A 48,011-nucleotide genomic window follows, 5' to 3' on the forward strand; every position below is an offset into this window, starting at 1 on the left:
GCCGCTGCTCATCATCTCGGAAGACGTCGAAGGCGAGGCTCTGGCCACGCTCGTCGTCAACAAGCTGCGTGGCGGCCTGAAGATCGCCGCCGTCAAGGCTCCGGGCTTCGGTGATCGCCGCAAGGCGATGCTGGAAGACATCGCCATCCTCACCGGTGGCCAGGTCATCTCGGAAGACCTCGGCATCAAGCTCGAGAATGTCGGCCTCAACATGCTCGGCCGCGCCAAGAAGGTGTCGATCTCCAAGGAGAACACCACCATCGTCGACGGCGCCGGCAAGAAGGCCGAGATCCAGGGCCGTGTCGCCCAGATCAAGCAGCAGATCGAGGAGACCACCTCGGACTACGACAAGGAGAAGCTGCAGGAGCGTCTGGCCAAGCTCGCGGGCGGCGTCGCGGTGATCCGCGTCGGCGGCGCGACCGAGGTCGAGGTCAAGGAAAAGAAGGACCGCGTCGATGACGCCCTGAACGCGACCCGCGCGGCCGTGGAAGAAGGCATTGTCGCCGGCGGCGGCGTTGCCCTGCTGCGCGCTTCGAGCGCTCTTAAGGCCACCGGCGCCAACTCCGACCAGGCTGCCGGCATCAACATCGTGCGTCGCGCGCTGCAGGCTCCGGCCCGCCAGATCGCGGCCAACGCTGGCGCCGAAGCCTCGATCGTCGCCGGCAAGATCCTTGACAACAAGGGCGCGACCTTCGGCTACAACGCCCAGACCGGCGAGTATGGCGACATGATCGCCATGGGCATCGTCGATCCGGTCAAGGTCGTTCGCACCGCTCTCCAGGACGCGGCCTCGGTCGCCGGATTGTTGGTCACCACCGAAGCCATGATCGCCGAGGCTCCGAAGAAGGAGTCGGCTGGCGGCATGCCGGGCGGTATGCCTGGCGGCGGCATGGGCGGCATGGGCGGCATGGATTTCTAAGGAAATCCATAAGCACGCCCATCAACTAACAATGCTCAAGCCCGCAAGCGGGCTTGAGTGGCGGCATGGATTTCCAATCCACGCTTCCATCTGCTTTCAGATTATGGAAAGGGCGGCAGCGATGCCGCCCTTTTTGCGTTGATCATGCAGACCGACCGACCTTGCTTCCTCGGTGTAGGTGGCTTGCATGCTACGGAGCTTGGCCGAAGCCCGTCGAGTTCCTTCACACCCCTCTGTCCTGCCGGACATCTCCTCCCGCAAGGGGGAGATTGGATGTCACTGGGGCTTTCGCCAATCGCCAGCGTTGAAAGAAGAGCGCCGCCACCAACACTGCCGATCTCCCCCGCAGCGGGGAGATGGCCGGCAGGCCAGAGGGGTGCTGTCCCGCCAGCGTTTCCTTTGCTATATCGCGACGTCGGCGCGCTGCGCTACCTTGCCTGCAAGCACCGCCTGCTCGACCAGCGCTGCGACTTCGTCCGCCACGACAGCGAGCGCTGAGCGGTCGCGGGTGGCGCGGGCGATCACCATCAGGCCCTCGAGCGAGGATTCGACCAGCAGCGCCAGCGCCTGCGCGCGGCGCTCCGGCACCCCTGCCCGCATGAAAGCCTGGCGCAGCAGGCCGATCCATTGCTCGAAGGCGGAACGGCAGATTTCTGCAAGGTCCGGCACGTCGTTCGGCGCGTCCAATACGACCGGCGCGATCGGGCAGCCGAGCGAGAACTCGTTCTCCTCCAGCATGCGCGCCACCGACTGGTAGATGTGGTGGACCGCAACAGCGGGATCGCTTTCCGCCGCCAGCGCCGCGCCCAGACGCTCGGTCACGTCGGCCACGCTTTCGCGCGTCACCTCGACGACCAACTGGTCCTTGCCGCCCGGGAAATGGAAATAGAGCGAGCCGCGCGGCGCGCCGCTGGCGCTCAAAATGTCGTTGAGCGAGGTGCCGTGATAGCCGCGCTGCCTGATAAGCAGCGCCGTTGCCTCGATCATGCGGGTACGTGTGTCCGTCGCCACCTCAACCTCTCACAATGTCAACCTCTGTCAGGAGCGCGCATTATAGCCCTTGCCAAAAATATGACAATCGGTCTACATAATATGTAAATCGGTCTACATATTTGCGAGGCAGCAATGCAAAGCTATCGACTTGAGGGGCTCGGCGGGATCGAAAAACTGGTGGCGCGCGAGGAGGCAGTACCGGAGCCAGGCCCGCGTCAAATCGTCGTGCGGGTGCGCGCCACCTCGCTCAACCGCCGAGACACGATGGTCCTCAACGGCACATATCCGCTGACGGCTCGGCCCGGCATCGTTCCGCTGAGCGACGGCGCCGGCGAGGTGGTCGCGGTGGGCGATGCGGTTACCCGCTTTGCCGTCGGCGACCGTGTCACCGGCAGCTATTTCGCGCGCTGGATCGATGGGCGCATGCATCCGGGCGTCGTCGACCAGCTCGGCTGCACGCTGGACGGCATGCTCTCAGAATTTGCCTTGCTCGACGAGCAATGGGCGGTGCGGCTGCCCGACCATCTCTCCTGGCAGGAGGCCGCCACCTTCACCTGCGCCGGGTTGACCGCCTGGAGCGCGCTGACGGGCGCGGAGATTCCGAAGCCCGGACAGTGGGTTCTGGTCATCGGTTCAGGCGGCGTCGCATTGTTTGCGCTGCAGTTCGCCAAGCTCGCCGGCTGCCGCGTGGCCGCCGTCACCTCGCGCGCCGAAAAGACCGACAGACTGCGGGCGCTCGGCGCCGACCTCGTCATCGCAACAGTGGAGACGCCGGAATGGGGCATGAACCTGCGCGAAGCGACAGGTGGCATCGACCTCGTCGTCGAGACCGGCGGCCCGGCAACCTTCGCGCAATCGCTGATCGCAAGCGCCCTCTACGGCCGCATCGTGCTGCTCACCGTTCAGGACCAGAAAGGCAAGCCAGTGGAGATTCCGGGTTCCGTCTATCAGCGGAGTCTTGCCACCATCGGCCGCGTCTTCGTCGGCAGCCGCAACGGTCTGGACGCGATGCTTGCCGCCGTCGCCACGCATCGGCTGAAGCCCGTCATCGACAGGGTCTTTCCCTTCGCCGAGGCGGGCGAAGCCTACCGCTATTTCCAGCAGGGCGACGTCTTCGGCAAGGTCGTCGTCGACGGCGCCTGACCAACCAGCGAGGAGATACAGCAATGACAATTCGCGACGCCTCGGCCGAATGGCAAGGCACGCTCAAGGAAGGATCCGGCCGGCTGCGGCTCGGCAGCGGCGTCTTTGAAGGTGCCTATTCCTTTCCGTCCCGGTTCGAAAACGGTCCGGGCACCAATCCGGAAGAACTGATCGCGGCCGCCCATGCCGGCTGCTTCTCGATGGCGCTCAGCGCCATCCTCGGCCGCGAGGGTCACGTCCCGGCAGGCATCCACACAGTGGCGAAGGTGCATCTCGGCGCCACCACGGCCGGGCCGACGATCACCCGCATCGAGCTGGAGACAGAGGCCAGCGTCGCCGGTCTTGCGGCGAACGATTTCGAGCGGCTGGCGCAGACGGCCAAATCGGCTTGCCTCGTCTCCAGGGCGCTGGCCGGCGTCGCCGCGATCACGCTGAAGGCGAGCCTCATAATCCGCTGAAATGAAGGGAAAAATCCAATGACCCACGAATTGATCATCGACACCACCACGGCCAAGCGCTCCGCCCAAACGGCCGAGATCATGCGGCGCTACAACGATGTCTTCCAGCGCCACGACCCGTCGGCGCTGGACGAACTGGTGGCGGACGACTGCGTGATCGAGAACACCACGCCGGCGCCGGACGGTGCCCGCCGCGCCGGCAAGGACGCCTGTGTCGAGCTGTGGTCGGCGATCGCCACCGGACCCGGCACGCGCTTCGACATCGAGGAAACCTTCGTCGCCGGGGATCGGGCGACGATCCGCTGGCGCTTTTGGATGGCCGACGGCAATTCGCTGCGCGGCGTCAACCTGATGCGTGTCGCGAACGGGCGGATCGTCGAGGCCATGGGTTATGTGAAGGGATAGGGGGCTATGTGAAGGAATAGGGCTTGGCGCGACGAGCTGCATTCAGCCAGGCCGCGCTCAGGCCCCCGGCCCGGAATCCCCCGCCAAGGTTCGGATTCCGGGCAAAGGTTACCGCGCGACCCTGTTGAGCTTCACGAAGGTCTTGGGGCTGCGCTGGATCGTCTGGAAGATCACGCAGTAGCGGTCGGTGAGCTCAAGCAGTTCTGTCAGTCGTTTTTGCGGAGCATCCGTTTCGATATCGAAGCGCAAACGGATCTCCTTGAAGCCGACCGGCACGCCTTCGGTGACACCGAGCGTGCCGCGAAGGTCGACGTCGCCCTCGGCGGAGATTTCCGCCGACTTGATCGGAATCTCGAGCACGGCGGCAGCAGCCCGCATCGAGACGCCGGCACAGGCGATCAACGCCTCCAGCATCATGTCGCCGGAGCAAAGCTCCTGCCCGCTGCCGCCGGCCTTCGGATGGATGCCCGCCAGCGCAAGCCCGCGGCCGGTCTCGACCTTGCAGGTCACCCTGGAGTCGTCGGCGCTGCCTTTGGCCTTCAGCGTGAGAAGCGCCGCCCGCGCATCCTTGCGATATAGATCCTTGATCGGCTCCTGCGTGGCGCGAAAAGTCGCAATGTCCATGCATATTCTCCTGTCGTTGAATGTGGTCCGTGGAAATCGTGCATCATCGTTCGGAACTACTCCGGCACGCTCACGCCGGAGCCGCCGAGCTCGGCAGGAAAATCCTTCAGCTTCGGCAAGCCGTCCTTCATCGGCAGGACCGTCTCGACGTAGTTGACATGGACCCCCGGCGTGAATTCCACCGTCGGTATCGTGGCGGCATAGACGTCGACCAATCCGAGCGGCGGGTGATCGGTCATCAGATGACCACCGCATTTGGTGCAGAACCGGCGATCGCTCATCTTCGACTTCTCGAAGCCGGACAGGAACTCCGCGCCCCTGGTGACCTTGACGTTTTCCGGCTTCCACAGCGTGAAGGCGTTCACGGGAGACGCCGACCACGACCGACAGGAACCGCAATGGCAGTAGCCCATGGCCTCGGCCGATCCGTGCACTTCGATTTCCACGGCGCCGCAAAAACACCCGCCCTTATGTACCGTCATGACTTACATCCTTCCTTGAGTTCGATTGCGCTTGTGCGCCCGATTTGGGACGAAGCTCAGCGCCTGGCGGGTTTAAAGCTTCCGGCCACGAACGGAATGACGCGGCGTCCGCCTCACTTGACAGCGCGTCCGGAACTCGAAAGGGATGTCGTGCCGGGTTGCCGCGCAACTTACGGGACTTGGGTGGAATGGCCGGGGACGCTCTGTCTGACCTGTTGAAAACGGTGCGCCTCACCGGCGCGACGTTTTTCGACATCGAGGCCCAGGACCCATGGGCGGTCTGCTCGCCCTCCCCCGCTTCGATACTGCCGAGGATATTGCCGGGCGCGGATCACCTGATTTCCTACCATGTGCTCACGGCCGGCCGCTGCTTCGCCCGCATCGTCGGCAAGGAGGCGATCCCCGTGGAGGCCGGCGAGGTCGTGGTGTTCACCAACAGTGACCCGCATATCATGTCGAGTACGCCCGATCTCAGGGCCGACCCGCCGACCGCGGATGTACTGGAAATCGCCGCCGCCAGCCAGACGCCGTTCCCCATCAACTACGTCAAGGACGGCGCGATGTCGGCGCGGCTGGTATGCGGCTATCTCGCTTGCGATGCGCTTCCCTTCAATCCGCTGCTCGAAGCGCTGCCGCCGGTCATCAAGGCGGGAGACGTGAAAGGCGATGGCGGCTGGCTCGGCCAGTTCATCAAGCTGGCGGTGTCGGAGGTCGCGGAAAAGCGGGCGGGCAGCGAGACGGTGCTCACCAAGCTCAGCGAACTGATGTTCGTCGACGTCCTGCGCCGCTATGTGGAGTCGCTGCCGCCGCAACAAACCGGCTGGCTGGCGGGCCTGCGCGATCCGCATCTGAGCAAGGCGCTGGCGCTGATCCACGACCGGCCGGCGCACAACTGGACGGTGGAGGCGCTGGCGAAGGAGGCTGCGCTGTCGCGCACCGTGCTGGCCGAACGCTTCACCAGGCTCGTCGGCATGCCGCCGATGCACTATCTCGCCAAATGGCGGATGCAGATTGCCTCGGAATTGCTCAGCGCCGGCAACAGCAACGTCGCCAGCATCGCGGCGGAGATCGGCTACGAGTCCGAGGCGGCGTTCAGCCGCGCCTTCAAGAAGATGATCGGCGTCCCGCCCTCGGCCTGGCGTATCGGCATTCGGCCCGCGCCCGGTTCCGGAAACGAGGAGGCTTCCGAAACCGAAGGCGAACCGGCCATAACTGACTAGCGATCCGCCAGCGCCAGCTTGGCTCCCAGCATGACGAAGGCACCGGCGAAGGTGCGGCGCATCCAGGTCAGCACCATCGGCCGCGACACGACATGGCTGCGCACCGAGGCCGCGAATACGCCGTAGACGATGAAGACCAGGAAGGTCATCAGCATGAAGATGCCAGAGAGCTCAAGCATCTTGGCAAAAGCGTGCGGCTCCGTGGTGCTGACGAATTGCGGCAGGAAGGCAAAGAAGAAGATCGACAGTTTTGGGTTCAAGATGTTGATCAGGATGCCGGAGGTGATCACCTTGCCGGCAGAGCGTGGCGCGACGTTCTGGTCGACGGCAAGACCGGCGTGTTCCAAGCCATGTAAAGCAAATAGGCGACGCCCAGATATTTCAGCGTCTCGAAGGCGACGGCGCTTGTGTGCAGCACCTCGGCAAGGCCGGTGATGGCGGCCGCCATGTGCGGGATGATGCCCAGCGTGCAGCCGAAAGCGGCGATGATGGCGGCACGCGCGCCGCGCGAAAGGCCCGCGCTCAGCGTGTAGAGAACGCCGGTGCCGGGCGAGGCCACGACAATCAGCGACGTCAACAGGAATTCGATGCTCAAGGTTTCCTCCACGGCCCTGCCCGCGCGGCAAGGTACCGGGAGGCGTGAAGGTGGGCAAGCAGGGCGCGCGGAATTAGCCTGCCGCCAGCCCAAACACCGTCCGTGCCATCAGGCAGTCGTCGCCGCCGGGCATGCAGGCGCGGCAGACATGCGGCCGGACGTCGTAGATCGCGCAGGCCGTCCCTTTGCCCACTTCGCCGCGAAGCGCTGAGCAGCGATTGCCCTCGCAACGCATACCGGACTGGTTGGCGGCGATGAGGGCTTCCGGGATGCGGTCGAGCTCGGCATCCTCTTCGGTCGAGAAGCGTGGCCAGTCGGCGGAATAGGCGCAGCAGGCGCCGCAGCTCTGGCAGTCGAAGGCCGGCTGGGGGCTTTCCCACGCGGACAAGACGTCCCTGCCGGCGACCAGCCCAGGCGCAAGGGGATTGCGATCGGCCTGGCGCGGCAAGGCGCTACTTCTTCTTGCCTGCCTTGCGCGGCGGCACTTGCGCCGGCGTCTCGAACAGATCGGTCGCGACCGGTTCGCCGGTTTTCGGCGCAGCAGGCGGCTTGGCCGGCTTTACAGCGGCCGCCGTGGCCTCCTTGGCAGAGAACTTTATGGCCATGTCAGTCCTCGTCGTAAAGATGCGATGACGGCGACCGCGGATTGCGCAGGCGGCCGATCAGCGCCGAAACCGCCGTGATGTTCATTTCCTCGGGCGACCAGTTCCTGGACTCCGCGATGTGATGCGGCGCCAATTCGCGGTGTGTGCTGCCGCTGTAGGCGGCATCCAGATGCGTGACCCGTTCATGAGTCTTGCCGTCCTCAAGCACATATTCGATCAGATAGTTGGGACATTCGGCGCGGCTGCGCACGCCGACGCGCACCTGGGCATCGCCATGGGCCCGCCTGCAGCGCTCCAGCTTTTCCAGCACACGCCGGACATATTCGACCGGCTTGTCCAGGACATCGACCATGTCGGCAATCGTCGAATCCTCGGCGATGGGCGTTTTCGACATGCGCTTGGTAGCCATCAGCGTTTGCCCACGCGTTTCGGCCCGACCTGCTTCGGCGAGGCGGCAAGGGCGGCAGCGGCCGCCCTGTCCTCGGCTTCCTTCTCCAGGCGCAGTTCGCGCAGCCGCGCGGTCTTGGCCTCGCGGGCCTGGCTGACGGCATCCTGCTCGGAAGCGATGCGGTCAAGCGACATCGACTGGGTCCGGGCCCTGCTGAAAAGCGATTCAGCTTCGTTGCCTTTTGTCTTCGAAGTGAGGGACAAATTCTTCTCCTGATCCCGGAGCATTCAAATGCCGACGCAATGGTGCTTAGCACATCGCATTCCGCCTGCGGCGCACAATTCAGTGCCCGAAAGCGAAAAAGGTCAGGCATTGCCTGACCCTCCTCTCGCCTTCTACCGGTGCCAGTACATTCACCGGGGAGGCTGAATTCCGCTTCAGGCAGCCCGCAGCTGGTCGGCAGACATCTTGCCCGACTTTTTGTCCCGAACCATCTCGTAGCCGAGCTTCTGGCCTTCGACGATGTCGCGCATTCCGGCGCGCTCGACGGCCGAGATGTGAACGAAAACGTCGGCCGAACCGTCGTCAGGCTGAATAAAACCAAAGCCTTTGGTGGCGTTAAACCATTTTACTGTGCCAGTGCTCACAACGAACCCCTTTCCATGGCAAATATTCGTTCGCCGTCATGCGGCCGCACAACAGCGTTTGTCTCGATTTTTGATGGGAGAAGTTCGTCATGGGCGCGCCTGGGCGCGCAGATAACAAAGGCCAGTCAAAAAAATATCGACACATTTCTTGTAGATTTCTTTTGATCGCCTGTCAAATTTCTTGTTTGGTGGGCGGGTGCCGCAGCGCCGCATGGCTGCCGGGTAACGCATGAGGAGTCTTCTCTACCGCCGCGATCCGCCTTACGGGACAAATCGCCGGAGCAGCCAAAAAAAATTTTCTTTTTGCCGGGAACCTTTTCGCCGGCTGCAGGTTTTATTCCTGCTGTCAGCAATTCATGAGCAATCTGGAAGAGTTGACAGCAAAAGACGCCTCCCGCGCCGTAAAAAGCGCGAGAGGCGTTTTCTATTGGGCCCTACATGATGGTGCTCATCATCGGCAGGATTTCATAGCGGAAGCCGCGGCCCGAACGCGATACTGGGTCACCGTCGGTCACCGCCTTGGCCTCGGCCTCGCTGCCGACGCGCAGGATCAACAGGCCCCAGGGCCCGGCGGGATCGGCGACGGGACCGGCCAGCATCATCGTGCCAGCACGAAGCTGGCCGCGCAGATAGTCGGCATGCGCGTTCATCAGCGCCCGCTCCTCGTCCGTCAGGGTGAAGGCGAAGTCGGGACGCGGCGGGATCAAGCGGCAATGATAGACCGAAAGCGGCTTGGCAGCGGTCTCCTTGGCGAGGAAGTCGCCGAGCCAGCCCAACACACGCTCCCAGCCTGAGCCGTGGTCGCGGCAGGAATCTTTGCGCGAGCCGAAGCCGTCGTGGCGCAGCGTCAGCCGCGTGCCGTTCTCGACCGGCTCCAGCGTGTAAGTCACAGTCGTGACATTGTCGCCGTCCCACGGCGCTATCCAGGTCATCACCAGGCGATGCGGTGGCGCAACCTCGAGATATTCGCCGCCGACATGGAAGTCTTGGCCGTCAGCGCCCTTGCCTTCCGAGCGCCAGGCGCCACCCGGCCGGACATCGGCGGTATGTTTCGTCGTCCGGTACATGTTGTCCGCGCCCCACCAGAGGGGGATCTGATCCTCGGCGGTGATGGCGCGAAAGACGCGCTTAGGTGGAACCGCTATCGTCACCGTGGCGAGGATTGTGCCCGCCGAAACGTCCGCGATCGCACGCGGCCTGTCATTGCTCGCCATCACTCGTCCTCCAGATAGGATTTCAGATTGCCGAGGCTTTGCTGCCAGAAGTCGCGGTAGGGCAGGATCCAGTCGGCGACATCCTTCAACTCGGCGGGCTCCAGCCGGTAGACGCGCTGGCGGCCTCGCCGTTGCTCGGAGACGACGTTGAGCTCGCGCAGGATCCTCAGATGCTTGGAAATGGCCGGACGGCTCTGCGAGAAGGCGGAGGCCAGCTCGTTGACCGGCGCCGGCCCCCGCCGCAGTCGGTCGAGGATTGCGCGCCGCGTCGGGTCGGCGATGGCGCGGAAGACGGAACGGTCCTGCTCAGCCTGCGGCATGATGCGTATCCATTTGGTTACGTATTATGCCGAAATATGGTGCCGGTCAATTGTCCTCAACCGGCATCCTACGTATTCCTCGATGGCTCAGCGCTCCTGGTCGGTCGGACGGATAAGAATCTCGTTGACGTTGACGCGCGGCGGCTGGCTCACGGCATAGAGGATGGCGTTTGCGATATCCTCGGCGGTCAGTGCTTCCATCGTGGCGAGACGGTGCTCTAAACCGGCCTTGAACTCCTCGTTGGTGATGTGGTCGCCAAGCTCGGTGCGCACCAGGCCGGGCTCGATGACGGTGACACGCACCTTGTCGGCATAAATCTCGCGGCGCAGCGACTCCGAGAAGGCGACGACGCCGAACTTGGTCGCCGCATAGCCGCTGGCGCCGGGGTTGGCGACGCGGCCGGCCACCGATGAGACGTTGACGACATGGCCCTTGGCAGCCTTGAGATGTGGCAGCGCTGCCTTGGTGGTCCCCATTAGGCCGATCAGGTTGAGCTCGATCATGCGGCGCCAGTCGTCCAGATCGGCTTCCGCCGCGGGCGCAAGCAGCATGACGCCGGCATTGTTGACGAGGATGTCGAGCCGGTCCCATTCGGAAACGACCTTGTCGACCATAGCGGTGAAGTCGCCACCCTTGGCGATGTCGGCTTCGATGGCGAGCGCGGTGCCGCCGGCCTTCTCGATACGGCTGACCAGCGTCGCGAGGCGATCGATGCGGCGGGCGGCGACGGCCACCTTCGCGCCGGCGGCTGCAAGTGCGGCGGCCGTCGCTTCGCCGATGCCGGATGAGGCGCCGGTGACGAGTGCGACCTTACCCGAGAGGGAGGAATTTGCGGATGTCATGAGATTTCTCCAAGTGCCCGCCTTCCCCCCACATAGGCCGCGCAGCCCGTTCTTGAAGTCTGCCATCAGAGCAGTTGACGCAGTTGCAGCCAAAACCGCTGCGCCCTGGAATTGCTCTAATCCTGCTCGTGCGGGCCCGGCTCCGGCCAAGGTTCCCTGGCGGCCTCCGCGTACCAATGCCGCATTGCCGGCGTCGCCAGCACAGCATCGACATAGGCGCGGGTGACGGGCGTGAGCGCGCCGCCATAGGTGTCGAAGCGGGTGACGACGGGCGCATACATGGCATCGGCGGCGGTGAAATGGCCGAACAGGAACGGGCCGCCCTGGCCATATTGCTCGCGGCATTGCCGCCAGATCGCCTCGATGCGCGCCCGCTGCGCCTCGCCCTCGGCATCGAGCGGCTTATGGCCCTTCGGCCGGCGCAGATTCATCGGCCAGCCATAGCGGACCTCGCGGAAGCCGGAATGCACCTCGGTCGCCACCGAACGCGCCAAGGCACGGGCGCCGAGATCGTCCGGCCACAGTTTCTTCTCCGGAAAAAGGTCGGCCAGATATTCAAGGATGGCAAGGGTTTCCCAGACGATCCTGCCATTATGATTCAGGACCGGCACCAGTCCTGTCGGCGAAATCTTAGCGAGGTTGGCCGCGGTGTCGGGCGTGCGCAGCCGCACGAAGCTTTCCTCGAAGGGGATTTCCAGCTGCCGCATCGCCACCCAGGGCCTAAGCGACCAGGACGAAAAGCATTTGTTGCCGATGAACAGAGTGAAGTCAGGCAATGCGTTCCCCGATTTGATGCCACCTAATGATCGCGCAGCGGCCGACAAATCCTTCGCTGGGCGTATGTCTGTTCCCTCGCCACACTACTCGCGAACCCAACTCGACCACGCGGAACCCGGACACCCATCAGCACGTTTTGTTGGCGATTGAATCTCCGGGAGATGCGGAGATGATGAACATGGACCAGATTGCGGGTCTCGCCAAGCAGATCAGAGGCTCGGTCCTGCAGACCCTAGGCAAGGCTACAGGAAACCGTCCGATGCAGATCAAGGGCATGGCGGACAAGGCCACGGGCAAGGTGCAGAAGGCCTGTGGCGATATGAAGGCCATGTGCAAAAAGGCGATGTGATTTGCAAGCCGTCGCGCTCACGCCTCAAACGTCTTTGCAAAGGCATTGGTGAAGACGACCTCGCCGTGGTCTCCAGCCGCCTCGCCCAGGACCACGTCCATGTGGTCGTCGGTCACGCGCGCCAGCGCGAAGCCGCCCATAAAGGCGGCCTTCGGCTTGACGAGATCGAGCCCGTCGCGCTGGTAGATCATCGGCGCTGCGTGCTGATGGCCGTGGAAAATCGCGATCACATTGTAGCCCTTCAGCGCGGCGATGAGCGCCTGGCGGTCGGCCTCGCCCCACCAGTGCGGCCGGCCGGCGCCGTCGTCGTCATAGGTGCGTTTCACCGGATCCCAGCGCTCGACGGAGAAGGTGTCCCAGCCATAATGCTGGAAGAGGACCACCGGACGGCCGTCGCCGGCATAGGTCGCCAGATCCTGCTTGAGCCAGGACAGGCTGCTTATCGCGCCATGGCCGGTGTCGCCTGCGAAGCGATGCGTCTGAACGAGATGCAGGCCACCCCAATCCCAGGAATAGCAGTCGGTGCCGACATCGTAGTTGGTCGCCGGCACCGGCGGTTTGAAGAAGATGCCGGGGCGATGGTTGACCTCGACATAATCGCGCATCTCGCGGCGGTACCAGTCGACATGGCGCTTCGGTCCATTCTGGTCGAGATCGTGGTTGCCAAGCCCGACATAGACCGGGATATGCACGCGATCAGGGCCGATGCCTTGCTGATAGCGCTGGCTGAACTGCAGAAGTTGCGTGCCCTCGCTCGGCAGCGTGATCTGGCCGCCGCCGTCGTCAGTGATGTCGCCGCCGGTGACGAGGCCGAGCGGCGTGCCGATGCGCCTGCCCGCCGAGCGCAGGCCGGTGGCCGCGCCGTTGATCTCGGTCGGCCACTCCTTGTCGTCGATTGCGTTGAGTGCCGCCACATTACGCAGCAATGCAGCGTCGGTCTTGCCCTCCTGCTCGCAATGCGGGCTCAAGCCGCTCGCCATGCGACAGGCATGGATATCGGCGATGAACAGGAAGGTGGCGTCGATCGGTTGGATGCGCCGGCCGGTCTGAGCGAAGGCGGCGCCAGGCAAAACGCAAGTCGCGGCAAGGCCAGCCGCCCGAGCCAGGAAATCGCGGCGGGACAACAATGCCGAGGACAGGCGATTCATCATCGCTCGATTGAACATTTTCAGCGCCGGATCGTCCAGATCGGCGGCCCATAGACTTTTCAAGCCATGGTTGAATCGTGAAGGGCACTTGGGTCGACAGCGCGGTGAGGCTCTGTCATTCCTTCCAGAACGCATCCAGGGGAGAAAGGCATGAAACCCATGACGACCGGCATGGCGCTCGCCATGCTTGCACTCGCCGGCACCGCTGAGGCGGCCGACTGCGTCGACGCCAAATCCGCCAAGGCCGGCTTCGTGCTGGAGAAGCGCGGCATCCGCAGCGAGTTCCGGCCGGCGCCGGGCGGCATGGTCGCGGTCGCCAACAACTACCAGTCGCAGTCGCCGCAGACGCAATATCTCTATGGCGGGCTGGTCGAGGTGTTCCGCGACAGCGACACCGGCCGGCTGTCGATGATCCCGCTCGGCGACCTCAAGAAACTGTTTCCGCTCAAGGCGGGCGCCAAGAGCAAGACCGAGTTCGTGCGGCTCTCGTCGAAGAAGGCGCCGAAGAGCACCGAGACGCTGGCGCTCGCCGTCAAGGGCAAGGAGACCTACAAACTGGGCGACTGCAAATACAACGTGCTGGCGGTGAACGAGACGCTGACCGGCGATTCCGGCGCGGTGATCGACAGCTTCACCGCGCTCTATTCGCCCGACCTGCAAGCGGTGCTGGCGCGGCGATACGACGAGAGCACGAGCGCCCAGAGCGAAGTGGGATTCGAGACGATCGAGCCGCTGAAGGAGTGAGGCCGACTTTACGGCATCGACGAGGCGATCCTTTGCACCCGCCTCGGTCCCGCCGGCGTCAGCGGATGGTCTGCCGCCGCAACACCTTGCGGCGTCGCCTGGCCGCCGAACCGTGCTGTGATGGCGGGGGCTCGACCCGCTCCAGCCCCGCCAAGCACTCCCGCAACACACCGGCATCCTGCGCCGTCTTGGCAATCGACATGGCGCCGGAATAGGCGGCGACGGCGAGCGCCGCGAAGCGATCCGGATCGGTGCCGCCCTCCCCGCCAGTCTCTTGGTCGGCGCGCACCTTGTCGGCGATTGCCCGCCGCCAGCCGGCGAAGATGTCGGCCAGCGCAATACGAAAATCGGCATCGGCGAGCGACAGCTCATGCGCTAGGTTGTTGAGCGGGCAGCCGCGCACATAGCCCTGCTGCTCGAGCTCCGCCGCAACCGCTTCAAATACTGTGCGAACCCCTTCGCGAGCCGAGGGTGCCGCCAAGACCGGCTCGACCCAGGTCTCTTGAACCGCTGCCGCCACGCGCTCCTCGATCACCGCCAGCGCCAGCGCCTTCTTGGTCGGGAAATGGTGGTGCAGCGCCCCGCCGGTAACGCCGGCCGCCGCCATCAGATCGCCGAGGCTGGAGGCGTGATAGCCGCGCGCCTGGAAAGCGTCTTCCGCCACGTCGAGCACGCGGCGGCGCATGCCTTCGGGGTCGTTGGTGCGTTTCTTGCGCATCGCCATCTCCCCTTCTCCCCTTGTGGGAGAAGGTGCCTGAACGAAGTGAAGGCGGGGTGCTCCAGCTTGGCAAAGACGGCGATCCGTCCAGCACCCCTCATCCGACTTGGCGCTGCGCGCCAATCCCCCTTCTCCCACAAGGGGAGAAGGAAAAGGAAAGATATCAGATTGACAAAACAGGGCAACCGGTCTGTTTATAAACAGGATGATCATCCTGTTTTGGAGTCGGCAATGAACTTCGCTCGAAACGACACGTCCCCTCGCCTTGCCTCGCCGGTAGTGGAACTTCGCCAATACACGCTGAAGCCCGGCCGGCGCGAAACGCTGGTCCCGCTTTTCGACCGGCAATTCATCGAGAGTCAGGAAGCCACGGGCATGACCGTCATCGGCCAGTTCCGCGATCTCGACCGCCCCGACATGTTCGTCTGGCTGCGCGGCTTTGAGAACATGGAGGCAAGGAAGAACGCGCTCACCGCCTTCTATGGAGGGCCGGTCTGGGCCGAACATCGCGACGCCGCCAATGCGACGATGATCGATTCCGACGATGTGCTGCTTCTGAAGCCGGCATGGCAGGGCGCGGGCTTCAACCTGTCGGGACTGAAACGACCGGCCGCGAGCGAAGCCGAAAACAAAAGCCGGAATGGTCATTTAGACGGCATTGTTGAGATACAGAATCACCATTTGCGCCCGGGCATGGAAGCTGACTTTGCCCGGGGGTACCTGGCGGAAGCGGTTCCGCAACTCACGGCAAATGGCGTACGGCTGCTCGGCGCCTTCGTCAGCGAGCATGCCGAAAACACCTTTCCGCGGCTGCCTGTGCGAGCCGGCGAAAATGTCTTCATCGGCGTCACCGGTTTCGATGACGAAGCCGCCTATGCCCGTTACAGCGCCGCCCTCGCTGCTTCGCACGAAACCACGCAGGCCGATCGCACAAAGCCGGCCGAGACGTTGCGCCTGACGCCCACGGCCCGATCGCTGTTGAGGTGATCACGCTTCCGCGTTCTCCAACATCCTGGCGATCGCGTCGGCGATAAAGGCCGGCTCCTCCCAGTGCGGGTTGTGACCGCAATCCTTCGCCCAGAGGAGACGTGATCCGGCCAGCGCCTCAGCCAAAGCCTGCTGGTGTGCCTTGCCGAAGAGCGGATCGCCGGTACCCGCAATGATCAGCGTCCGGGCCTGCACGGCCCGCGCCGCGGCCCCCAAGTCCGTCCGGCGGATTTCTACCAGGATGGCGCGCCAGCGGGCCGCAGGCATCGCCGAAGCGTCTTTCGCCATGCCGGCAAGAAAGGCCTGCGGCACGCCAGGCCCGCAGGCGTGCCACCAATCATAGAACGGATCGGTCGGCGAGATCGGGTCGCGCAGTGCCGCCACACCGGCAACCAGCGGATTGCACGGCGCGAAATCTGCCTTTAGCGTCCCGGCCAGGACGACCAGCCCCCCGACCAGTTCCGGATGACGCGCGGCCAGTTGTATGGCGACCATGCCACCCAACGAATGGCCGACAACGACCGGCCGGGCGAGCCGCAGGCTCCGGATCAGCCCGGCAATGTCTTCGGCGAAATCGGCAACGGCGCAGCCCTTCCCCGTCTGCGAAGCGCCATGGCCGCGCAGGTCCGGCATGATCAGCCGCCGGCCGGAAAGATGCGGCGCCAGCAACGAGAAACTGCGGCTGGTATCGGTGAAGCCGTGCACCAGGACGAGCGGCGGCTCCGAACCGCCGACCTCGACATAGGCAAGATCGAGTCCACCGACATCGGCGAACCGCTTGCGGCCGGCCCAGGCGCCCTGCTCAGCCTCCTGCGCCGGCAGATCCAATGCCGCCGACCTCACAGTCCGAGCTTTTCCTTGACCGCGGCAAAGCCGGGCTTGCCGTCGAAAGTGCTGACCCCGGCGAGCCAGGCGTCCAGCCGGTCCTTGTTCAAGGTGATCGACTTCAGGGCGCCTTCCTCTGGCTTCATGCCGTCATTGATGAGGTAGCCCATGCCGACATTCTCCAGATCGATGTCGAAGGTGAGGTTCTTCAGGAATTGCGCGACGTTCGGGCATTCCTGCAGGTAGCCTTTGCGCACCTGCGTCGTCACAGTCGCGGCACCGAAATTCGGGCCGAAGAACTTGTCGCCGCCGGTCAGGTACTTGAAGTCGTACATCGTATTCATCGGATGCGGCGCCCAGCCCTGGAAGACGATGAACTGCTTCTCCTTGATCTCGTAGCCGACCTCCGAGAGCATGCCGGCTTCACTCGACTCGACCACCTGCCAGCCGTCGAGGCCGAACTTGGGATCGGCGATGGCGTCCATCATCAGTTGGTTGGAACCGGGCTCGATGCCGTACATCTTCTTGCCGAACTTGTCGGCGAACTTGTGCAGGTCGGACAGATCCTTGACGCCGGCTTCCCAGACATAGGTCGGCACGGCGAAGGTGTATTTGGCGCCAACCAGATTGACGCGCACATTCTCGATCGAGCCGTCCTTCTTGTAGGGCTCGTAGTAGGTGACCATGGCCGGGTCCCAGTAGCCGAGGAACAGGTCGAGGTCTTTGTTCTTCATGCCTTCGTAGATGACGTTGATGCCAAGCACCTCGCTCTGCGGCTCATAGCCGAGCGCCTGGAGCAAGACCTTGGCCACGCCCGTGGTGAAGGCCAGATCGTTCCAGCCGGGCTCCGCCATGCGGACCACCCTGCACTGATCCGCTTCGGCCGCGTAAGCCGATTGAGCGGCCAGCATCAAGGCAGCGAGGCAGACGCCTTTAGCAAGCAAGCGCACCATTCCGGTTCTCCTCATATTGACCGTTTGGTCATATTATTGTCCCACTGGTCAATCATTGATCTGAGCGGGCGAAAATGTCAACATGGATTCGCGATGCATGGATCGATCCGGTGAAGCTCACGCGTCTCAGCGACATCCGCCGCAAGGAGTTGCGGCAGGCGGCCTTCGTGGTGCTCGAGCGCGAAGGCATTGCCGGCGCGACTCTGGAAAAGGTCGCGGCCCAGGCCGGCGCCTCGAAAGGCATCGTGCTGCATTATTTCCGCAACAAGCAGGAATTGTTCGAGCACGCGATGCGCGAGGCAAATGCGGTGCTGTGCAACGCGGTGGTGGCGCGGCTCAAGCGGGCGCGGACCCCAATGGAGCGGCTGGACGCGGTGATCGAGGGCAATTTCGAGGAGCACCTGTTCCTGCCGCCGCTCTGCCACGCCTGGCTGTCGCTCTGCGCCGAGGTGCCGCGCGACGAGAAGCTGGCGCGTATCCAAAGGGTGATCCACGCGCGCATGCGCTCGAACCTGTTGTCCGGCCTGCGCGGCCTCGCTTCACCGGAGGTGGCCGAGGAGATCGTGCTTGGCGTCACCGCGCTGATCGACGGGCTGTGGCTGAGGCTAGGCCTGCAGCCGGGCAGCGTCTCGCGCGAGCGGGCGGTCCGCCAGGTCAAGGACTACGTCGCCGGGCGCCTTGCCACGCGCCAGCCGGCGCCTGTCGGCTTGGCCTCGGCGGGATAAAGTTCATACCCGGCGATAGGCCTTCGGGTTGACCGCCCGCGTCATTCGGCGCTGCACTCCTGCACGGCAGCTGCAGGAGCATGGCTATGCGACTTCACGGCAAGCGGGCGTTGGTCACCGGCGGTTCGGACGGCATCGGGCTGGCGATTACGGAGGCGTTTGTGCGCGAAGGCGCGGACGTGCTGATCGTCGGCCGCGACACCGGGAAGCTTGAAGCCGCGCGCGACACGCTGGCCGCGGAAGCGAAAGGCGGCGCCCCGGTCGAGACGCTCTCGGCCGACCTTGCGACCAGCGCCGGCATCGATGCTGTCGTCGGCCATGTCGCGGGTTCCGGAAGGCCGCTCGACATCCTCGTCAACAATGCCGGCGTCGCCTATTTCGTGCCGTTCGAGACCGTCAGCGAGGTTGAGTTCCAGCATTCCTTCGCGCTCAACGTCACGGCGGCGTTCTTCCTCGCACAGCGGCTGTTGCCGCATTTCAGCGCCAACGCCTCGGTCATCAACATCTCGTCCTACTTCGCCAACAAGATGATCCCGAAGCGGCCGTCGAGCCTCTATTCGCTGTCCAAGGGCGCGCTGAACTCGCTCACCAAATCGCTCGCCTTCGAGCTTGGTCCGCGCGGCATCCGCGTCAACGCCATCGCACCCGGCACCATCGACACCGCCATGCGGCGGAAGTCGATCGTCAACCTGCCGCGGCAGGCGCAGGACGAGCTGAATGCCTATGTCGAGCGCAGCTATCCGCTCGGCCGCATCGGGCGGCCCTCGGATGTTGCCGGCATGGCGGTCCATCTCGCCAGCGACGAGGCCGCATGGACCAGCGGCGGCGTCTTCGCGGTGGACGGCGGCTACACGGCGGGGTGATCTCCGACTTCATCATCCAGCTTACGGAATCCAAGCGCTTCGACCTCGGCGAGGACCTGCTCGCGGATCCAGCGATGCGGCGGCTCGTCATCGTGGCGAGCGTGCCAGTACATCCTGATCTCCGGCACGGCGATGCCGAGCGGCGGCTCGTGGAGCACGATCGGCAAGCTCCTGGCCGCCGAGACCGCGAATTGCCTGGGGACGGCGGCAACGTAATTGCCGCTGGCCACGGCCAGCGCGACGGCCTGGAAATGCGGCAAGGCGAGCGTGACCCGGCGCTTTCGCCCGATCCGATTGAGCGCCTCGTCGGTGGAGCCCGACATCGAACCGTCGATGGAACGAAGGACATGAGGCAGGTCGCAGAACAGATCCATCGTCAGAACTCCGCCAGCCGCGATCCCGGCCTGCCTGATCGCGGCGTTGTCCCTTGCGGCAATGATCACGAACGGCGAATGGAATAAAGGCGTGCTGGAGATCCAGTCGGCAACCTCAAGCGGACGCTCAAGCGCGGCGTCGATCTCATCGTCCTGGAGAAGTTTTGAAACGTCGCCACGCGCGCTGTCCAGGAAGCGCAGCGACACGCCGGGCGCCATCGTTGCGACGCGCGCGGCAAAAGGCGGCATCAGGAGCATGGAGAAGAAATCGGCGCCCATGAAGGTGAAGGTTCGCTCGAGCTTCGCGGGTTCGAACTGGCTCGCCGGCTGGAAGGCGCGCTCGATCTCGCGCAGCGCCGCGCGCACCGGCTCCGCCAGGCTTTCGGCGCGTGGCGTCGGCACCATGTCGTTGCCGCGGCGCACGAAAAGCTGGTCGTTGAGCGCATGGCGCAGGCGATTGAGCGCCGCGCTCACGGCGGGCTGGCTGAGGCCGATCTGCTCGCCGGCGCGCGTCACGCTTTTCTCGCGCAGCAGTGCGTCGAGGACTCTGACCAGATTGAGGTCGAGCGCATTCAAATTCATCGCATCAATTCGCCCCATACGATCATTCGATTTCCGCCGCCCGCCTGTCCCTGGTTAGGTTCCATTCGACGCCGCTTCGCCGGCACCCAACGCAGGGGGGCAACCATGACAATGATCAACAGCACCATCGCAGGCAAGGAACTCCTTTGGTTCAACAACACCCTCGTCGCCATCCAGGTCTCGTCGGCCGACGGCGAGGACGGCATCTGTGTCATCGAGCACCGCCTACCCTACGGCGATTCCCCGCCGCTGCATGTGCACCGGAACGAGGACGAGGTGTTTCATATCCTGGAAGGGCGGATGCGGTTTCAGATTAACGGCCATGAGCGGATCGCCAGCGCCGGCGAAACGATCATCGCGCCGAAAGGCCTGCCGCACACATACAGGGTCGAATCTCCGGAAGGCGCCCATACGCTCACGGTGACGCGCGGCCCGGATTTCGAGACGATAGTGCGCCTGGCGAGCCGGCCGGCAGAACGGCCGGAGCTGCCTCACCCGGCGGCGCCGACGCCGGAGATGATCGCAGCGCTGACAAGACTGTGCGGGGAGAACGGCATCGATCTCGTCGGGCCGCCGGTGGGGTGAGCCTTCCCTTCTCCCCTTGTTGTGGGAGAAGGTGTCGCCGAAGGCGACGGATGAGGGGTGTTCCAGCTTGGCGACGACGGCGATCCGTCCAGCACCCCTCAACCGTCTCGGCGCTGCGCGCCGATCCACCTTCTCCCACAAGGGGAGAAGGAAGAAGCGCCATTTCAAACCGATTTGCATCGCCCTCGCCCGCAATCTCCGCTTGATGCCATTTGTGCAACGCGATACGCCCTTGCGCAAAATCGACAGACCGGAGATTTCCCGTGAGCGCTGAAAAGACCAGAATCGAAACCGATACGTTCGGTCCAATCGAGGTGGCGGCCGACCGTTATTGGGGAGCGCAGGCGCAGCGTTCGCTGGGCAATTTCAAGATCGGTTGGGAGAAGCAGCCGGCTTCGATCGTCCGCGCTCTGGGCATCGTCAAGCGCGCGGCGGCCGAAGTGAACATGGAGATGAAGCGGCTCGATCCGGCCATCGGCAAGGCGATCGTGGACGCCGCGCAGGAGGTCATCGACGGCAAGCTCGACGAGCATTTCCCGCTGGTCGTCTGGCAGACCGGTTCGGGCACGCAGTCCAACATGAACGCCAACGAGGTGATCTCGAACCGGGCGATCGAGATGCTCGGCGGCGTCATGGGCTCCAAGAAGCCCGTGCATCCCAACGATCACGTCAATATGAGCCAGTCGTCGAACGACACCTATCCGACGGCCATGCACATAGCCTGCGCCGAGCGGGTCGCGCACCATCTGATCCCTGCCCTGCACCACCTCCACAAGGCGCTCGACGCCAAAGCCCGCGCCTTCAACCACATCATCAAGATCGGCCGCACCCATACGCAGGACGCCACCCCCCTCACGCTCGGCCAGGAATTCTCCGGCTATGCAGCGCAGGTCGCGTCGTCGATCAAGCGCATCGGGCTGACGCTGCCCGGCCTGCAGGAACTGGCGCAGGGCGGCACCGCGGTCGGCACCGGTCTCAACGCGCCCGTCGGCTTCGCCGAGAAGGTGGCGGATCGTATCGCCGCCATCACCGGCATCTCCTTTGTGACGGCGCCGAACAAGTTCGAGGCGCTCGCGGCGCATGATTCCATGGTGTTCTCGCATGGCGCGATTAACGCGGCGGCCGCGGCGCTGTTCAAGATCGCCAACGACATCCGCCTGCTTGGCTCCGGCCCGCGCTCCGGTCTCGGCGAGCTCTCGTTGCCGGAAAACGAGCCGGGCTCCTCGATCATGCCGGGCAAGGTCAACCCGACCCAGTGCGAGGCGCTGACGCAGGTCTGCGTGCAGGTGTTCGGCAACAACGCCGCGCTCACCTTCGCCGGCAGCCAGGGCCATTTCGAGCTCAATGTCTACAACCCGCTGATGGCCTACAACTTCCTGCAGTCGGTGCAACTGCTTGCCGACGCCTCGTTTTCCTTCACCGACAATTGCGTGGTCGGCATCGAGGCGCGGGAAGACAACATCAAGGCGGCGCTCGAGCGTTCGCTCATGCTGGTAACGGCGCTCGCCCCCACCATCGGCTACGACAACGCCGCCAAGATCGCCAAGACCGCGCACAAGAACGGCACGACGCTGCGCGAGGAGGCCCTGGCCACCGGGCTGGTCAGCGAAGCCGACTACGACCGGCTGGTGCGGCCCGAGGACATGACCCATCCGGGATAGTCAATTCCGGGAAAGTGCCTCGCGGCTTTCCGTCCGCGCCAACCAGAAACCCCTCATTTGGCGGCGGGACAATTTGCTCCCGCAGCCGATTCCGGCGACATGAATTTCGCGCTGATCGCGCGATCGCAGAAATATAGAATCTGTGAACGATGTGTCGCCGCATAAGCAGCTTTGGTGAACAGTCTCCATCGTCTATCTGACTGGGCATTCAACCCCATTCGGAGAACCGCCATGTCCATCAACTCTTCCGTCGCCGGCAACGGCACCGCGTCCAACAGCTCCACCACCATCCTGCTCGGCCGCATCCTGCTTGCCGTCATCTTCCTGCTTTCCGGCTTCGGCAAGCTTACCGCCATTGCCGGCACCGCCGGCTATTTCGGCGCCCTCGGCCTGCCGCTGCCGACAGTCACCGCCGTTGTCGTCGGCCTGATCGAGCTGCTCGGCGGCCTTGCCATCCTCCTCGGCTTCCAGACCCGGATCGCCGCCTGGGTGCTCGCCATCTTCACGATCGCCACCGGGCTCGTCGCTCACACCGGCTGGGCCGACCAGATGCAGATGATCCAGTTCCTCAAGAACCTCGCCATCACCGGCGGCTTCATCCTGCTCGCCTCTTCCGGCGCCGGCGCTTATTCGATCGACGCCAAGCGCGGCTGAGCTTTGCTGGACGCGATTCCGGGCGGAAGGCTACGGCGAAGTCGCCGAGCCTGACCGCTCCACACTTTTCCTGGAATTGCTCCCCTCCCAAGCCTTAAACGCAAGCGGCGCGGAATTTTCCGCGCCGCTTTTTCGTTTTCTCAACTGCAGGCGTACACTGCACCGAGAGCCGGTACGATCCCGGGTATCGGCAAGGGAGGTGGCCAATGCCCCGCAACGCATTGCTTCTCGTCTCGCGGCTCCTGCTTGCCGCGCTTTTCGTGCCCTCGGGCTTCCAGGCGCTCACCAACATCGCCGGCACGACCAGCTATTTCGCCGACCTCGGCCTGCCGCTGCCGGCTTTAGCCGCCTGGGGCACCGGCCTGTTCGAGCTGATCACCGGCCTGCTCATCCTTGTTGGCTTCCAGACGCGGATCGCAGCACTTCTGCTTGCCGCCTTCTGCATCGTCGCCGGTTTCATCGGCCATTACGGCCAGGGGGCAGACGATGCGACTTTAGCCTTCCTGCACCGGCAGATGCTGATGAAGGACATCGCCATCGCCGGCGGCTTCCTGGCGCTCGCCATGGCCGGCGCAGGCGCCTGGTCGGCGGATGGACGTGGCTTCGACGTCGACGCGCAACTGACCTGACGACTACTTCACAGAAACGCTTGGACCGCCCTCGACCGCCAGCATCAGGCGGCGGTTGGTGATGCGCGCGAGCTGCGCCAGCCGGCCGGCGGGGCGTTCGCCATAGAGGGCGGCGAGCGATGCCGGCAGCACCAGCGCCAGCGCGCCATTGCCGCGGCTTTCCCATTTCAGCCGCGGCATCACACCCGGCATCGCCGCCGTCAGCAGGTAGACGACACGCATCATCGCCGCCAGCACACGCGCACGCTCGAGCACGCGCGGCGGCGCCAGCGCCTTGATCTCGGGCGCGATGCCGTCGTTGAAGACGCCGTCATGGCGGTAGGCGCTGGCCAAAGCCAGATAGGCGCGGCCCGGATGATCGACGCCGATGAAGGAGGCATGCGCGATGATGTTGAGCGACTGCCGGCCGCGATATTCCGGATGCGCGCGCCAGCCGATATCGGCAAGCAGGCAGGCGGCGTGGCGGTAGCGCGCCTCGTCCACCGTCTCGTCGATGCCGAAGGCCTTGAAGGCCTTGCCCGTCCATTCGACGAGGTCGTGCGCATGGTGGACCGAGCGCGAGCGCAGCAACGCAAGCTCCTCTGCCGCCGAGATCAGCGGATCGGCCTTCTGCTCGGCGGCGTCGAGCAACGAATAGAGAAAGCCCTCGCGCACGCCCTGCGCCGAGACGACGATCTTCGAGGGCTGCGTGGCCGCCATGATCTCCTGGAGCACAATGGCGCCGTAAGGCAGGAGCGAGCGGCGGTTCTTGGAAACGCCTTCGATGCCCTTGACCTTCTCGACTTCGCCCTTGGCCACCTGCCTGAGGAAGCTCTGCGCACTATCAGCCGATATCTCGTAATGATGCATGACGCCGAGCGGGTAGTTGGTCATCTCCATGTGGAGCCGCGCGAGGTTTCGCCAGGTGCCGCCGACGGCGTAGAAGACCCTGCCCTGCCCGCCCTTCAAGAGCTTCGCCCGCGCCAGTTCCTGGCGCGCTATCTTCTGCGCCTGGACGAGCGAGTTCTTCGCCATGTCCTGCAGGCGCAAGCCGCCGAGCGGCAGCGTGATGCCGTCGCCGATCGCTTCGCCATTGATGTCGATGAGCTCCAGGCTGCCACCGCCAAGGTCGCCGGCGATGCCGTTGGCCGGGTGGAAGCCGGAGATGATGCCGAGCGCCGAATAATGCGCTTCCTGCCGGCCGGAGAGCACGCGGATCTCGGTCTTCAGCACATCCTCGGCGCGATGGATGAAATCCGGGCCGTTGACTGCCTCGCGGGCGGCCGCGGTCGCCAGCACATACATGTGCTCGGCGCCGGCTTGATCCGAAAGCGCGCGAAAACGGCGGAACTCCTCCATCGAGCGCGTCACCGCCTCGGGATCGAGCTTGCCCGTCGAAACGATGCCGCGGCCAAGGCCGGCCAGCATCTTTTCGTTGAACAGCAGCGTCGGCGAGCGCGCCAGCCCTTCATAGACGACGAGGCGGATCGAGTTCGATCCAATGTCGATGATGGACAGCGGCCGCCGGTCCTGAAGCCGGCCCTGGGAAATTGAAATCACGCGGCGCCGTTCTTCTTCCGGCGCTTGAACTGGGCAATGCGCCTGGGCGCATGCGATTTCAGCGCGTCACCCCGTCCGGAAAGGCTCGGATTGGTCATGAAATATTCCTGCGCGTTGAACGGTTCCTCGCCCTCCTCCAGCGCGACGCGCCGGGAGGTGCCGTCAGCCAATACGTCGAAACTTTGCTGGTTGTCCATGATGTTGCCCAGCATGATCTGGCCAAGCACCTGTTCATGCACAGTCGGATTGGTGATCGGCACCAGGGTCTCGACACGGCGGTCGAGATTGCGCGGCATCATGTCGGCCGAGGAGATGTAGACGATCGCCTCGTCCGACGGCAGGCCGTGGCCGTTGCCGAAACAAAAGATGCGGCTGTGCTCGAGGAAGCGGCCGACGATCGACTTCACCCTGATGTTCTCGGAAAGCCCCGGCACCTGCGGCCTGAGACAGCAGATACCGCGCACGACGAGATCGATCTCGACCCCGGCGCGGCTGGCGTCATAGAGCGCGTCGATGACGATCGGGTCGACCAGCGCGTTCATCTTCATCCAGATGCGGGCCGGCCGGCCCTCGCGCGCGTGGGCGATCTCCTCGGAGATGTGCCTCAGGATGCGGTCGCGCAGCGTGAACGGCGACACCGCTAGACGCATCTCCTCGGCGGGCTCGGCATAGCCGGTGATGAAGTTGAAGATCTGCGCGACATCGCGCGCGATCGTCGGGTCGGTGGTGAAGAAGGACAGGTCTGTGTAGATGCGGGCGGTGACCGGATGGTAGTTGCCGGTGCCGAGATGCACGTAGTTGCGCAGCCGGCCGTCCTCGCGGCGCACCACCAGCGACATCTTGGCGTGGGTCTTCAACTCCAGGAAGCCGAACACGACCTGGACACCGGCGCGCTCGAGGTCGCGCGCCCAACGGATGTTGGCCTCTTCGTCGAAGCGCGCCTTGAGCTCGACAAGTGCCGTGACCGATTTGCCGGCCTCGGCCGCATCGATCAGCGCCCGCACGATCGGGCTGTCGTTCGAGGTGCGGTAGAGCGTCTGCTTGATGGCGACGACTTCCGGATCGGCCGCCGCCTGGCGCAGGAACTGCACCACGACGTCGAAGGATTCGTAGGGGTGGTGGACGATGATGTCCTTCTCGCGGATGGCGGCCAGGCAGTCGCCGCCATGCTCGCGGATGCGCTCGGGAAAGCGCGGGTTGTAGGGCGTGAATTTGAGGTCGTCGCGCGGGATGGCGACGATCTCGGAAATCTGGTTGAGCGCCAGCGGGCCGGTGAGCACGCTGATGCGGCTCGACGATACGCCGAGCTCGCCGGCGACGAAATCGCGCAGCTCGGCCGGCATCAGCGTGTCGAATTCGATGCGGATGACGGACCCGCGGCGGCGGCGTTTCAGCGCCGTCTCGAACAGGCGCACGAGGTCTTCCGACTCTTCTTCCACCTCGATGTCGCTGTCGCGGATGATGCGGAACGTGCCCGAGCCCTTGACCTCATATCCTGGGAAAAGTTTGCCGATATAGAGGCCGACCGCTTCCTCCAGCGGGATGAAGCGCACAAGACGCTTGCGGTCGGGCAGACGGATGAAGCGCCGCAGCGCCACCGGCAGGCGCAGCAGCGCGCTCATCTCCTCGCCGTTCTTGCGGTGGCGCAGTTGCAGCGCCATCGAGAAACCGAGATTGGGGATGAACGGGAACGGGTGTGCCGGGTCGATCGACAGCGGGGTCAGCACGGGGAAAACCTGCTCCTGGAAATGCTCCTCCAGCCAGGCCTTCTCGTCCTTGGTCAGGCCAGCTCCAGCCAGGCCTTCTCGTCCTTGGTCAGGCCATCGCGGGCGATGCTTTCGATGCCTTCCTTGTTGAGCAGCTCCATCAGCGCCGACAGGCTCTTCTGCTGGTCCTCCTGCAGGCGCTCGACCTCGCGCAGCAATTGCTCGAGCTGCTGCTCGGGCGTGCGGCCGTCCGGGCTCTTCAGCACGATGCCTTCGCGCACCTGGCCGGCGAGGCCGGCGACGCGGACCATGAAGAACTCGTCGAGATTGGCGGCCGAGATCGACAGGAAGCGGACGCGCTCCAGCAATGGATGGCGCTCGTTCAGCGATTCCTCGAGCACGCGCCGGTTGAACTGCAGCCAGGAGAATTCGCGGTTGACGAAACGGTCGGGATTGCCGCCGTCCGGGCTTGCCGCCTCGACGGTGATGAACTCGCTCTGTACCGGCCTCAGTTCGCTCATGATTTCCCGCTCTTGCCCGCAACCGCCCTTTTCGAGCGCCATACACCGCCGGATGCGTTATGGACGCTCTAACACGCTTTTATGACGCATGATCCGTCATGGAATCGCTTCGGCTTCCCGAGTTCATGCGCTTAACCGGCTCAACTTATCCTCTGCCAGCCTTTTGCGACAGTTTCATTTCATCGATCTTGCAAACTGGCCGGTTATGATCCAGATGCAAACGGGCCGAACTGAAGGAGACGACGATGGCTGGCGGTTCCATTCCCCATTTCCAGAACGATGCGGGCCATCCGGTCATCGACATCGGCGTCAAGGAATTCATGTGCACCGGCGCCAATCCGCCCTTCGACCATCCGCATGTGTTCCTCGACATGGGCGACGACAATGAGAAGGTCTGCCCGTATTGCTCGACGCTCTTCCGCTATTCGCCGAAGCTGAAGGCGACGGAAACGGAGCCTGCCGGCTGCCTCTATATCGACCAGGCCGCCTGATCCGCAGATCATGGATGACTGCTAGATCATGAATGACACACGGTCCCGGCAGGTCGTCATCGCCGGGGCCGGTATCGCCGGTCTGACGGCAGCGCTTGCCTTTGCCGAGCGCGGCTACGCCGTCACGGTGCTGGAACAGGCCAGGCAGATCGAAGCGGCAGGCGCCGGCATCCAGCTCTCCCCCAACGCGACGCGCATTCTGCGCCAGCTCGGCGCGCTCGACCGGTTGCGGCTGAGCGCGATCAGGCCTAGAGCGGTGCTGCTGAAGGACGCCGCAACCTCGCGCGAGCTGGCTCGCGTGCCGCTGGGGCAGGCCGGCGAACAGCGTTGGGGCGCGCCCTATCTGGTGGCGCATCGCACCGACCTGCAAGCGGCGCTGACGGCGCGGGTGGCGGAGCATCCCAAGATCCAGCTCGTCACCGGAGCGCGGGTGACAGGCATCGCTGTCGCGCCGCAAGATATCGCCGTCACAGCCCAAAAGGACGGCGGCAGCATGGAGGTCGCTGGCGGCCTTCTGGTGGGCGCCGACGGCGTCTGGTCGTCGGTCAGGTCACAACTTGCCGGCAGGGACCCCGCTTTCACGAGAAGCCGGTTCTCCGGCGAGTTGGCCTGGCGCGCCACGGTGGCGGTGGAAAGCCCCGCCGGCGAGGCCTTTGCGGCGATCGGCGCCGCCGACTGCGTCACCACGTTCCTCCATCCTGGCTTCCACATGGTCGCCTATCCGGTGAGCAAGGGCAGCGCCTTCAACCTCGCCGCCTTCACCAAGGGCGGGCGTATCGCGGAAGGCTGGTCGGGCCATGCCGATCCCGCAATTCTCGCCAGCGCCATGCGCGGAACCTCGCCAGCGCTTGTAAGGCTTGCCGCCTTGGCCGGCCCATGGACGGCATTTCCGATCCACACCGTCGAGCAGCGGCGCTGGACGATGCCGGAAGGCATCGCGCTGATCGGCGACGCGGCGCACGCCATGACGCCCTTCGCCGCCCAGGGCGCAGCGATGGGAATTGAGGACGCCGCGATGCTCGCCGGCCTGGTCGCCGACTTCCCTGACGACCCCAGGCGGAGCCTCACCATCTGGGAAAATCTTCGGCGGCCGCGCATCGAGAAGGTGCTTAGGCGCGGCGCGCTCAACAGACTGGCCTGGCACGCCTGGGGACCGGTCGCAATCGCTCGGAATCTCATGCTGGCGACGCGGCCGGCGGAGAAGCTCGCGGCCGATCTCGACTGGCTCTATGGGTGGGAGCAGCGGAAGGTTGTGAGGCGGTAGCGCAATCGCCTTCAATTATACAGCCTCATCGACCATTCCAGCGACACCGGCAGCGGGTTCCACCAGCCGGTGCGCAGGCCGGCGGCGCGCAGTGCCTGCGCCGTCCAGCTGTTGCAGCCGACCAGTGCGTTGAAATGGCCGTTGGCCTCGTAAAAGCGGTCGAAGCTGGAATAGCCGGCATTGTCGATGGCCACCGGCCCGTTCGGCCCCTGCCGGAAGCTCGATTGAATGTAGTCGAGCAACGCCGAAAAATGCGTCTCGTCGATGTCGAAGCCGGCGACGTCCGGGTGCGGCTCGGCAATCGCACCGGCGACATCGACATGCATCACAGAGGCATCGAGCGTCAGCGCCTTGAGCACCGGCACCGCCTTCAATTCCGACCAGGTCGGCGTCTCCAGATAGAAGGCACGGCCGCCCCGGCCGAAAACGAAGTAGCGCGCCGCCGGTGAATCAACCGGCAGGCCGGAATCGGCTAGAAAATGGAAACGCCGGCGCACGCCGTCGTCGACCGGTATCGCGATGTCGGTATGGATCGGGTTCCTCAGCACCAGTATGCGCCGGGTGCCCTCGCCCGCGGCCGCCGCCGGCCAGAGCGGACGCGGCACCAGCGTGCCGAGCGTCACGGCAAGAAGCGCCGCGGCAACCAGCATGGCCAGGAAGCGCCAGAGTTTTCTCATCAAGGTGCGGCGCCCCCCGTTCAATCGAGCCAATCGATCGCCGGAATAACAAAAAAGCCCGGCCGTTTGCGGCCGGGCTTCGCGAATCGATATCCGATCCGCTCAGTGCAGGATCTGCGACAGGAACAGTTTCGTGCGCTCATGACGCGGATGATCGAAGAACTCGGCCGGCGTGTTCTGCTCGACGATCTGGCCCTGGTCCATGAAGATCACCCGGTTGGCGACCTTGCGGGCAAAGCCCATCTCGTGGGTGACGCAGAGCATGGTCATGCCTTCTTCGGCGAGGCCGACCATGGTCTCCAGCACTTCCTTGATCATTTCCGGGTCGAGCGCCGAGGTCGGCTCGTCGAACAGCATGATGCGCGGGTTCATGCACAGCGAGCGGGCGATCGCCACGCGCTGCTGCTGGCCGCCGGAGAGCTGGCCCGGGTACTTGTTCGCCTGTTCCGGGATTTTGACGCGCTTGAGGAAATGCATGGCGATTTCCTCGGCCTGCTTCTTCGGCGTCTTGCGCACCCAGATCGGCGCCAGCGTGCAGTTCTCCAGGATGGTCAGGTGCGGGAACAGGTTGAAGTGCTGGAACACCATGCCGACCTCGCGGCGCACCTCGTCGATCTTCTTCAGATCGTTGGTGAGTTCCTTGCCGTCGACGATGATCTTGCCCTTCTGGTGCTCTTCCAACCGGTTGATGCAGCGGATCATGGTCGACTTGCCGGAGCCTGACGGACCGCAGATGACGATGCGCTCGCCGCGCATCACCTTGAGGTTGATGTCCTTCAGCACATGGAACTCGCCATACCATTTGTGCATGCCGACGATGTCGATGGCGACATCGGTGGTCGAGATATGCATCTTCTTGGCATCGACCTTGATCTCTTCGGCGCTGACGGCGTTCTCGATGGCCATGGCCAAATCCCCTTTTATCGTCTGTAGCCGGTGTCGAGCCGGCGTTCGGTGTACATTGAATAGCGCGACATGCCGAAGCAGAACAGCCAAAACACGAAGGCGGCGAACACAAGGCCAGACCTGGCGGTCTGCGGCGTCGCCCAGTTGGCGTCTGACAGGTTCTGCTTGACCACGCCCAACAGGTCGAAGATCGAGATGATGAGCACCAGGCTGGTGTCCTTGAACATGCCGATGAAGGTATTGACGATAGCGGGGATGACCAGCTTCAACGCCTGCGGCAGCACGATCAGCCCCATCTTCTGCCAATAGCCGAGGCCGAGCGAATCGGCGCCCTCATACTGCCCCTTCGGTATCGCCTGCAGGCCGCCGCGCACCACTTCCGCCATGTAGGCGGCGGCAAACAGCGACACGCCAATCAGCGCCCGCAGGAACTTGTCGAAGGTGACGCCGGCCGGCAGGAACAGCGGCAGCATGACGCTGGCGAAGAACAGCACCGTGATCAGCGGGATGCCGCGCACGAACTCGATGAAGATGACGCACAAGAGCTTGACGATCGGCATTTTCGATCGGCGGCCGAGCGCCAGCACGGTGCCCAGCGGCAGCGACACGGCAATGCCGACGAAGGAAAGGCTGAGCGTGACCAGGAGGCCGCCCCAGCGCGAGGTTTCGACGACCGGCAAGCCGAACACGCCGCCGGACAGGAGGAAGAAGGAGACGACCGGCAGCGCCAGGAAGAGCAGGATCGCGTTCAGCCCCTTGCGCGGCACCCGCGGGATCAGCATCGGCACCAGCAAAGCCGCGAACAGGACGGCGACCAGGGTCGGCCGCCACCGTTCCTCGATGGGATAGGTGCCGAAGATGAACTGGCCGAACTTGGCGTTGACGAAGGCCCAGCAGGCGCCGGTCCAGCCGTCCGGCTGGACCCCGCCTTGCGCGGCGGTGGCGCAGACCGTGCGATCCGGCCCGGTCCACTGGGCGTTGATGAAGGCCCAGTTGATAACCTGCGGCAGGATCCAGGCGACGATGGCGATGCCGAGGATGGTGAGGATGGTGTCGCCGACCGAACCGACGAGGTTCTTGCGCACCCAGGCGATAGCGCCGCGCTCGCCAAGCGGCGCCGGCTCGGCCAGGGCCATCTCGGTGCGCACCCAGGAGGTGTCGTGTTCCTGCATGGCCCTATCTCTCCACCAGCGCCATCCTGGCGTTGACCACATTCATGACCGCCGAGGTCACGAGGCTCAGCACCAGATAGGCGATCATCATGATCAGCACGCCCTCGACCGCCTGCCCCGTCTGGTTGAGTACCGTGCCGGCGGTGGCGGTAAGGTCAGGATAGCCGATGGCGATTGCCAGCGACGAGTTCTTGGTCAGGTTGAGATATTGGCTGGTCAGCGGCGGGATGACGATGCGCATCGCCTGCGGCACCACGACGAGCCTGAGAATCGGACCGGAGCGCAAACCAAGGGCGCCCGCTGCCTCGGTCTGGCCCTTGCTGACGCCCCTGATGCCGGCGCGCACGATCTCGGCGATGAAGGCGGCCGTATAGCAGGACAGCGCCATGTAGAGCGACAGGAATTCCGGCTTGAGCTGGAAGCCGCCGGTGAGATTGAAGGTCGACTGCTTCGGGAAATCGAAGGTGAGGGGCATGCCGGCGAGCAGGAAGGCGAGCACCGGCAAGCCGACGATCAGCGCGACCGAAGTCCAGAACACAGGAAATTGCTGGCCAGTCGCCATCTGCCGCTGGCGCGCGCGGCGGGCGACGAACCAGGCCATGGCGAGCGCCACGACGAAGGCGACGGCAATCAGCCAGGAGCCCTCGCCCCAAACGGCGCGCGTAATATAAAAGCCGCGCTGGTTGAGGAAAGAACCGAACGGCAGATGGATGCTCTCACGCGGCGGCGGCAGAACGGCGAGAACGCCCGAATACCAGAAGAAGATGACCAGCAGCGGCGGGATGTTGCGGAAGATCTCGACATAGACCATGCATATCTTGCGGATCAGCCAATTCTGCGACAGACGGCCGATGCCGACGATGAAGCCGATGATGGTCGCGGTGACGACGCCGGCGGCCGCGACGATGATTGTGTTGAGCAGACCGACCACAAGGGCCCGGCCGTAGGTCGAATCGGACGTGTAGGCGATCGGCGTGTCCGAGATGTCGAAACCCGCCCTGCCCCTCAGGAACTGGAAGCCGGAGGCGATGTGCAGGCGCGTCAGGTTGTCGATGACGTTGTGGACGATCCACCAGATCGAGCCGAACAGCAGGATAATGACCAGCGTCTGGAAGAAAAGGCCGCGTATTTTCGGGTCATTGATGAGGGAGCCGCGGCTCGGCTCCTCACGAAGGATTTCCTGCGATGCCATGCGACCGTCCCCTGGAAAGAGAAACCGGGGAGGCAGACTATCTGCCCCCCGGATCACGTTTCGGTCAGCGGATCGGCGGAGCGTATTGCAGGCCGCCCTTGGTCCAAAGCGCGTTGATGCCACGCGCGATCTTGAGCGGGCTGCCCGAGCCGACATTGCGCTCGAACATTTCGCCGTAGTTGCCGACAGCCTTCACGATGTTCACGACCCAGTCGTTGGTGACGCCGAGATCGGTGCCGAACTTGCTGTCGGGTTCGGTGCCCAGGATACGCTGAACGTTCGGATCGGTCGAGGTCTTCAACTCATCGACATTGGCCTGGGTGATCCCGGCTTCCTCGGCGTTGAGCAGCGCGAAATAGGTCCACTTGACGATATGGTACCACTGGTCGTCGCCCTGGCGCACGGCCGGACCGAGCGGCTCCTTGGAGATGATCTCGGGCAGCACGACATGGTCGGCCGGCGCGGCCAGCGTCAGGCGGATGCCGTAGAGGCCGGACTGGTCCGTGGTGTAGACGTCGCAGCGGCCGGCGTCATAGGCGGCGTTGACCTCTTCCAGCTTCTCGAAGACGACGGGGTTGTACTCCATCTTGTTCTTCTTGAAGTAGTCGGCGAGGTTGAGCTCGGTCGTGGTGCCGCTCTGCACGCACACGGCGGCGCCCGAAAGCTGCAGCGCCGAATTGACGCCCGGCAGCTTCTTGGCGTTTATCATGAAGCCCTGGCCGTCATAATAAGTGGTGCCGACGAAGTTCAGGCCAAGCGCGGTGTCGCGATTGATGGTCCAGGTGGTGTTGCGCGACAGGAGATCGACCTCGCCGGACTGCAGCGCGGTGAAGCGCTCCTTGGCGCTGAGCGGCGTGAACTTGACCTTGGAGCCGTCGCCGAAGACGGCGGCCGCGACGGCGCGGCAGAAATCGGCATCGAGGCCCTGCCACTCACCCTTGTCGTTCGGCGCCGAGAAGCCGGCCAAGCCGGTGGACACGCCACACTGGATGAAGCCCTTCTGCTTCACGGTATCGAGCGTGGCGGCCGAAGCGGCCGAAGCCATCAATCCGAGCGCAGCCGCGCCAAAAATGCCGATTGCAATATGTTTCATGACCCACAGACCCTTTTCTGCTTTACAGGCGCCCCCTGCTTGCCAGGCAGCCCTGATCTTTTTTCGTTTGTGAATGCAGCTCCCATTTGGGCCCACTCCGGGCCCGCATCGTTTGACGATGCGCTGCCTCCCATTCACGAAACGCATCGAAGGCGATTATTCCTGTGAGGTCAAGGGAAATGACCGAATTGCGACGGGTTTGAAAACCGATCATCGCAAATGCACGAATTGCAGACAAAAGCGCCCGCCAATTGGTCAAGAGCTGCAACCGAAACCGGCAAGTCCGGCGCCGTGGAAATTTGAACGTTACGTGAGTTTCCGCCCTTACTACTGTCGCCGCCGACAGAAGGACTGGCGCGATTCATGGCCGAGAAGACAACAAAGCCTGCCTTTCAAGCCAAGTCCGCCGGAAGTGCGCAACGAGCGCAAACAATGAGCCGGCGAGCCGTTCATTTGGCCCATCCGAACACCGCCGCTTGGCGGATTCGGAGCGGTTGCGTGGCCGGTTCCACCGCTCTATGGCTGGGCTCCTGACACATTGCGACGAGCGACGAACCATGGCGACAGACGGCAGCAAGATCGGCATCAACACGCGGCTTGCCCATTCCGGCAACAACCCGCGCGACTATTTCGGCTTCGTCAATCCGCCGATCGTGCATGCCTCGACGGTGCTTTATCCCGACGCCGCCGCGATGGCCTCGCGCAGCCAGAAATACACCTATGGCACGCGCGGCACGCCGACCATGGATGCGCTGACCCTCGCCGTCGACGCGCTCGAAGGCTCGGCCGGCACGATAGCCGTGCCGTCAGGCTTGGCTGCGGTGACGATTCCCCTGCTTACCTTCGTCTCGGCCGGCGACCATCTGCTGATCGTCGATTCTGTCTATCACCCGACACGGAATTTCGCCGACACCATGCTGAAGCGCCTCGGCATCGAGATCGAATATTACGATCCGCGCATCGGCGCCGGCATCGCCTCGCTGATCAGGCCCAACACCAAGGTGGTGTTTACGGAATCGCCGGGGTCGAACACCTATGAAGTGCAGGACATTCCGGCGATCGCCAAGGCGGCGCACGCCGCCGGCGCGATCGTCATGATGGACAACACCTGGGCGACGCCGCTCTATTTCAAGCCGCTCGACTACGGCGTCGACATCTCGATCCATGCTGCAACCAAATACCCGGCTGGTCATTCGGACGTGCTGCTCGGCCTGGTCTCGGCCAACGAAGCCTGCTGGAAGAAGCTCTATGAAGGTTTCTGCACGCTGGGCTGCTGTTCAGGCCCGGACGACGTCTACCAGACGCTGCGCGGCCTGCGCACCATGGGGGTGAGACTCGAACACCACCAGAAGAGCGCGCTCGAGATCGCGCGCTGGCTGGAGGAGCAGCCGGGCGTGGCTGAGGTGCTGCATCCGGCGCTGGAGAGCCACCCCGACCACGCGCTCTGGAAGCGCGATTTCTGCGGCTCGAGCGGCGTCTTCTCCATCGTGCTGAAAGGCGGCGGTCAGAGAGAGCAGCACGCCTTCCTCGACGCGCTGACGATCTTCGGCCTCGGCTACTCCTGGGGCGGCTATGAGAGCCTTGCCGTGCCGGTCTTCCTTGGCGACCGCACCGTCGCCAAGGAAGATTATGCCGGGCCGCTCATCCGCCTGCAGATCGGGCTGGAAGATGTCGAGGACCTCAAGGCCGACATTTTGCGCGGGCTCAACGCGGCAGCAGCCACCGAGTAACGGGCTCAGCGCCTCGCAGCCGATTCCGTAAACGCTCGTAACGCCTTGACGCGATTGAGAAAGCGAAAGCCGCCGGCTGCATGCCGCCAAGGCGTCGCCGCGCAATAATATTCTTCCCGGCCGGGAATAAACGAATTGGTTTGGCTTCCAAATCCGTGGCTCTGGCGGCATTGCGAGTAGCGCAAATTCCACCCATTCGACAATTCAAGCTATTCGACCTGGGGCCTGCCATGGCGTTTCGCCTTTTCGTTCCGATCCTTGCCGGCGCAACGCTCCGCGAACGGCTCGCCGCCTGCATCGGCGCCACGATCGGCATCGCGCTGACCGGCGTGATCAGCGGGCTCGCCATGGGCAGCGGCCCGCATGTGGCGATGCTGGTGGCGCCGATGGGCGCTTCCGCCGTGTTGCTCTTTGCCGTGCCGTCGAGCCCGCTGGCGCAGCCCTGGTCGATCATCGGCGGCAATACGATCTCGGCGCTGGTCGGCGTCACGGTGGCGCATTTCGTGCACAACCCGGTGATCGCCTCCGGGCTGGCGGTGGCGCTGGCGATCGCGGCCATGTCGTTCACGCGCTCGCTGCATCCGCCGGGCGGTGCCGCGGCGCTCACCGGCGTGCTCGGCGGACCGGCCGTGATCAGCGCCGGCTTCCTGTTTCCCTTCGTGCCCGTGGCGCTGAACTCAATCATATTGGTCACGCTCGGTTTCCTGTTCCACAAGCTGTCGCGGCGCAACTATCCGCATGTGCATGTGCCCATGGCCAACAGCCACGGCACCGCCGACCTACCGCCGGCGGGGCGGGTTGGCTTCCGGCCCGAGGATGTTGATGCCGCGCTTGCGGCGCTCGACGAAACCTTCGATATCGACCGCGACGACATCGAAAGACTGCTGCGCCAGGTCGAGCTGCAGGCGATGGTGCGCGCGCACCGCACGCTGCTCTGCCAGGACATCATGTCCCGCGACGTGATCTCGGTACCGGAGAACGCCACCGCCGAGGAGGCGCGCAAGCAGTTGCTCGACCACAATATCCGTACCTTGCCGGTGGTGGACGCCGAAGCGAAGCTGGTCGGCGCCGTCGGCCTGCGCGAGCTGACGAGAACGACCGACACGGTAAAGGGCGTGATGTCGAAGGCCGGCACGGCCTCGCCCGAGACGCCGGCGATGAGCCTGCTGCCAGTGCTGACCGACGGGCACAGCCACGCGGTGGTGATCGTCGATGCCGGGCGGCACATTCTCGGCCTGATCACCCAGACGGACCTGCTGGCCGCCGCCGCCCGCGCGCAGGCTGCAGACAGGCCGCAGCTGAAAGCTGTAGCATAGCGCCGGCTGGGTCCGGAAAGTCCGGGAACCTTTTGCCGGCAGGCGCGTCCAACTATCGGATGCAACGCCTGTCGGGAGATCGGGACGATGAGAAAGTCCGCACTGCAGGCCGCCGCGATTTCGGCGGACGCTATCGCCGGCGACATGGCGCTGGTGCGCCGCGCGCTTGCACGGGAAGCGGGTGCCTTCCGCTTGATCATCAAGACGCACAACCAGCGGCTCTACCGCATCGCGCGCGGCGTGGTGCGCAACGACGCCGAGGCCGAGGACGTCGTGCAGGAAGCCTATATGCGCGCCTTCGCCAGCCTCGACGCCTTTCGCGGCGACGCCTCCTTGGCAACCTGGCTCACGCGCATCGTCATCAACGAGGCACTCGGCCGGCTGCGCAAGAAAAAGCGCATCGTGGCGATGCCTGAAAATCCGGAAGCGCAGATCATCCGGTTTCCCCTGAACCCAAGCGACTTGAACCCTGGCGACGATCCGGAGCGAACGATGGCGCAGCGGCAGATCCTCGGGCTTGTCGAACGGGCGACCGACAGCCTTCCCGATGTCTATCGCACCGTCTTCGTCGCCCGCGTCATCGAGGGCCTGAGCATCGAGGAGACGGCCGATCTGCTCGGCATCAGGCCGGAAACGGTAAAGACCAGGCTGCACCGGGCGCGTAGCTTGGTGCGCAAGGCGCTGGACGACGAGATCGGCCCGGTGCTGCTCGATGCCTTCCCCTTCGCCGGCCGCCGCTGCGAGCGGCTGACGCAGGCGGTGATGAAGAGGCTGGGGCTCGAGGGCTAAGGCGCTTCGTCTTCGGGCGCAACTGATCGAGGCAGAGGGGGGTGACGGAACTCGGCGTAGCAGTGCTCGCTCCACATTCGAATGTGAAAAATCGGGAACGTTTGGCCTCTCCCCGCATCCAATGGCCGTCAACCCTAGATGAGCCCGCTGCCGATACGCCGGGCAAAGGAGATGCCATGTTTATCCGACCGACCGCAGCACTCGCCGCCTTCCTCCTCGTCAGCGCCGCGCCGCTGGCTGAGGCCGCCGAAAAGCCCACCGACCCGCAGATCGCCCATATCGCCTACACGGCCGGCACGCTCGACATCGAGGCGGCCAAGCTGGCGATCAAGAAATCCAAGACCAAGGAGGTCGTCGACTTCGCCAAGGACATGGAACGCGACCATGAGGCGGTGAACAAGCAGGCGCTTGATCTCGTGAAGAAGCTGAAGGTGACTCCGCAAGACAACGCCACCAGCCAGGCACTGACCAAGGCGGCGAAGGAGGAGCGCGCCAAGCTGGCGAAGCTCAAGGGCGCGGCCTTCGACAAGGCCTATATCGAAAACGAGGTGGCTTATCACAAGCAGGTCAACGGCGCGCTCGAAACGCTGCTCATCCCGTCGGCCAGCAATGCCGAGCTGAAGAGCCTGCTGGAAACGGGTCTCAAGATATTCCAGGGGCATGAGCAGCACGCCGAACATGTCGCCGGCATGCTGAAATGAGGGCGGGCCTGCTATCGCTCCCGGTCGCGCTGGCGCTGGCGCTCTTAGCTGCGCCGGCGCTCGCCGCCACGATCGAGGTGACGATCGACAAGCTGGTGTTCTCGCCGGCAAGCGTCGAGGCCAAGGTCGGCGACACGATCGAGTGGACGAACAAGGACTTGATCGCCCACACCGCGACTGTGAAAGGCGGCTGGGAGGTGACGATCCCGCCGAAGTCGAAGGGCAAGGTCACGCTCAAGGAAGCGGGTGCGGTCGACTATTTCTGCCGCTTCCACCCCAACATGAAGGGTCACCTGGAGGTTTCGCCCTGAACCGTCGCCTGGCCAGGCAAGGCGCGCCGCGCGTTGCTCGGCCGGGCGATATGCCTCCACGAGCCGTCATAGACCGCTTCTCGCCGCTCGATCCAGGCGGCGAGCCCTTCGTTGAGATCTGCGGTCGGAGCCATGCGGGCGAACTGCTCGGCCTCGACCAGCAGGCCTTCGGCGATGCTGAGATTGATACCGCGCGCCACGGCGGTGAGGATACTGGCCACCGCCGCCCGTGAATGACGGACGATGCGGCTCGCGAGATCGAAGGCGGCCGGCATCAGCTCTTCATGCGGCACCAACCGGTTGACGAGGCCGAGCTCCAGCGCCCGCGCGGGCGAAAACGGATCGCCGGTCAGAAGCAGCTCCAGCGCTCGCTTGCGCCCGACCAGCCTCGGCAGGCGCTGTGTGCCGCCGAAGGTTGGCGGCATGGCGAGCTTGATTTCGGGCTTGGCGAACAGCGCCCGGTCGCTGGCGATCGCCAACGGCACCGCTTCGGTGATCTCGCAGCCGCCGCCGAAGGCAAGCCCGTTGACGGCGGCGATGACCGGCTTGCGATAGGATTCCAGCCGTGCCGTCAGCCGCTGGCCGCGCATGACGAAATCACGCAGCCCCACATCCGTGCCTTCGGCCACGCTTGCCGAGAACTCGTGGATGTCGGCGCCGGCCGAGAAGGCGCGCTCCCCTGCCCCGGTGAGGATGATTGCACGAACCGCATCATCGGTCTCTATACTGTCCAGGATCGCAAGCAGGCGGTCGATCAGGGCGTAATTCAGGGCATTGAGTTTTTCGGGGCGGTTCAACGTCAGCACCGCGACGCGGTCGCGGATCTCGCAAAGCACAAGCTCAGTCATGTCATTTTCCTTTCCGGCATGGAACTGCCCCAAGGGATCAGCTTTCAGCTTGTATGTATATTCACTAGTCGGTATACCTAACGGATGAGCGAAAAGGTCAATCACACCAGAAAGCGCCTCGTCGATGCGGCGGCAAAACTCTTCTATGCCGAAGGTATCGGCCGCGTCAGCGTCGATGCCGTGGCGGAAAAGGCGGGGCTGACCAAGCGCACGCTCTACTATCACTTCAAGAGCAAGGACGAGTTGATCACGGCCTATCTCGACAGCCGCGACCAGCCGAACCTCAAGCAAATGGCCGGCTGGTTCGAGGCCGCGGAAGGCGGCGCGGACAAGAAGGTCGTGGCGATCTTCACCCACCTGGCGCGCGTGGCGCGGCACGTCAAATGGAAGGGCTGCGGCTTCCTGCGCACGGCCGCCGAGCTCGCCGCGATGCCCGGCCATCCGGCGGTGAAGGCCGGCTCCCGCCATAAGAGCAACTTCGAGAAATGGCTGGCGGAGGCGCTTTCAAGCCATGGCGTGCGCGAGCCGAAGATGCTGGCGCGCGAGATCGTGCTTCTAATGGATGGCGCCTTTTCCAGCATGCTGATCCACCACGATCCGGACTACATCACGGCCGCCGGTCACGCCGCCGCGACGCTGGTCAAGGTGAGGATGGAAGTGGCGGCTGCGCCAGCAACCAGTCGACAATCTCGACGGCGTGGGCGGGTGGCCGGTCGGGCGCCAGGATCGACAGGCTGAGGCCGGACGGCACACGCCGCGGGAACGGCGCCACCAGCAAGCCGGCGGCTAAGGCGCGCGAAACCAGCGCCTCGTGCCCCATCAGCACGCCGGCGCCGTCGACCGCCGCCTGTAGCGCCATGCTGTAGAGCGAGAATTCGGAGCCGGTTTCGATCGGCGGCCCCTTCACGTCGGTCGCTTCGAACCACAGGCTCCAGTCGCTGGTCCAAGTCGTGTCCCACAAGAGAGGCTGCGAGGCGAGATCGGCCGGTGTCTTAAGCTGCCGGGCCAGCGCCGGCGCGCAAACCGGGAAGATGATATCGTCGCAGAGTTTGAAGGCACGGCTGCCGGGCGGCGCGTGCCGGGTGAAGAAAATGGCGAGGTCGAAGGGCTCGCGCCGAAAATCCGGCGGCTCTTCCAGCGCGTGGATGGAGGGGCGAAGCGCGGGATGCGCCGAGCGTAAGGCAGGCAGGCGGGGCGCCAGCCACAGCTGGGCGATCGAAGGCAGTGCTGCGATGCTAACCTGCGGCCTGGGCGCCGAAATGCGCAATTCCTGGACGGCGAGCCCCAAAGCGTCGAAGGCGGTGGAAAAGGAGGGTAGCGCCGAACGCCCAGCCTCGGTGAGGTGCAGGCCCTGCGCGTGGCGCACGAAGAGCGGCGAGCCTAGCCAAGCCTCCAGTGCCTTCACCTGATGCGACACAGCGGCAGGCGTCACGCCGAGTTCGTCCGCCGCCTTGGCGAAGCTTTCATGCCGTGCCGCCGCCTCAAAGGCCCGGAGGGCGTTGAGCGGCGGCATGCGGGGTCGCGGCGGATTGACGGCCATCTGCGGCTTTCCCAACGCCGCGACGCCAGCCATGGCGGCGCGGTATGCTTCGAGCGAAGAAGCGGCGGCAGCCTGCGTCCGCCTCCAGCGCCTCAAGTCTATTTGAGGGCCACCGGAGTCAGCTTGCCGTCGACCTTCCGCCACTCAAATACGACGAAGCCCGGCTGCTTGATATCCCCTTTGTCGTCATAGGAAATGGTGCCAAGCACTGTCGGGATAGCCGCTCCTGAATGGAGATAGTCGGACGCCGCTTTCGGGTCGTCGGCCTTGGCTCTGGCGATCGCCTCGGCGAGGATCTGGGTCGCGGCATAGGCATAGAGCGTGACGGCTTCGGTGGGCACATTCTTCGCCTTCAGGTCGGCCACCGCGTCTTTGGCCTCGGGAAAGGTCGCCGGATCGGGAAAGGACGTCATCAGCGTCCCGGCCGCGCCCTCGCCGGCGATGGCGCCGAACTCGCTGTTGGAAATGCCGTCGCCGCCCATCAGGATCGTCTTGACGCCCTGGTCGTGCATCTGACGCACGATGAGGCCGGCCTCTGTGTGCTGGCCGCCATAATAGACAAGGTCGACGCCCGACTCCTTGATCTTGGCGACAAGCGCGCTGTAGTCCTTCTCGCCCGGGTTGATCTCCTCGTGCAGCACTTCCTTGCCGCCGCCGGCATTGTAGGCCTTGGCCATCTCGTCGGCGAGGCCCTTGCCGGCCGTCGACTTGTCGTCGACAATCGCGACCTTCTTGTCCTCAAAACGCTCGAGCACGAATTTCGCGGCGATGATGCCCTGCTCGTCATCGCGGCCGCAGGCTCGGAAGGCATCCCACAGGCCGCGCTCCGTCACCATCGGGTTGGTGGCCCTGGGCGTGACGAAGAGCACGCCGTTCTCGGCATAGACCTCCGAGGCCGGAATGGTGACGCCGGAATTGTAGTGGCCGACGACATAGTGCACGCCGTCCGCGACGAACTTGTTGGCGACCGACACCCCCTGCTTCGGGTCGGAGACATCGTCGCCGACCGAGACGCTGAGTTTTTGGCCGAGCACACCGCCATTGGCATTGATGCGCTGGATCGCCGTCTCGACGCCGACGCGGTACTGCTCGCCATAGGCGGCGTTCGGCCCCGACATCGGCCCCGCGACGCCCAGCACGATATCCGCCCTGGCGACGCCGGCGGCGGCGGCCGTCATCAGAGCAGCAGTCATCAATCGCAGAATCATGCGCATGGTCATTCCCCTTGTTTTTGAAGAAGCGGGCTCCCTGCCCGCGGGTTCAGGCGCTCAGCTTACGAAATGAAGCTTCGTGAACCGGCGCCGGAATTCGCTGACATCCGCAGCCACTTCCTCCGCGGCATCGTTGCCGCGCAGCCCCCTGGCGATGAGGGCGGCAAGCTCGGGCATATCCTTCTCGGTCATGCCCCAGCGAACGATTTCCGGGGTACCGAGGCGCAAGCCGTTCATGTCGCCCTCGACCGCGCCGACCGGCAAGCCGATACCGCAAGCGAGGATATTGGCGCGCCGCAGCCGCTTCGCCGCCGCCTGCCCGCCGCCGAATTCGGCGGCTTCAATGGCGAACTGGTGCGAGGTGGTGTGGCCTTTCGCGGTCGAGAACACCGGCAGGCCGCGCTGCGCCAGCTCGCTTGCCAGCGTCTTGGCGGTGCCTGCCATGGCGGCGGCATAGGCGTGGCCATGCTCCTTCCAGTCGAGCAGCGTGATGGCGAGCGCCGCCGACTTTGCGGCGTCGAAATTCGCCGTCATGCCGGGAAAGGCGATGCGGTCGAGTTTTTCGGCGATGACGGCGTCATTGGTGACGATCAGACCCGAAGGCGGCCCGCCGAGGCTCTTGTAGGCGCTCATCGTCATCAGATGGGCGCCCTCCTCCAGCGGCTGCTGCCAGGCGTGGCCGGCGATCATGCCGCAAAGATGTGCCGCATCGAAGAGCACCAGCGCGCCGACCTCGTCGGCGATCGCCCTGATCTCGCTGATGGGATGCGGCAGGAGATTGAGGCTGCTGCCGATGGTGATCATCTTCGGCCTGACCTGCCGGGCAAGCGCGCGGAGCTTGTCCACATCGACCGTATAGCCGTCGGCATCGACGGGCGCGGAATGGATCTCCAGCCCGTACAGGCCGGCGCAGCCCGTCATATGATGCGTGACATGGCCGCCGATGGCCGGCGGCGGCGCGATGATGGCGTCGCCCGGCCGCGCCGCGGCCATGAAGGCATAGAGATTGGCGATGGCGCCGGACGGCACGCGGATTTCGGCATATTTCGCGCCGAAGACTTGCGCCGCGAGCTTGCGGCGATGACCTCGATGCGCTCGACGCCCTCCAGCCCCATCTCGTATTTGTCGCCGGGGTAGCCGAGCGACGGGCGCGAGCCGAGCCCGGAAGCAAGCGCGGCCTCCGCCTTCGGGTTCATAACATTGGTCGCCGCATTGAGGTTGATGGCGTCGGCCTCGTGGATCTGCCTATTGAGCGCGATGCCTCCCTCTATCGCAGCGAGCACGGCGTCGCTCCCCTGTCCGCTTGCGGCCTTGGCCAGCGCCTGGATAAAATCCTCGCAATGCGCGGGAACCCAGGGCCTACGGGCAAGAGCGGTCATTGAAGCCTCCACATTGCCGGATGCGATGTCCGGATTAATTAGGGCATGGTGGAGGCTTGGCCGGCCGGGCGCAAACGAGTAGTTCTAGCGGCTAGGCTTAGAAAATTTAGGGGTAGGAATTAGGGCAATGCGCCTGACTTGGATGGTGCAATGCAGGAAGCGGATGGTCATTATAAGGAGACTCTTTATAACGGTCGATCTGATCATGACCACCAAGGGGAGACGATGCGCTACATACGTCCGCAATCAATGGAAGATGCCGTGGGCCTGCTGGCCGGCGCGGCCGGCCCGGCCGCCGTTCTCGCCGGAGGCAGCGACCTCCTGGTCAGGATGAAGGGCGGCTTCATCGAGCCAGAGCTGATCGTCGACATCAAGGCGATCGAGGGTTTAGGCGAAATCAAGGAGACGGCAGACGGCTTCAGCATCGGCGCCGCGGTGCCCTGCGCGGTGCTGGGCGAGAACGCGGCGCTGCAGAAGGCCTGGCCCGGCGTCGTCGAGGCGGCCAAGCTGATCGGCTCGAAGCAGGTGCAGGGACGCTGCACCATCGTCGGCAATCTCTGCAACGCCTCGCCGGCCGCCGACAGCGTGCCCGCGCTGGTCGCGGCCGGTGCCAAGGCAGTGGTAGCCGGGCCTTCGGGCAAGCGCACCATTGCTGTGGAAAGCGTGCCGACCGGACCGGGCAGGACGTCTCTCGCCAAGGGCGAGATCATCGAGGCGATCCTGCTCGACAAGCGCGCGCCAAATGCGGGCGATGCCTATCAGCGCTTCATTCCGCGCACCGAAATGGATATCGCGGTGGTCAGCGCCGGGGTGAACCTGACGCTCGATGACAAGGGCGTCGTCAAGTCGGCCCGCGTGGCGCTGGGCGCCGCGGCGCCGACGGTGCTGCTGGTCGAGGAGGCGGCGCAACTTCTCATCGGCTCGAAGCTCGACGAAGCGACGCTCGAGCGGCTCGCCAAGGTCTGCGCGGGCGCCTGCCGCCCGATCGACGACAAGCGCGGCTCCATCGAATTCAGACGGAAAGTTGCGGGCGTGCTGGCGAAACGTGTCGCCACCACCGCTTATGAGCGTGCAGGAGGCAAGTGATGGCCGGTGTAGCAGTTTCAACGACAATCAACGGCGATCACGTCGAGTACCTTTGCCAGCCGGACGAGACGCTGCTCGACGTGCTGCGTGACCGGCTCGGCCTTACGGGCGCCAAGGAAGGCTGCGGCACCGGCGACTGCGGCGCCTGCAGCGTCATCGTCGACAACCGGCTGGTGTGCTCCTGCCTGGTGCTGGGCGCGGAAGCCGAAGGCCGCCAGATCGAGACCATCGAAGGCATGGCTCATGGCGATCAATTGCATCCCCTGCAGCAGAAATTCCTCGAGCACGCGGCATTGCAATGCGGCATCTGCACGCCGGGTTTTTTGATCGCGGCAAAGGACCTTCTGGCGAAAAACCCCTCCCCGACCGAGGAGGAAATTCGCTTCGGTCTCGCGGGGAACCTCTGCCGCTGCACCGGCTATGACAAGATCGTGCGCGCCGTCCAGGACGCGGCAAACGTGATGAAGGGAGCCTGAGATGAATTTCGATCCGCGCTACTCGGGACGCAATTTCTCTTCCGTCGGCACGCGCCCCATCCGCCCCGACGGCGTCGACAAGGTGACGGGACGCGCCCGCTACGGCGCCGACTTCAACATGGCCGGACAGCTGGTCGGGCGCATCCTGCGCAGCCCGCATGCCCATGCGATCATCAAGAAGATCGACACCTCGAAGGCCGAAAAACTGGCCGGCGTGAAGGCGGTGATCACGGCGGCAGACCTGCCCGACCTCACCGACGGCGATGCCGCCATGTACGACATCCTCGACAACTGCATGGCGCGCACCAAGGCGCTCTATGACGGGCATGCGGTGGCCGCGGTCGCCGCGATCGACGCCCGCACCGCCAGGCAGGCGCTGAAGCTGATCGAGGTCGACTACGAGGTGCTGCCGCATGTGACCGATGTCGACGAGGCGATGAAGCATACGGCGCCCCTCATCAACGACGCCATCTTCACCGAGGGCCTCGAGGAAAAGCCGGTCAAGCCCTCCAACGTCTCCAAGCGCACGCAATACGGCCATGGCGATGTCCATCAGGGTTTTGCCCAGGCCGACACGATCGTCCAGCGCTCCTTCAAGACCGAGCAGACGCACCAGGGCTATATCGAGCCCCACGCCTGCGTGGCGAGCGTCAACCCCGACGGCACGGCGGACTTGTGGGTGTGCACGCAAGGCCATTTCGTCTACCGCCAGCACTGCGCCCAGTTGCTTGGGCTCGAAGCCTCGAAGCTGCGCGTCACCTCCTCCGAGATCGGCGGCGGCTTCGGCGGCAAGACCCATGTCTGGGCCGAGCCGGTGGCGCTCGCGCTGTCGCGCAAGGCAGGCCGGCCGGTGAAGCTCGTGATGACCCGCGACGAGGTGTTTCGCGCCTCGGGCCCGACCAGCGCCACCTCGATCGACGTCAAGATCGGCGCCAGGAAGGACGGCACGATCACCGCGGCGGAAGCGACGCTGCGCTACAGCTGCGGCCCCTATGCCGGCATGTGGGCCGAGATCGGCGCCATGACGGCGTTCGCCTGCTACAAGCTCGAGAACGTCAAGACCGTCGGCTACGAGGTGCTGGTCAACCGGCCGAAGACCGCGGCCTATCGCGCGCCCTCGGCGCCGATGGCGGCCTTCGCGGTGGAAAGCGCAGTCGACGAGCTCGCCAAGGAGATCGGCATCGACCCGGTCGACTTCCGCATCAAGAACGCGGCGCAGGAAGGCACGCGCGCCTCCTACGGCCCAGTCTACGGCCCGATCGGCATCGGCCCGACGCTTGAAGCGGTGAAGAACCATCCGCACATGAAGGCGCCGCTAAAAGCAAACCAGGGGCGCGGCATGGCCTGCGGCTTCTGGTTCAACTTCGGCGGCCAGACCTGCACCGATCTCAACATCGGCATGGACGGCACGGTGTCGCTCGCTGTCGGAACGGTGGATGTGGGCGGGTCCCGCGCCTCGCTGTCGCTGGTGGCGGCGGAGGAGCTCGGCATCGACTACAGCCATGTGAAGGCGATCGTCGCCGACACGTCGAGCCTTGGCTACAACGACATGACCGACGGCAGCCGCGGCACCTTCTCCTCCTCCATGGCGACCATCTCGGCCGCCCGCAACGCGATAAAAATCCTGCGCGAGCGCGCGGCGCAGATGTGGGACATTTCGGTCGACGACGTTGCCTGGGAAAAAGGCCATGCGGTCGCCAAGGGCGAGACGCACGGCAATCTCGGCAAACTGTCGCTGAAGGAGATCGCGGCGCAATCCGGCAAGACCGGCGGGCCGATCGCCGGCCACAGCGAGCTCGTCGCCGACGGCGCCGGCGTCTCCTTCGCCACCCATATCTGCGACATCGAGGTCGACCCCGAGACCGGCTCGACCAGGGTCATCCGCTACACGGTGGTGCAGGACGCCGGCAAGGCGGTGCACCCGACCTATGTCGAGGGCCAGTACCAGGGCGGTGCCGCGCAAGGCATCGGCTGGGCGCTCAACGAGGAGTATATCTACGGCAAGGACGGGCGGCTGCAGAATCCGGGCTTCCTCGACTACCGCATCCCGGTGTGCTCGGACCTGCCGATGATCGACACGCAGATCCTCGAGATCCCCAACCCCAACCACCCCTACGGGGTGCGCGGCGTCGGCGAGACCTCAATCGTGCCGCCGCTGGCGGCGATCGCCAACGCGGTGTCGAACGCGGTGGGCGTGCGCATGAGCCACATCCCGATGTCACCACCGCGGATTCTTGCGGCGCTCGAGGCCGAACGGGAGAGGTTTTCGCGCTAATGGTCGAAGTGACGCTCTGGGGCTCGCTTGGCGCTGCCGCCGGAGGCCAGAGCAAGCTCGACATCGAGGCCAAGGACATCAGGGAGCTGTTCCGGAAACTTTCGGAACAGTATCCCGCCTTCGAGCCCCTGATCGATCGCGGCATCGCGGTCGCGATCGACGGGACGATCTACCGCGATACCTGGTCGAAGGAACTGCCTGAGGGGGCGGAGATTTTTCTGTTGCCGAGATTGGCGGGGGGGTGAGGCTGGGAGCCGCCGCCGCGGTCGCCTGGCATCAAGGTCCCCAACGTCGTGTATGGGCCGGCGAACGAACCCGCTGCGCGGGATGGGCGCGTGTGGTGAGGTAGAGATCACGA

55 protein-coding genes and 2 pseudogenes are annotated in these 48,011 nt (G+C 64.6%); 26 read left to right on the top strand and 31 right to left on the bottom strand.

Features of this window, described 5'->3' with window-relative positions; all coding sequences use genetic code 11:
• A partial coding sequence (groEL, locus tag AU465_RS09435) for a chaperonin GroEL (protein WP_192246205.1) occupies positions 1-919 on the top strand: 919 nt, incomplete at its 5' end.
• Between the two features lie 402 nt (positions 920-1,321).
• Here groEL and AU465_RS09440 read toward each other — a convergent pair.
• The gene (locus AU465_RS09440; RefSeq protein WP_192246207.1) at positions 1,322-1,930 is read right to left on the bottom strand and encodes a TetR/AcrR family transcriptional regulator; all 609 of its coding nucleotides are present in this window, start codon (positions 1,928-1,930) and stop codon (positions 1,322-1,324) included.
• A gap of 114 nt (positions 1,931-2,044) precedes the next feature.
• Here AU465_RS09440 and AU465_RS09445 point away from each other — a divergent pair, with 114 nt between their 5' ends.
• From AU465_RS09445 to AU465_RS09455, 3 genes are read left to right on the top strand one after another with little or no spacing between them, the layout of a single operon-like run.
• On the top strand, positions 2,045-3,055 hold the full coding sequence (locus AU465_RS09445) for a zinc-dependent alcohol dehydrogenase family protein (protein WP_192246209.1): 1,011 nt from the start codon (positions 2,045-2,047) through the stop codon (positions 3,053-3,055).
• 23 nt (positions 3,056-3,078) lie between these two features.
• Entirely contained in the window at positions 3,079-3,513 is a 435-nt protein-coding gene (locus AU465_RS09450) for an OsmC family protein (protein ID WP_192246211.1), read from the top strand.
• 18 nt (positions 3,514-3,531) lie between these two features.
• On the top strand, positions 3,532-3,918 hold the full coding sequence (locus tag AU465_RS09455) for a nuclear transport factor 2 family protein (protein ID WP_192246213.1): 387 nt from the start codon (positions 3,532-3,534) through the stop codon (positions 3,916-3,918).
• Positions 3,919-4,026: 108 nt separating this feature from the next.
• Here the strand turns inward: AU465_RS09455 and AU465_RS09460 are convergent, their stop codons facing one another.
• Both AU465_RS09460 and AU465_RS09465 read right to left on the bottom strand, forming a co-directional pair.
• Positions 4,027-4,542, bottom strand: a complete 516-nt coding sequence (locus AU465_RS09460; RefSeq protein ID WP_192246215.1) for an OsmC family protein — start codon at positions 4,540-4,542, stop codon at positions 4,027-4,029.
• Positions 4,543-4,598: 56 nt separating this feature from the next.
• Positions 4,599-5,024: a GFA family protein gene (locus AU465_RS09465; RefSeq protein WP_192246217.1), complete on the bottom strand. Its 426-nt coding sequence runs from the start codon at positions 5,022-5,024 to the stop codon at positions 4,599-4,601.
• A 188-nt stretch (positions 5,025-5,212) separates the two neighbouring features.
• Here AU465_RS09465 and AU465_RS09470 point away from each other — a divergent pair, with 188 nt between their 5' ends.
• Entirely contained in the window at positions 5,213-6,244 is a 1,032-nt protein-coding gene (locus AU465_RS09470) for an AraC family transcriptional regulator (protein WP_192246219.1), read from the top strand.
• On the opposite strand, the pseudogene AU465_RS09475 reads toward AU465_RS09470, so the two are convergent.
• From AU465_RS09475 to AU465_RS09525, 11 genes and pseudogenes are all read right to left on the bottom strand, one after another.
• A pseudogene (locus AU465_RS09475) lies at positions 6,241-6,839 on the bottom strand (LysE family translocator). The gene AU465_RS09470 and the pseudogene AU465_RS09475 sit on opposite strands and share 4 nt — an antisense overlap.
• Before the next feature lie 73 nt (positions 6,840-6,912).
• On the bottom strand, positions 6,913-7,287 hold the full coding sequence (locus AU465_RS09480; protein WP_192246221.1) for a YkgJ family cysteine cluster protein: 375 nt from the start codon (positions 7,285-7,287) through the stop codon (positions 6,913-6,915).
• Between the two features lie 4 nt (positions 7,288-7,291).
• Complete coding sequence (locus AU465_RS09485; protein WP_192246223.1) at positions 7,292-7,444, bottom strand: hypothetical protein; 153 nt, start codon at positions 7,442-7,444, stop codon at positions 7,292-7,294.
• 1 nt (position 7,445) lies between these two features.
• Positions 7,446-7,853 carry a hypothetical protein gene (locus AU465_RS09490; RefSeq protein WP_192246225.1) on the bottom strand — a complete coding sequence of 136 codons (408 nt, stop codon included), beginning with the start codon at positions 7,851-7,853 and terminating at the stop codon, positions 7,446-7,448.
• On the bottom strand, positions 7,853-8,095 hold the full coding sequence (locus tag AU465_RS09495; RefSeq protein WP_376774838.1) for a hypothetical protein: 243 nt from the start codon (positions 8,093-8,095) through the stop codon (positions 7,853-7,855). Before AU465_RS09495 ends, AU465_RS09490 begins: the two co-directional genes overlap by 1 nt.
• A gap of 174 nt (positions 8,096-8,269) precedes the next feature.
• Positions 8,270-8,479, bottom strand: a complete 210-nt coding sequence (locus AU465_RS09500; protein WP_192246232.1) for a cold-shock protein — start codon at positions 8,477-8,479, stop codon at positions 8,270-8,272.
• Between the two features lie 87 nt (positions 8,480-8,566).
• Positions 8,567-8,710, bottom strand: a complete 144-nt coding sequence (locus AU465_RS09505) for a hypothetical protein (protein WP_192246234.1) — start codon at positions 8,708-8,710, stop codon at positions 8,567-8,569.
• A gap of 203 nt (positions 8,711-8,913) precedes the next feature.
• Entirely contained in the window at positions 8,914-9,693 is a 780-nt protein-coding gene (locus AU465_RS09510; protein ID WP_192246236.1) for an SRPBCC domain-containing protein, read from the bottom strand.
• Positions 9,693-10,013: an ArsR/SmtB family transcription factor gene (locus tag AU465_RS09515; RefSeq protein ID WP_192246238.1), complete on the bottom strand. Its 321-nt coding sequence runs from the start codon at positions 10,011-10,013 to the stop codon at positions 9,693-9,695. The genes AU465_RS09510 and AU465_RS09515 overlap by 1 nt, the downstream gene beginning before the upstream one ends.
• Positions 10,014-10,100: 87 nt before the next feature.
• On the bottom strand, positions 10,101-10,856 hold the full coding sequence (locus AU465_RS09520; protein WP_192246240.1) for an SDR family NAD(P)-dependent oxidoreductase: 756 nt from the start codon (positions 10,854-10,856) through the stop codon (positions 10,101-10,103).
• Positions 10,857-10,972: 116 nt separating this feature from the next.
• Positions 10,973-11,632, bottom strand: coding sequence for a glutathione S-transferase family protein (locus AU465_RS09525; RefSeq protein ID WP_192246242.1), 660 nt, complete (start codon positions 11,630-11,632; stop codon positions 10,973-10,975).
• 170 nt (positions 11,633-11,802) lie between these two features.
• On the opposite strand from AU465_RS09525, the gene AU465_RS09530 reads away from it, so the two are divergent.
• On the top strand, positions 11,803-11,982 hold the full coding sequence (locus AU465_RS09530; protein ID WP_192246244.1) for a CsbD family protein: 180 nt from the start codon (positions 11,803-11,805) through the stop codon (positions 11,980-11,982).
• Between the two features lie 17 nt (positions 11,983-11,999).
• Here AU465_RS09530 and AU465_RS09535 read toward each other — a convergent pair whose 3' ends face one another.
• Positions 12,000-13,133 (bottom strand): metallophosphoesterase, encoded by a 1,134-nt coding sequence (locus AU465_RS09535; RefSeq protein WP_192246303.1) that lies wholly within the window; start codon positions 13,131-13,133, stop codon positions 12,000-12,002.
• A gap of 147 nt (positions 13,134-13,280) precedes the next feature.
• Between AU465_RS09535 and AU465_RS09540 the strand changes: the two genes are divergently transcribed.
• Entirely contained in the window at positions 13,281-13,874 is a 594-nt protein-coding gene (locus AU465_RS09540) for a hypothetical protein (RefSeq protein ID WP_192246246.1), read from the top strand.
• Positions 13,875-13,932: 58 nt separating this feature from the next.
• Here AU465_RS09540 and AU465_RS09545 read toward each other — a convergent pair whose 3' ends face one another.
• Positions 13,933-14,592, bottom strand: a complete 660-nt coding sequence (locus AU465_RS09545) for a TetR/AcrR family transcriptional regulator (protein WP_246505942.1) — start codon at positions 14,590-14,592, stop codon at positions 13,933-13,935.
• Positions 14,593-14,760: 168 nt separating this feature from the next.
• Between AU465_RS09545 and AU465_RS09550 the strand changes: the two genes are divergently transcribed.
• Positions 14,761-15,579 (top strand): NIPSNAP family protein, encoded by an 819-nt coding sequence (locus tag AU465_RS09550; RefSeq protein WP_312891228.1) that lies wholly within the window; start codon positions 14,761-14,763, stop codon positions 15,577-15,579.
• Here the strand turns inward: AU465_RS09550 and AU465_RS09555 are convergent, their stop codons facing one another.
• Both AU465_RS09555 and choX read right to left on the bottom strand, forming a co-directional pair.
• Positions 15,580-16,422 (bottom strand): alpha/beta fold hydrolase, encoded by an 843-nt coding sequence (locus AU465_RS09555; protein WP_192246248.1) that lies wholly within the window; start codon positions 16,420-16,422, stop codon positions 15,580-15,582.
• Positions 16,419-17,357: a choline ABC transporter substrate-binding protein gene (choX, locus tag AU465_RS09560; protein WP_192246250.1), complete on the bottom strand. Its 939-nt coding sequence runs from the start codon at positions 17,355-17,357 to the stop codon at positions 16,419-16,421. The genes AU465_RS09555 and choX overlap by 4 nt, the downstream gene beginning before the upstream one ends.
• A gap of 74 nt (positions 17,358-17,431) precedes the next feature.
• On the opposite strand from choX, the gene betI reads away from it, so the two are divergent.
• Entirely contained in the window at positions 17,432-18,082 is a 651-nt protein-coding gene (betI, locus tag AU465_RS09565) for a choline-binding transcriptional repressor BetI (protein WP_192246252.1), read from the top strand.
• An 86-nt stretch (positions 18,083-18,168) separates the two neighbouring features.
• Positions 18,169-18,945, top strand: a complete 777-nt coding sequence (locus AU465_RS09570; RefSeq protein ID WP_192246309.1) for an SDR family NAD(P)-dependent oxidoreductase — start codon at positions 18,169-18,171, stop codon at positions 18,943-18,945.
• Here AU465_RS09570 and AU465_RS09575 read toward each other — a convergent pair.
• The gene (locus AU465_RS09575; RefSeq protein WP_192246254.1) at positions 18,930-19,901 is read right to left on the bottom strand and encodes a LysR family transcriptional regulator; all 972 of its coding nucleotides are present in this window, start codon (positions 19,899-19,901) and stop codon (positions 18,930-18,932) included. The two genes, AU465_RS09570 and AU465_RS09575, sit on opposite strands and share 16 nt — an antisense overlap.
• A gap of 105 nt (positions 19,902-20,006) precedes the next feature.
• Between AU465_RS09575 and AU465_RS09580 the strand changes: the two genes are divergently transcribed.
• The 4 genes from AU465_RS09580 to AU465_RS09595 all read left to right on the top strand — a co-directional run bounded on the left by AU465_RS09580 (position 20,007) and on the right by AU465_RS09595 (position 23,430).
• Positions 20,007-20,486: a cupin domain-containing protein gene (locus AU465_RS09580; protein ID WP_192246256.1), complete on the top strand. Its 480-nt coding sequence runs from the start codon at positions 20,007-20,009 to the stop codon at positions 20,484-20,486.
• 263 nt (positions 20,487-20,749) lie between these two features.
• A complete protein-coding gene (gene fumC, locus AU465_RS09585) occupies positions 20,750-22,147 on the top strand; it encodes a class II fumarate hydratase (RefSeq protein ID WP_192246258.1) in 1,398 nt (465 codons plus the stop codon).
• A 231-nt stretch (positions 22,148-22,378) separates the two neighbouring features.
• Positions 22,379-22,801: a DoxX family protein gene (locus AU465_RS09590; protein WP_192246260.1), complete on the top strand. Its 423-nt coding sequence runs from the start codon at positions 22,379-22,381 to the stop codon at positions 22,799-22,801.
• 206 nt (positions 22,802-23,007) lie between these two features.
• Positions 23,008-23,430 (top strand): DoxX family protein, encoded by a 423-nt coding sequence (locus AU465_RS09595; protein WP_192246262.1) that lies wholly within the window; start codon positions 23,008-23,010, stop codon positions 23,428-23,430.
• Positions 23,431-23,433: 3 nt separating this feature from the next.
• Here AU465_RS09595 and ppx read toward each other — a convergent pair whose 3' ends face one another.
• Together ppx and AU465_RS09605 are read right to left on the bottom strand one after the other, a co-directional pair.
• On the bottom strand, positions 23,434-24,969 hold the full coding sequence (gene ppx / locus AU465_RS09600) for an exopolyphosphatase (protein WP_192246264.1): 1,536 nt from the start codon (positions 24,967-24,969) through the stop codon (positions 23,434-23,436).
• A pseudogene (locus AU465_RS09605) lies at positions 24,966-27,124 on the bottom strand (RNA degradosome polyphosphate kinase); the annotation flags it as partial. The pseudogene AU465_RS09605 and the gene ppx, both read right to left, overlap by 4 nt.
• A 317-nt stretch (positions 27,125-27,441) precedes the next feature.
• On the opposite strand from AU465_RS09605, the gene AU465_RS09610 reads away from it, so the two are divergent.
• Complete coding sequence (locus AU465_RS09610) at positions 27,442-27,687, top strand: zinc-finger domain-containing protein (protein ID WP_192246266.1); 246 nt, start codon at positions 27,442-27,444, stop codon at positions 27,685-27,687.
• 28 nt (positions 27,688-27,715) lie between these two features.
• Entirely contained in the window at positions 27,716-28,951 is a 1,236-nt protein-coding gene (locus AU465_RS09615) for an FAD-dependent monooxygenase (RefSeq protein ID WP_192246268.1), read from the top strand.
• Between the two features lie 11 nt (positions 28,952-28,962).
• Here AU465_RS09615 and AU465_RS09620 read toward each other — a convergent pair whose 3' ends face one another.
• The 5 genes from AU465_RS09620 to AU465_RS09640 form a co-directional block, all read right to left on the bottom strand.
• The gene (locus AU465_RS09620) at positions 28,963-29,628 is read right to left on the bottom strand and encodes a TIGR02117 family protein (protein WP_192246270.1); all 666 of its coding nucleotides are present in this window, start codon (positions 29,626-29,628) and stop codon (positions 28,963-28,965) included.
• A gap of 102 nt (positions 29,629-29,730) precedes the next feature.
• Positions 29,731-30,534, bottom strand: a complete 804-nt coding sequence (locus AU465_RS09625; protein WP_281396720.1) for an amino acid ABC transporter ATP-binding protein — start codon at positions 30,532-30,534, stop codon at positions 29,731-29,733.
• 14 nt (positions 30,535-30,548) lie between these two features.
• Positions 30,549-31,706, bottom strand: coding sequence for an amino acid ABC transporter permease (locus AU465_RS09630; protein ID WP_192246272.1), 1,158 nt, complete (start codon positions 31,704-31,706; stop codon positions 30,549-30,551).
• A 4-nt stretch (positions 31,707-31,710) separates the two neighbouring features.
• Complete coding sequence (locus tag AU465_RS09635; RefSeq protein WP_192246274.1) at positions 31,711-32,898, bottom strand: amino acid ABC transporter permease; 1,188 nt, start codon at positions 32,896-32,898, stop codon at positions 31,711-31,713.
• 64 nt (positions 32,899-32,962) lie between these two features.
• Complete coding sequence (locus AU465_RS09640; RefSeq protein WP_192246276.1) at positions 32,963-33,991, bottom strand: amino acid ABC transporter substrate-binding protein; 1,029 nt, start codon at positions 33,989-33,991, stop codon at positions 32,963-32,965.
• Between the two features lie 557 nt (positions 33,992-34,548).
• On the opposite strand from AU465_RS09640, the gene AU465_RS09645 reads away from it, so the two are divergent.
• From AU465_RS09645 to AU465_RS09665, 5 genes are all read left to right on the top strand, one after another.
• Complete coding sequence (locus AU465_RS09645) at positions 34,549-35,721, top strand: cystathionine beta-lyase (protein ID WP_192246278.1); 1,173 nt, start codon at positions 34,549-34,551, stop codon at positions 35,719-35,721.
• 230 nt (positions 35,722-35,951) lie between these two features.
• Entirely contained in the window at positions 35,952-37,037 is a 1,086-nt protein-coding gene (locus AU465_RS09650; RefSeq protein WP_192246281.1) for an HPP family protein, read from the top strand.
• Positions 37,038-37,124: 87 nt separating this feature from the next.
• Positions 37,125-37,826: an RNA polymerase sigma factor gene (locus tag AU465_RS09655; protein WP_192246283.1), complete on the top strand. Its 702-nt coding sequence runs from the start codon at positions 37,125-37,127 to the stop codon at positions 37,824-37,826.
• Positions 37,827-38,002: 176 nt separating this feature from the next.
• Positions 38,003-38,527: a DUF4142 domain-containing protein gene (locus AU465_RS09660; RefSeq protein ID WP_192246285.1), complete on the top strand. Its 525-nt coding sequence runs from the start codon at positions 38,003-38,005 to the stop codon at positions 38,525-38,527.
• Entirely contained in the window at positions 38,524-38,838 is a 315-nt protein-coding gene (locus AU465_RS09665; protein ID WP_192246288.1) for a cupredoxin domain-containing protein, read from the top strand. The genes AU465_RS09660 and AU465_RS09665 overlap by 4 nt, the downstream gene beginning before the upstream one ends.
• Here the strand turns inward: AU465_RS09665 and AU465_RS09670 are convergent.
• Complete coding sequence (locus AU465_RS09670) at positions 38,817-39,686, bottom strand: crotonase/enoyl-CoA hydratase family protein (protein ID WP_192246290.1); 870 nt, start codon at positions 39,684-39,686, stop codon at positions 38,817-38,819. The genes AU465_RS09665 and AU465_RS09670 overlap by 22 nt on opposite strands.
• Before the next feature lie 84 nt (positions 39,687-39,770).
• Here AU465_RS09670 and AU465_RS09675 point away from each other — a divergent pair, with 84 nt between their 5' ends.
• A complete protein-coding gene (locus AU465_RS09675; protein WP_192246292.1) occupies positions 39,771-40,424 on the top strand; it encodes a TetR/AcrR family transcriptional regulator in 654 nt (217 codons plus the stop codon).
• On the opposite strand, the gene AU465_RS09680 is transcribed toward AU465_RS09675, so the two are convergent.
• The 4 genes from AU465_RS09680 to AU465_RS36395 form a co-directional block, all read right to left on the bottom strand.
• The gene (locus AU465_RS09680; protein WP_246505944.1) at positions 40,327-41,226 is read right to left on the bottom strand and encodes a LysR substrate-binding domain-containing protein; all 900 of its coding nucleotides are present in this window, start codon (positions 41,224-41,226) and stop codon (positions 40,327-40,329) included. The two genes, AU465_RS09675 and AU465_RS09680, sit on opposite strands and share 98 nt — an antisense overlap.
• 98 nt (positions 41,227-41,324) lie before the next feature.
• Positions 41,325-42,446 carry a branched-chain amino acid ABC transporter substrate-binding protein gene (locus tag AU465_RS09685; RefSeq protein ID WP_376774839.1) on the bottom strand — a complete coding sequence of 374 codons (1,122 nt, stop codon included), beginning with the start codon at positions 42,444-42,446 and terminating at the stop codon, positions 41,325-41,327.
• Positions 42,447-42,494: 48 nt separating this feature from the next.
• Positions 42,495-43,466, bottom strand: coding sequence for a serine hydroxymethyltransferase (gene glyA / locus AU465_RS09690; protein WP_312891229.1), 972 nt, complete (start codon positions 43,464-43,466; stop codon positions 42,495-42,497).
• Positions 43,355-43,816 carry a hypothetical protein gene (locus AU465_RS36395; protein ID WP_246505945.1) on the bottom strand — a complete coding sequence of 154 codons (462 nt, stop codon included), beginning with the start codon at positions 43,814-43,816 and terminating at the stop codon, positions 43,355-43,357. Before AU465_RS36395 ends, glyA begins: the two co-directional genes overlap by 112 nt.
• Before the next feature lie 225 nt (positions 43,817-44,041).
• On the opposite strand from AU465_RS36395, the gene AU465_RS09695 reads away from it, so the two are divergent.
• Genes AU465_RS09695 through AU465_RS09710 form a run of 4 tightly spaced genes read left to right on the top strand, consistent with a single transcriptional unit; the run spans position 44,042 to position 47,898 of the window.
• Positions 44,042-44,902: an FAD binding domain-containing protein gene (locus AU465_RS09695; RefSeq protein WP_192246294.1), complete on the top strand. Its 861-nt coding sequence runs from the start codon at positions 44,042-44,044 to the stop codon at positions 44,900-44,902.
• Positions 44,902-45,378, top strand: coding sequence for a (2Fe-2S)-binding protein (locus AU465_RS09700; RefSeq protein WP_192246296.1), 477 nt, complete (start codon positions 44,902-44,904; stop codon positions 45,376-45,378). Before AU465_RS09695 ends, AU465_RS09700 begins: the two co-directional genes overlap by 1 nt.
• 1 nt (position 45,379) lies before the next feature.
• Positions 45,380-47,653: a xanthine dehydrogenase family protein molybdopterin-binding subunit gene (locus AU465_RS09705; protein ID WP_192246298.1), complete on the top strand. Its 2,274-nt coding sequence runs from the start codon at positions 45,380-45,382 to the stop codon at positions 47,651-47,653.
• On the top strand, positions 47,653-47,898 hold the full coding sequence (locus AU465_RS09710; protein WP_192246301.1) for a MoaD/ThiS family protein: 246 nt from the start codon (positions 47,653-47,655) through the stop codon (positions 47,896-47,898). The genes AU465_RS09705 and AU465_RS09710 overlap by 1 nt, the downstream gene beginning before the upstream one ends.
• The last annotated feature ends 113 nt before the right edge of the window (positions 47,899-48,011 follow it).

Origin of the sequence: Mesorhizobium silamurunense, assembly GCF_014843905.1 — a bacterium.
Lineage (GTDB): Bacteria > Pseudomonadota > Alphaproteobacteria > Rhizobiales > Rhizobiaceae > Mesorhizobium > Mesorhizobium silamurunense.

Excerpts from the sequence above, each read along its gene's own strand:
- AU465_RS09445 (WP_192246209.1), top strand. The coding sequence starts at position 2,045 with ATGCAAAGCTATCGACTTGAGGGGCTCGGCGGGATCGAAAAACTGGTG.
- AU465_RS09450 (WP_192246211.1), top strand. The coding sequence starts at position 3,079 with ATGACAATTCGCGACGCCTCGGCCGAATGGCAAGGCACGCTCAAGGAA.
- AU465_RS09455 (WP_192246213.1), top strand. The coding sequence starts at position 3,532 with ATGACCCACGAATTGATCATCGACACCACCACGGCCAAGCGCTCCGCC.
- AU465_RS09460 (WP_192246215.1), bottom strand. The coding sequence starts at position 4,542 with ATGGACATTGCGACTTTTCGCGCCACGCAGGAGCCGATCAAGGATCTA.
- AU465_RS09465 (WP_192246217.1), bottom strand. The coding sequence starts at position 5,024 with ATGACGGTACATAAGGGCGGGTGTTTTTGCGGCGCCGTGGAAATCGAA.
- AU465_RS09470 (WP_192246219.1), top strand. The coding sequence starts at position 5,213 with ATGGCCGGGGACGCTCTGTCTGACCTGTTGAAAACGGTGCGCCTCACC.
- AU465_RS09485 (WP_192246223.1), bottom strand. The coding sequence starts at position 7,444 with ATGGCCATAAAGTTCTCTGCCAAGGAGGCCACGGCGGCCGCTGTAAAG.
- AU465_RS09490 (WP_192246225.1), bottom strand. The coding sequence starts at position 7,853 with ATGGCTACCAAGCGCATGTCGAAAACGCCCATCGCCGAGGATTCGACG.
- AU465_RS09505 (WP_192246234.1), bottom strand. The coding sequence starts at position 8,710 with ATGCGTTACCCGGCAGCCATGCGGCGCTGCGGCACCCGCCCACCAAAC.
- AU465_RS09510 (WP_192246236.1), bottom strand. The coding sequence starts at position 9,693 with ATGGCGAGCAATGACAGGCCGCGTGCGATCGCGGACGTTTCGGCGGGC.
- AU465_RS09515 (WP_192246238.1), bottom strand. The coding sequence starts at position 10,013 with ATGCCGCAGGCTGAGCAGGACCGTTCCGTCTTCCGCGCCATCGCCGAC.
- AU465_RS09520 (WP_192246240.1), bottom strand. The coding sequence starts at position 10,856 with ATGACATCCGCAAATTCCTCCCTCTCGGGTAAGGTCGCACTCGTCACC.
- AU465_RS09530 (WP_192246244.1), top strand. The coding sequence starts at position 11,803 with ATGATGAACATGGACCAGATTGCGGGTCTCGCCAAGCAGATCAGAGGC.
- AU465_RS09535 (WP_192246303.1), bottom strand. The coding sequence starts at position 13,133 with ATGATGAATCGCCTGTCCTCGGCATTGTTGTCCCGCCGCGATTTCCTG.
- AU465_RS09540 (WP_192246246.1), top strand. The coding sequence starts at position 13,281 with ATGAAACCCATGACGACCGGCATGGCGCTCGCCATGCTTGCACTCGCC.
- AU465_RS09545 (WP_246505942.1), bottom strand. The coding sequence starts at position 14,592 with ATGCGCAAGAAACGCACCAACGACCCCGAAGGCATGCGCCGCCGCGTG.
- choX (WP_192246250.1), bottom strand. The coding sequence starts at position 17,357 with ATGGTGCGCTTGCTTGCTAAAGGCGTCTGCCTCGCTGCCTTGATGCTG.
- betI (WP_192246252.1), top strand. The coding sequence starts at position 17,432 with ATGTCAACATGGATTCGCGATGCATGGATCGATCCGGTGAAGCTCACG.
- AU465_RS09570 (WP_192246309.1), top strand. The coding sequence starts at position 18,169 with ATGCGACTTCACGGCAAGCGGGCGTTGGTCACCGGCGGTTCGGACGGC.
- AU465_RS09575 (WP_192246254.1), bottom strand. The coding sequence starts at position 19,901 with ATGAATTTGAATGCGCTCGACCTCAATCTGGTCAGAGTCCTCGACGCA.
- AU465_RS09580 (WP_192246256.1), top strand. The coding sequence starts at position 20,007 with ATGACAATGATCAACAGCACCATCGCAGGCAAGGAACTCCTTTGGTTC.
- AU465_RS09590 (WP_192246260.1), top strand. The coding sequence starts at position 22,379 with ATGTCCATCAACTCTTCCGTCGCCGGCAACGGCACCGCGTCCAACAGC.
- AU465_RS09595 (WP_192246262.1), top strand. The coding sequence starts at position 23,008 with ATGCCCCGCAACGCATTGCTTCTCGTCTCGCGGCTCCTGCTTGCCGCG.
- AU465_RS09610 (WP_192246266.1), top strand. The coding sequence starts at position 27,442 with ATGGCTGGCGGTTCCATTCCCCATTTCCAGAACGATGCGGGCCATCCG.
- AU465_RS09615 (WP_192246268.1), top strand. The coding sequence starts at position 27,716 with ATGAATGACACACGGTCCCGGCAGGTCGTCATCGCCGGGGCCGGTATC.
- AU465_RS09620 (WP_192246270.1), bottom strand. The coding sequence starts at position 29,628 with ATGAGAAAACTCTGGCGCTTCCTGGCCATGCTGGTTGCCGCGGCGCTT.
- AU465_RS09625 (WP_281396720.1), bottom strand. The coding sequence starts at position 30,534 with ATGGCCATCGAGAACGCCGTCAGCGCCGAAGAGATCAAGGTCGATGCC.
- AU465_RS09630 (WP_192246272.1), bottom strand. The coding sequence starts at position 31,706 with ATGCAGGAACACGACACCTCCTGGGTGCGCACCGAGATGGCCCTGGCC.
- AU465_RS09635 (WP_192246274.1), bottom strand. The coding sequence starts at position 32,898 with ATGGCATCGCAGGAAATCCTTCGTGAGGAGCCGAGCCGCGGCTCCCTC.
- AU465_RS09640 (WP_192246276.1), bottom strand. The coding sequence starts at position 33,991 with ATGAAACATATTGCAATCGGCATTTTTGGCGCGGCTGCGCTCGGATTG.
- AU465_RS09645 (WP_192246278.1), top strand. The coding sequence starts at position 34,549 with ATGGCGACAGACGGCAGCAAGATCGGCATCAACACGCGGCTTGCCCAT.
- AU465_RS09650 (WP_192246281.1), top strand. The coding sequence starts at position 35,952 with ATGGCGTTTCGCCTTTTCGTTCCGATCCTTGCCGGCGCAACGCTCCGC.
- AU465_RS09655 (WP_192246283.1), top strand. The coding sequence starts at position 37,125 with ATGAGAAAGTCCGCACTGCAGGCCGCCGCGATTTCGGCGGACGCTATC.
- AU465_RS09660 (WP_192246285.1), top strand. The coding sequence starts at position 38,003 with ATGTTTATCCGACCGACCGCAGCACTCGCCGCCTTCCTCCTCGTCAGC.
- AU465_RS09665 (WP_192246288.1), top strand. The coding sequence starts at position 38,524 with ATGAGGGCGGGCCTGCTATCGCTCCCGGTCGCGCTGGCGCTGGCGCTC.
- AU465_RS09670 (WP_192246290.1), bottom strand. The coding sequence starts at position 39,686 with ATGACTGAGCTTGTGCTTTGCGAGATCCGCGACCGCGTCGCGGTGCTG.
- AU465_RS09675 (WP_192246292.1), top strand. The coding sequence starts at position 39,771 with ATGAGCGAAAAGGTCAATCACACCAGAAAGCGCCTCGTCGATGCGGCG.
- AU465_RS09680 (WP_246505944.1), bottom strand. The coding sequence starts at position 41,226 with ATGGCCGTCAATCCGCCGCGACCCCGCATGCCGCCGCTCAACGCCCTC.
- AU465_RS09685 (WP_376774839.1), bottom strand. The coding sequence starts at position 42,446 with ATGACCATGCGCATGATTCTGCGATTGATGACTGCTGCTCTGATGACG.
- AU465_RS36395 (WP_246505945.1), bottom strand. The coding sequence starts at position 43,816 with ATGACCGCTCTTGCCCGTAGGCCCTGGGTTCCCGCGCATTGCGAGGAT.
- AU465_RS09695 (WP_192246294.1), top strand. The coding sequence starts at position 44,042 with ATGCGCTACATACGTCCGCAATCAATGGAAGATGCCGTGGGCCTGCTG.
- AU465_RS09700 (WP_192246296.1), top strand. The coding sequence starts at position 44,902 with ATGGCCGGTGTAGCAGTTTCAACGACAATCAACGGCGATCACGTCGAG.
- AU465_RS09705 (WP_192246298.1), top strand. The coding sequence starts at position 45,380 with ATGAATTTCGATCCGCGCTACTCGGGACGCAATTTCTCTTCCGTCGGC.
- AU465_RS09710 (WP_192246301.1), top strand. The coding sequence starts at position 47,653 with ATGGTCGAAGTGACGCTCTGGGGCTCGCTTGGCGCTGCCGCCGGAGGC.